Source organism: Actinospica sp., from assembly GCF_035552695.1.
Taxonomy (GTDB): domain Bacteria; phylum Actinomycetota; class Actinomycetes; order Streptomycetales; family Catenulisporaceae; genus Actinospica.
Window position 1 is genome coordinate 1 of sequence record NZ_DASZKT010000021.1, and the last position, 42,114, is coordinate 42,114.

At 70.2% G+C, this 42,114-nt stretch carries 37 protein-coding genes; 27 read left to right on the plus strand and 10 right to left on the minus strand.

Features of this window, described 5'->3' with window-relative positions; all coding sequences use genetic code 11:
- Window positions 1–484 precede the first annotated feature (484 nt).
- Complete coding sequence (locus VG296_RS03400; protein WP_325562929.1) at window positions 485–1,342, plus strand: DUF1028 domain-containing protein; 858 nt, start codon at window positions 485–487, stop codon at window positions 1,340–1,342.
- A 540-nt stretch (window positions 1,343–1,882) separates the two neighbouring features.
- Here VG296_RS03400 and VG296_RS03405 read toward each other — a convergent pair.
- Both VG296_RS03405 and VG296_RS03410 read right to left on the minus strand, forming a co-directional pair.
- Window positions 1,883–2,938 carry a slipin family protein gene (locus VG296_RS03405; RefSeq protein ID WP_325562931.1) on the minus strand — a complete coding sequence of 352 codons (1,056 nt, stop codon included), beginning with the start codon at window positions 2,936–2,938 and terminating at the stop codon, window positions 1,883–1,885.
- A 208-nt stretch (window positions 2,939–3,146) separates the two neighbouring features.
- The gene (locus VG296_RS03410; RefSeq protein WP_325562932.1) at window positions 3,147–4,475 is read right to left on the minus strand and encodes a hypothetical protein; all 1,329 of its coding nucleotides are present in this window, start codon (window positions 4,473–4,475) and stop codon (window positions 3,147–3,149) included.
- 159 nt (window positions 4,476–4,634) lie between these two features.
- Between VG296_RS03410 and thrS the strand changes: the two genes are divergently transcribed.
- On the plus strand, window positions 4,635–6,650 hold the full coding sequence (thrS, locus tag VG296_RS03415; RefSeq protein WP_325562934.1) for a threonine--tRNA ligase: 2,016 nt from the start codon (window positions 4,635–4,637) through the stop codon (window positions 6,648–6,650).
- 141 nt (window positions 6,651–6,791) lie between these two features.
- Window positions 6,792–7,583 (plus strand): DUF1684 domain-containing protein, encoded by a 792-nt coding sequence (locus tag VG296_RS03420; RefSeq protein WP_325562936.1) that lies wholly within the window; start codon window positions 6,792–6,794, stop codon window positions 7,581–7,583.
- Window positions 7,584–7,599: 16 nt separating this feature from the next.
- On the opposite strand, the gene VG296_RS03425 is transcribed toward VG296_RS03420, so the two are convergent.
- Window positions 7,600–8,613: a type IV toxin-antitoxin system AbiEi family antitoxin domain-containing protein gene (locus VG296_RS03425; protein ID WP_325562938.1), complete on the minus strand. Its 1,014-nt coding sequence runs from the start codon at window positions 8,611–8,613 to the stop codon at window positions 7,600–7,602.
- A 139-nt stretch (window positions 8,614–8,752) separates the two neighbouring features.
- The gene (locus VG296_RS03430; protein ID WP_325562940.1) at window positions 8,753–9,730 is read right to left on the minus strand and encodes a nucleoside hydrolase; all 978 of its coding nucleotides are present in this window, start codon (window positions 9,728–9,730) and stop codon (window positions 8,753–8,755) included.
- A gap of 267 nt (window positions 9,731–9,997) precedes the next feature.
- On the opposite strand from VG296_RS03430, the gene VG296_RS03435 reads away from it, so the two are divergent.
- Genes VG296_RS03435 through VG296_RS03445 form a run of 3 tightly spaced genes read left to right on the plus strand, consistent with a single transcriptional unit; the run spans window position 9,998 to window position 12,620 of the window.
- Entirely contained in the window at window positions 9,998–11,053 is a 1,056-nt protein-coding gene (locus VG296_RS03435) for a LacI family DNA-binding transcriptional regulator (protein ID WP_325562942.1), read from the plus strand.
- A gap of 46 nt (window positions 11,054–11,099) precedes the next feature.
- Window positions 11,100–12,005: a ribokinase gene (gene rbsK / locus VG296_RS03440; protein ID WP_325562944.1), complete on the plus strand. Its 906-nt coding sequence runs from the start codon at window positions 11,100–11,102 to the stop codon at window positions 12,003–12,005.
- Window positions 12,006–12,038: 33 nt separating this feature from the next.
- Window positions 12,039–12,620, plus strand: coding sequence for an HIT domain-containing protein (locus tag VG296_RS03445; protein ID WP_325562946.1), 582 nt, complete (start codon window positions 12,039–12,041; stop codon window positions 12,618–12,620).
- On the opposite strand, the gene VG296_RS03450 is transcribed toward VG296_RS03445, so the two are convergent.
- A complete protein-coding gene (locus tag VG296_RS03450) occupies window positions 12,609–15,416 on the minus strand; it encodes an AfsR/SARP family transcriptional regulator (RefSeq protein ID WP_325562948.1) in 2,808 nt (935 codons plus the stop codon). The genes VG296_RS03445 and VG296_RS03450 overlap by 12 nt on opposite strands.
- Before the next feature lie 92 nt (window positions 15,417–15,508).
- Here VG296_RS03450 and VG296_RS03455 point away from each other — a divergent pair, with 92 nt between their 5' ends.
- On the plus strand, window positions 15,509–15,937 hold the full coding sequence (locus VG296_RS03455; protein ID WP_325562950.1) for a hypothetical protein: 429 nt from the start codon (window positions 15,509–15,511) through the stop codon (window positions 15,935–15,937).
- Between the two features lie 342 nt (window positions 15,938–16,279).
- Here VG296_RS03455 and VG296_RS03460 read toward each other — a convergent pair whose 3' ends face one another.
- Window positions 16,280–18,436: an elongation factor G-like protein EF-G2 gene (locus tag VG296_RS03460; RefSeq protein WP_325562952.1), complete on the minus strand. Its 2,157-nt coding sequence runs from the start codon at window positions 18,434–18,436 to the stop codon at window positions 16,280–16,282.
- Between the two features lie 213 nt (window positions 18,437–18,649).
- On the opposite strand from VG296_RS03460, the gene pgsA reads away from it, so the two are divergent.
- The 8 genes from pgsA (at window position 18,650) to VG296_RS03500 (ending at window position 26,326) form a co-directional block, all read left to right on the plus strand.
- Window positions 18,650–19,348 (plus strand): phosphatidylinositol phosphate synthase, encoded by a 699-nt coding sequence (gene pgsA / locus VG296_RS03465; RefSeq protein WP_325562954.1) that lies wholly within the window; start codon window positions 18,650–18,652, stop codon window positions 19,346–19,348.
- A 58-nt stretch (window positions 19,349–19,406) separates the two neighbouring features.
- On the plus strand, window positions 19,407–20,591 hold the full coding sequence (locus tag VG296_RS03470; RefSeq protein WP_325562956.1) for a phosphatidylinositol mannoside acyltransferase: 1,185 nt from the start codon (window positions 19,407–19,409) through the stop codon (window positions 20,589–20,591).
- Window positions 20,588–21,745: a glycosyltransferase family 4 protein gene (locus VG296_RS03475; RefSeq protein ID WP_325562958.1), complete on the plus strand. Its 1,158-nt coding sequence runs from the start codon at window positions 20,588–20,590 to the stop codon at window positions 21,743–21,745. Before VG296_RS03470 ends, VG296_RS03475 begins: the two co-directional genes overlap by 4 nt.
- 217 nt (window positions 21,746–21,962) lie before the next feature.
- On the plus strand, window positions 21,963–22,517 hold the full coding sequence (locus VG296_RS03480; RefSeq protein WP_325562960.1) for a hypothetical protein: 555 nt from the start codon (window positions 21,963–21,965) through the stop codon (window positions 22,515–22,517).
- 324 nt (window positions 22,518–22,841) lie between these two features.
- Window positions 22,842–23,756, plus strand: coding sequence for a pyridoxal 5'-phosphate synthase lyase subunit PdxS (gene pdxS, locus VG296_RS03485; protein WP_325562962.1), 915 nt, complete (start codon window positions 22,842–22,844; stop codon window positions 23,754–23,756).
- A gap of 22 nt (window positions 23,757–23,778) precedes the next feature.
- Window positions 23,779–24,444 carry a pyridoxal 5'-phosphate synthase glutaminase subunit PdxT gene (gene pdxT / locus VG296_RS03490; protein WP_325562964.1) on the plus strand — a complete coding sequence of 222 codons (666 nt, stop codon included), beginning with the start codon at window positions 23,779–23,781 and terminating at the stop codon, window positions 24,442–24,444.
- A gap of 66 nt (window positions 24,445–24,510) precedes the next feature.
- The gene (locus VG296_RS03495) at window positions 24,511–25,269 is read left to right on the plus strand and encodes a YebC/PmpR family DNA-binding transcriptional regulator (protein ID WP_325562966.1); all 759 of its coding nucleotides are present in this window, start codon (window positions 24,511–24,513) and stop codon (window positions 25,267–25,269) included.
- A 58-nt stretch (window positions 25,270–25,327) separates the two neighbouring features.
- Window positions 25,328–26,326 carry an adenosine deaminase gene (locus VG296_RS03500; protein WP_325562968.1) on the plus strand — a complete coding sequence of 333 codons (999 nt, stop codon included), beginning with the start codon at window positions 25,328–25,330 and terminating at the stop codon, window positions 26,324–26,326.
- Here the strand turns inward: VG296_RS03500 and VG296_RS03505 are convergent.
- Window positions 26,253–26,702 carry a hypothetical protein gene (locus VG296_RS03505; protein ID WP_325562969.1) on the minus strand — a complete coding sequence of 150 codons (450 nt, stop codon included), beginning with the start codon at window positions 26,700–26,702 and terminating at the stop codon, window positions 26,253–26,255. The genes VG296_RS03500 and VG296_RS03505 overlap by 74 nt on opposite strands.
- A gap of 172 nt (window positions 26,703–26,874) precedes the next feature.
- Here VG296_RS03505 and ruvC point away from each other — a divergent pair, with 172 nt between their 5' ends.
- The 8 genes from ruvC to VG296_RS03545 all read left to right on the plus strand — a co-directional run bounded on the left by ruvC (window position 26,875) and on the right by VG296_RS03545 (window position 36,498).
- Window positions 26,875–27,456: a crossover junction endodeoxyribonuclease RuvC gene (gene ruvC / locus VG296_RS03510; protein WP_325562971.1), complete on the plus strand. Its 582-nt coding sequence runs from the start codon at window positions 26,875–26,877 to the stop codon at window positions 27,454–27,456.
- Between the two features lie 39 nt (window positions 27,457–27,495).
- Window positions 27,496–28,122 carry a Holliday junction branch migration protein RuvA gene (ruvA, locus tag VG296_RS03515; protein ID WP_349259447.1) on the plus strand — a complete coding sequence of 209 codons (627 nt, stop codon included), beginning with the start codon at window positions 27,496–27,498 and terminating at the stop codon, window positions 28,120–28,122.
- A 17-nt stretch (window positions 28,123–28,139) separates the two neighbouring features.
- Window positions 28,140–29,186, plus strand: coding sequence for a Holliday junction branch migration DNA helicase RuvB (ruvB, locus tag VG296_RS03520; RefSeq protein WP_325562976.1), 1,047 nt, complete (start codon window positions 28,140–28,142; stop codon window positions 29,184–29,186).
- A gap of 353 nt (window positions 29,187–29,539) precedes the next feature.
- On the plus strand, window positions 29,540–29,905 hold the full coding sequence (gene yajC / locus VG296_RS03525) for a preprotein translocase subunit YajC (protein ID WP_325562978.1): 366 nt from the start codon (window positions 29,540–29,542) through the stop codon (window positions 29,903–29,905).
- A gap of 186 nt (window positions 29,906–30,091) precedes the next feature.
- Complete coding sequence (gene secD / locus VG296_RS03530) at window positions 30,092–31,993, plus strand: protein translocase subunit SecD (protein WP_325562980.1); 1,902 nt, start codon at window positions 30,092–30,094, stop codon at window positions 31,991–31,993.
- Between the two features lies 1 nt (window position 31,994).
- Entirely contained in the window at window positions 31,995–33,188 is a 1,194-nt protein-coding gene (gene secF, locus VG296_RS03535; protein ID WP_325562982.1) for a protein translocase subunit SecF, read from the plus strand.
- 90 nt (window positions 33,189–33,278) lie between these two features.
- Window positions 33,279–33,848: an adenine phosphoribosyltransferase gene (locus tag VG296_RS03540; RefSeq protein ID WP_325562984.1), complete on the plus strand. Its 570-nt coding sequence runs from the start codon at window positions 33,279–33,281 to the stop codon at window positions 33,846–33,848.
- A gap of 76 nt (window positions 33,849–33,924) precedes the next feature.
- The gene (locus VG296_RS03545) at window positions 33,925–36,498 is read left to right on the plus strand and encodes a bifunctional (p)ppGpp synthetase/guanosine-3',5'-bis(diphosphate) 3'-pyrophosphohydrolase (RefSeq protein WP_349259446.1); all 2,574 of its coding nucleotides are present in this window, start codon (window positions 33,925–33,927) and stop codon (window positions 36,496–36,498) included.
- 18 nt (window positions 36,499–36,516) lie between these two features.
- Here VG296_RS03545 and VG296_RS03550 read toward each other — a convergent pair whose 3' ends face one another.
- Window positions 36,517–36,837 (minus strand): hypothetical protein, encoded by a 321-nt coding sequence (locus VG296_RS03550; protein ID WP_325562988.1) that lies wholly within the window; start codon window positions 36,835–36,837, stop codon window positions 36,517–36,519.
- A gap of 15 nt (window positions 36,838–36,852) precedes the next feature.
- On the opposite strand from VG296_RS03550, the gene VG296_RS03555 reads away from it, so the two are divergent.
- Window positions 36,853–37,389, plus strand: coding sequence for a PadR family transcriptional regulator (locus VG296_RS03555; protein ID WP_325562990.1), 537 nt, complete (start codon window positions 36,853–36,855; stop codon window positions 37,387–37,389).
- 91 nt (window positions 37,390–37,480) lie between these two features.
- On the opposite strand, the gene VG296_RS03560 is transcribed toward VG296_RS03555, so the two are convergent.
- Both VG296_RS03560 and VG296_RS03565 read right to left on the minus strand, forming a co-directional pair.
- A complete protein-coding gene (locus VG296_RS03560) occupies window positions 37,481–38,692 on the minus strand; it encodes a DUF349 domain-containing protein (protein ID WP_414641046.1) in 1,212 nt (403 codons plus the stop codon).
- A gap of 206 nt (window positions 38,693–38,898) precedes the next feature.
- The gene (locus tag VG296_RS03565) at window positions 38,899–39,753 is read right to left on the minus strand and encodes a peptidylprolyl isomerase (RefSeq protein ID WP_325562994.1); all 855 of its coding nucleotides are present in this window, start codon (window positions 39,751–39,753) and stop codon (window positions 38,899–38,901) included.
- 205 nt (window positions 39,754–39,958) lie between these two features.
- Between VG296_RS03565 and VG296_RS03570 the strand changes: the two genes are divergently transcribed.
- The 3 genes from VG296_RS03570 to VG296_RS03580 form a co-directional block, all read left to right on the plus strand.
- Entirely contained in the window at window positions 39,959–40,666 is a 708-nt protein-coding gene (locus VG296_RS03570) for an MBL fold metallo-hydrolase (RefSeq protein ID WP_325562996.1), read from the plus strand.
- A 39-nt stretch (window positions 40,667–40,705) separates the two neighbouring features.
- Entirely contained in the window at window positions 40,706–41,968 is a 1,263-nt protein-coding gene (gene hisS, locus VG296_RS03575) for a histidine--tRNA ligase (protein ID WP_325562998.1), read from the plus strand.
- Window positions 41,965–42,114 (plus strand): OB-fold nucleic acid binding domain-containing protein (locus VG296_RS03580; RefSeq protein ID WP_325563000.1); only part of this gene is annotated, 150 nt, incomplete at its 3' end. The genes hisS and VG296_RS03580, both read left to right, overlap by 4 nt.

A 42,114-nucleotide genomic window follows, 5' to 3' on the forward strand; every position in this document is an offset into this window, starting at 1 on the left:
CGCCCGCCAACGCAACACCACCTACGGCGAAGTCTCCGCCGAACGCATCGCCGTAGGCCGCGAGTTCGACGGCCACCTCCCCGAACTCCTCCCGGTCCTGGAGGCCTAGCGCCGAAAATCAGGCTGGCCCTCGCTGCATACACCGGCCCTCAATACGTACGTCGGTCCCCAATGCCTACGCCGGTACTCGATGCGTTCGCCGGTCCTCAATACGTGCGCCCGTCCGCGATGCGTTGGAGGATTGGCGCCGCCCCGGAGAGGTGCGGTCAGCCTCTCCGGGGGGTCACGCGCCGTCGCCCCTCCGTCGCTGGTTGTCGGCTGTCCGCCATCCGTTCCGCGATACGTTCCTCCGCCCGTTCCGTCATCCATTCCGTCATTCGTTGTCGGGCGGATCGCCGCTGGTACGGCGGTCTGTCCCCATCTTCCGGTAGAGATTTTCTCGGGTATCTATCCGAACCGCCGCCGTCCCTGAAAAGCTGACGCCATGACCTTCTCCATCGTCGCCACGAACGCCGACCGCTCCCAGTTCGGCGTCGCCGTCGCCAGCAAGTTCCTCGCCGCGGGCTCCGTCGTCCCCACTGCCCGCGCCGGCGTCGGTGCCCTGGCCACCCAGGCGTGGGCCAACACGGCCTACAAGCCGGACGGCCTCGCCCTGCTCACCAACGGCGCCAACGCGCAGGAGACGGTGAACACGCTCACCAAGCTCGACGAGAAGCGCGAGCAGCGTCAGCTCGGCGTGGTCGACGCACACGGCGCCTCCGCCACGTACACCGGCGCCGAGTGCAACGACTGGGCCGGGGGAGTGGCGGGCAACGGGTACGCGATCCAGGGCAACATCCTCGAGGGCTCCCGGGTCATAGCCCTGATGGAGGAGGCCTGGCTAGGCTCCGACCCGCGCGAGCCCCTGGCCCGCCGGCTGCTCGCGGCCCTAGCCGCCGGCGACGCGGCGGGCGGCGACAAGCGCGGCAGGCAGAGCGCCGCCCTGTTCGTGGCGGGCGACGAGGGCGGCTACGGCGGTGGCGACGACGTGATCGTGGACCTGCGCGTTGACGACCACGAGGCCCCGATCCCCGAGCTGGCGCGCCTGCTGACGATCCACGAGATGCTCTTCGGCAAGCCGGACCCCAAGGACCTCATGCCGCTCACCGGGGCCCTCGCCGAGGAGGTCAGGTCACTGCTCGGCGCACAGGGCTTCATCGCCGGCGACGTCACGACCACCGAACTCGACCGCGTCCTCGCCGTCTGGGCCGGCGTGGAGAACCTCGAGGAGCGCCTAGTCCCCGGTCAACTGGACCCCGTAGTCCTCGACCACCTCCGCCACCTCAACAAGATCCCGTCCTAGCCCGAGAGCTCGGCGCGCCACCCCACCACATTGCCCCGCCCGCCTCGCCACACTGCCCCGGCGCTCCGCGCGCCGCGCCGCGCCGCCCGCCTCGCCACACACTGCCCCGGCACTCCGCTCGGCGCTCCGCACGATCCGGACGATCTCCCGTGCCAGGAGTCCGTGCGAGCCGGGTACGGCGTCGCGCGGCAGGAAGTCGCGGTCCAGTCCGCCGAGCCGCACGGCGCTCCGCCTCAGATCCGCGCGAGCCGGACGGTGCCCCGTCCGTCCTAGGAGGTCCGCCCAGCCGGTTGGCGTCTTTCCAGAGGGTCTGCCCGACCGGACGGCTGCACGGCGTTCCGCCTCGGCGACTCGCCCCAATCAGAATGGGACTCGCCCCAACTGGACAGCTTCCCGTCCCAGCTGGGCACGTTTCGCCTCGGTGCTCTGACCGCACGGCATTCCGCCTCAGCTATCCAGCTATCCGCGCGAGCCGGACGCTCTCTCGTCCTCGGAGGTCCGCCCGCAGTCCGCGCGCCGACAATCCGTCGCGTCCCCGATCTAGGAGGTCCGTCCGAGCTTCGCATCCAGCTGCTGGTCTCCGCTCGCGTCGGAGATCTTCGTGTCGGGGATGCTCGGGCGGGTGTCGCTTGCTCCGTCCGCCGTCTCGGGTTCGGCTTCCGTATCGATGGCGTGCTCGGCGGCGGCGACGTCGACGTCCGGGATCTCGGGCGTCGGTGCTATCGCCGCTGGAGCATCCTCCAACGCAGCGAGCTGCTTCGCTTCTTCCGCCGCAGACAGCTCGACGCGGGTGGCCGCGCGCTGCGCGGCGGCCTGGGCCTCGGCGGCCTGCGCGGCGTGCGGGGGCGCCGAGCGTTCGAGAAACCGAAGCAGCTCGACGGGGAAGGGCAGGATGACCGTCGAGGACTTCTCCGAGGCCACTTCCACCATCGTCTGCAGCAGGCGCAGTTGGAGCGCAGCCGGGCTGTCCGCCATGACGTCGGCGGCCTGCGCGAGCTTCTTCGAGGCCTGGAGCTCGCCGTCCGCGGTGATGATGCGGGCGCGGCGCTCGCGGTCCGCCTCGGCCTGCCGGGCCATCGTGCGCTTCATCGACTCGGGCAGCGCGACGTCCTTGATCTCCACCCGGTCGATGTGGATCCCCCAGCCCACGGCCGGGGATTCCAGCAGCACCGCGAGGCCCTGGTTCAGCTGCTCCCGATTCGACAGCAGGTCATCCAGCTCTGACTTGCCGATGATCGACCGCAGCGACGTCTGCGCCACCTGGATCATCGCGAAGGTGTAGTCCTGCACCTCGACCAGGGCTCTGACCGGGTCGAGGACGCGGTAGTACACGACGGCGTCCACCCGCACCGTCACGTTGTCCCGGGTGATGCCCTCCTGCGCCGGCACGGGGGCGGTGATGATCTGCGTATTGACACGCACGAGCCGGTCAGAGAACGGTCGCAGTACCGCGATGCCCGCCTCACGGGGCCGCCCCAGCACCCGCCCCCAGCGGAACACCACTCCGCGCTCGAACTGCCGCACGATTCGGAACCGCGGCCGCCCGATCAACCCGCCGAGCACCACAACAGCGATCGCGATATCCACACCAAGCATGGCACTCGCTCCTTCGCGAGACGACCTTGCACCGATCCGATGCGCCGGAGCACACCGGATATCCGAGGTAGCACTCTCAGCGTAACTCTTCGGGGCGCGTGAGGTACATGGCCGTACCCGGCCGATCGCGGCCGGACGAGCTTCCGACCGCGTCCACGTTTCACCAGGTCAACCCGGTAGTGCGGGCCCACCTGCTTTCGAGCGTCCGCTACCGGTACTCGGCGAGGCGGGGGCGGACGGCGAGGCTGATCAGCAGCAGCGTCGCGCCCGCCAGGATCCACGGCCAGTACAGCCACGGGCTGACGTCCGACGACAGCCCGCTCGCCGCCGCCTGGAAGTCCGCGAGCCGCTGCGTGCCGAGCGTTTGGAGGCTCTGGTCGTAGTCGTAGAAGTCGAAGGCGGCGTCACCCCGGGCGGTGCCCGTCTCGATGGTCAGCGCCTTCGCGGTGTCGTTCTGCTGCACCGCCGTCAGGATGGACTGGAAGTCGTCGACAGGGTTGTGGCTCGCGTGCGACCACAGAGCCGTCGCACCGCTTCCGGCCGAGCCGAGTCTCCCCAGGTCCTTGTTGATGAGCGTCTCCCCCGGGCCCAGTTGCGCGTTGCCGAAGGCATCCGGCATCAGCACGCTGCGAACCGCCGTGCCGTCCGCGTCGTAGCTGTCCGCACGCGTGACGACGACCTGCAGATACGCCGCCAGCCGCGATCCGGAGTCGCTCGCGTCCTGCGCCGTCGACCCGAGCCCGGCTGCCGCGCCGATGAGCAGGGCGACGGTCACCACAGTGGCCGCGAACAGCGTCGGATTCAGCGTCCTGCGGAACAGCACGGTGAGCCTGCGCTGCGCCCGCACCAGGACCAGCACCGCGAGCACACCCAGCACGAGCGTGCCGATGAGGCCGACGATCGCCCAGGTATGCGCGCTGTCAGCCGCCTGGGACGCCTCGGCCGCCGTCTCGTCACGCAGTTGCGCCGCCGCGGGCAGCGCGACGTCCTGCATCATCGTCGTGGCGCGGGCGTAGAAGCCGATCGCGGTCGCGAGCGGCTGGCCCGCCGGAGCACCCGGGAACTCGTCCAGGCCGATCGCCGCGTCCGCGATCGAACGGTACTGCGTCACTTCCGAGACGATCGCCGTCGCGCTCGCGCCGTCCGCCGCCAGCGCCTGCAGGTCCGAGTCCACCTGCGCCGTGCGGTCGTTGTACGCGATCAGCGCACTGAGCTGATTCCCGTCGTACGCCCCGGCGCTCGACTGGAAGTCCCCGTCGCCGAGCAGCACCAGCCGCGCCGCCTCCGAGTCCAGGTCCGCGAGCGCGAAGTACAGGTCCCCGGCCTGCGCCGCCGTCCGGGCGCGCGAGTTGACCGTGTCCGCCTGGGACCGCGCCTGGATGAACGAGGCCGCCGTCACCGCGAGCAGGGCGAGCACCGCCGCGATCAGGGCCGCCATGATCAGCCAGAGCCTCGTGGGCGTCGGCCGGGCCGGTCGGGCGCCGGTGCTCGGCGGCTGGAGACCTACGGGAGCGGTCTGAACGACTGTCGCGGTCACCCCCGCACGGTAGTACGGGGTCGTGAACCCCGGGTGACGTAACCGGAAAGAACGCGGAGTCGGCGACGAATGCGGGGGCGGCGTCCCGGCCTCGGTACCATCTACCTAGGCCTGCCACGAGGACGGCCGCGACTCGACCGAGCGAACAGGAGAACCACGGTGTCCGAGATCCGTGTGACCATCGACCGCCTACCCGACCAGCGGGAAGAGCGGACGGTCACGACGGGCACGACCGTGGGCCAGCTCTTCGCCGAGATCTTCGCGGGCGACCGCTCGAACATCGCCGGCCGGCTGCGCGCGGCGGAGGGCGCCGGAGCCCTCATCGACCTCGACCGGCCGCTCGTGGACGGCGACGTCGTCGAGCCTGTCGCGATCGGCTCGGAGGACGGCCGCGCGATCCTGCGGCACTCCACCGCGCACGTCATGGCCCAGGCCGTGCAGGAGGTCTTCCCGGAGGCCAAGCTCGGCATCGGGCCGCCGATCAAGGACGGCTTCTACTACGACTTCCAGGTGGATCGCCCATTCACCCCGGAGGACCTGAAGGCGATCGAGCAGCGCATGCAGGCGATCGTCAAGCAGGGCCAGCGCTTCTCCCGCCGCCCGGTCTCCGACGAGGCCGCGCGCCAGGAGCTGGCCGGGGAGCCGTTCAAGCTCGAGCTGATCGGGCTGAAGGGCGCGGGCACCGAGGTGAGCTCGGATGACGGGGCGAACGTCGAGGTGGGCAGCGGTGAGCTGACCATCTACGACAACCTCGACCCGAGGAGCGGCGAGCTGTGCTGGAAGGACCTGTGCCGCGGCCCGCACCTGCCGACGACCCGGAACATCCCGGCCTTCAAGCTGATGCGCTCGGCCGCCGCCTACTGGCGCGGCAGCGAGAAGAACCCGCAGCTCCAGCGGATCTACGGCACCGCCTGGGAGTCCAGGGACGCGCTCAAGGCACACCTGGAGTTCCTCGCCGAGGCGGAGAAGCGCGACCACCGGAAGCTCGGCGCCGAACTCGACCTGTTCTCCTTCCCGACCGAGATCGGCTCCGGCCTCGCCGTGTTCCACCCCAGGGGCGCGGTCATCCGCAACGAGATGGAGCAGTACTCGCGGCAGCGGCACATCGAGGCCGGCTACGAGTTCGCATACACCCCGCACGCCACGAAGGGCACGCTCTTCGAGGTCTCCGGACACCTGGACTGGTACAAGGACGGCATGTACCCGCCCATGCAGCTCGACGACGGCGTGGACTACTACCTCAAGCCGATGAACTGCCCGATGCACAACCTGATCTTCCGCGCTCGGGGGCGGTCGTACCGGGAGCTTCCGCTGCGGCTGTTCGAGTTCGGCACGGTCTACCGCTACGAGAAGTCGGGTGTGGTGCACGGCCTGACCCGCGCCCGCGGCTTCACGCAGGACGACGCGCACATCTACTGCACCCGCGATCAGATGGCGGACGAGCTCGACAGCCTGCTGACCTTCGTCCTCGACCTGCTGCGCGACTACGGCCTGAACGACTTCTACCTGGAGCTCTCGACTCGGGACCCGGAGAAGTCGGTCGGCACCGACGACGCGTGGGAAGAGGCCACCGAGACGCTCCGGCAGGTGGCGCTCAAGCGCAACCTGGAGCTGGTGGACGACCCGGGCGGCGCCGCCTTCTATGGCCCGAAGATCTCCGTGCAGGCCAAGGACGCCATCGGCCGCAGCTGGCAGATGTCGACGATCCAGCTCGACTTCAACCTGCCGGAGCGCTTCGGCCTCGAGTACAAGGGTCCGGACGGCGCCGACCACCGTCCGGTGATGATCCACCGCGCGCTGTTCGGCTCGATCGAGCGCTTCTTCGCGGTGCTGCTCGAGCACTACGCCGGAGCCTTCCCGGCCTGGCTCGCCCCGGTGCAGGCCACCGCGATCCCGATCACCGACGCGCACGTGCCCTACCTGCGGGACGTGGCCGCGCAACTGCGCGCGCAGGGCATTCGGGTGGAGGTGGACGCCTCGGACGATCGGATGCAGAAGAAGATCCGCAACGCGCAGAAGGCCAAGGTGCCGTTCATGCTCCTCGCCGGCGACGAGGACGTGACCAAGGGCGCGGTCTCCTTCCGCTACCGGGACGGCTCGCAGAAGAACGGCGTACCGGTCGCCGAGGCGGTGGCCGAGATCGTGGAGGCGGTCCGCTCGCGCCGCAACGACTGAGCAGATCGATCGATCGTGGCTCCCGGCGCCCGCAAGGGCGTCGGGAGCCCTGTTGTTGCGACGGAACAACGTCCGCGCGAGGCGGGTTGTACGCCATGCCCGGAAGGACCCGGACCTGCGCGAGGCCTGAGGAGCAGCAACGTGAGCGACGTCGAGAGCTGGCGGAAGTGGCGTACCCGGCGGGACACGCGGCTTCGCGACCCGCACGGAACGCTCGCGCTGACCGGCACCCACTGGCTGGATGAGGAGCCCGCTCCGATCGTCGAGGGTCAGCCGGTGCTGTGGAGCGCTGGTCCGGAGGCCAAGACGGTCACACTGACTGCCAAGGCCGAGCACGGGCTCGTCCTCAACGGCGAGCCGATCGACGGCACCGTGACCCTTCGCACCGACACCGACGAGCACCCCGACACCGTCACCGCGCCCGACTACGACATCCTGCTCGTGCCCATCGAGCGGGACGGCAGTGCCGCTTTGCGCGTCTACGACCCGAAGGCGGCCACGCTCCAGGCTTTCGACGGCATCGAGGCCTTCGACTTCGACCCGGTCTGGATAGTCCCGGCCAGGTTCACGCCTTTCGCCGGGCCGCACGTGGAGAAGGTGCTGAACGCGGACGGCGTCGTGCGGGGCCTTGGCCTCGACGGCACTGTCGAATTCGAACTCGAGGACGGCAGACACACTCTGCAGGCGGCGTTGACGACCGGCGGCCGCTTGTGGATCGTCTTCGCCGACCCGACGACGGCCGAGGCGAAGCCCTTCTTCCGCTTTCTGACCACCCCGGCGCCTGCTGAAGACGGCACGGTCACGCTCGACTTCAACCGGGCATATCTGGCGCCTTGCGCCTTTACCGATCACTACGTGTGCCCCCTGCCGCCGAAGGGCAATACCTTCGAGTCGCCGATCCGGGCCGGAGAACTGGCCGTCAAAACCCGCTGACGGGAGCGTCGCCCGGTCACGCATGGGCCGGCTCCTTCCGCCGCGCGGACGCCAGAGGTAGCAGCGAGACGCCGGCCGACAGCACGGCCTCAGGCCGGTTCCGCAGCACGCCGCGAAGCTGCCGGAGGACCCCCTCGGCGTCCTGTACGAGTTGCTCCGAGGTCACTCGGACGACCGCGAAACCCAACGTCGTCAGCGTGCTGACCTCCACCGGATGCGGGTCCACGGTGACCGCCACCGCGCGCGTCGGCCACACCGCCACGGCCCGGGCCACGCGCCGCTGGCCCAGATAGATCGCCACGTCCTGCATCTCGCCGAACGGCCCGGATGTGCCGAGCTTCCTCAGGAATCCGTGCGATGCCGAGATGCGCGCATGCGTCCGGCACTTCCGGAGTTCCGTACGGATCGCGGCCGAATACTTGCGCGAGGCCTTGCCGAGCTCGTATTCGAGCTCTGCCAGTTGCACCCCGCCGTCCTCCATCGCCGCCGTCACAATGGCGTCGATCGATTCCGGTTGCTCATCCTCGACCGCCGCCAGGCAGCCGTCCACCACGCTCCTCGCCGGCGGAGCGACCCGCAGCAAGCCGATTCTCGTCGCCTCCGGTACCCGGGCGGTCCGGATGATGCGCAGATGCGCCACGCTCTGCCGCCTCGTCCCGTGTGGGACGAGGGTGTCGAGCCGATGCCGGGCGAGGCGGTGCTCGCCCACCACACCGAATCCGGCCGTGTCGCCGATCCGGTCGCTGGGGATTCGAATTCCGTGCACGGCCAGTGCGGCCTGCCCGGTGAGCACGGAGTACTCCCCGGCGTACAGCTGCGCGGCGACGAGCCACTGCAGCCGACTCGGCGGTCCGCCCTGCAGCGCGTACACGCCGGGCACCAGGCGCTGCCAGAGCCCGCGCTGCACGCGTCTTCGCAGCGTCTCGTGCGGCAAGCCGCCGGCTTTCGCCTGCGCCGCCGTGAGGACGCCGTACTGACTGTCGATCAGAGTGCTGAGTGCGGGGTTTTCATACCCGGTGTGCTTCGCCATGACTTCAGCGTCGCCGCGATCCCGGCTCTACTCCAGCGAATCGGCGAATTTCACCTGGCAGACGCCATAATCATACTGGCCGTCCGGTACGAATATTGGGCCGGCGGATTGACGAATGCGGCCGGACGCGGGCTCTTGTTCAGCGTCCCCAGCGCTCAAGCACCGAGGTGAACTCCTCGACGAAATCGCGCGGTCCGAGCCCCAGCGCGACCTTGCCCTGACTCCCGCGCGCGCGCTCGGTCAGCTGCGGTGGCAGGCTCGTCCCGTCTGTGTGCTCGGCACGCAGGAAGACCGTCTGGCCGGTCGTCAGCGGGCTGCCGCACTCCACGAACACGGTGCCCTCGGCCGTGTCGAGAAAGCTCGAATCCAGCGCCGCGCCGACCGCGAGCGGATCGTGCAGGGGTACCGATTCGGCCCGGTGGAAGTGGTTGTACGAGCCGAAATAGAACTTCAGCAGTCTGACGGTGAATTCCAGCGGCTCCCCGGCCGCCTCGAGCCGCGCCAGGTGGTCGAGCGTGAACCGGGCCCGGTGCGAGGCGTCCAGGCCGACCATCGTGAAGTCGACACCGCTGGCCACGACCAGGTCGGCGGCCTCCGGGTCGTGCCAGATGTTGAACTCCGCGGTGGGGGTGACGTTGCCCGGCTCGCTCACCGCGCCGCCCATGAACACCAGGCGGATCCGCTCGGCGAACGATGGGTCAGCTATCAGCGCCGCCGCGATGTTCGTCAGCGGACCGGTGGCCACCACCGTCAGTTCGCCCGCGTACGTCCGGGACAGCCGCAGCAGCGCGTCCACCGCGCCCTCGGACTGCTCCGGCACACCCGCGTCGTCCGCGAGCTCCTCGCCGAGGCCGGTCTTGCCGTGGAAGTCGAACGCGGACGCGGCCTCGATCCGCCGACTCAGCCGTCCGCCGACGCCGCGGTAGACCGGAATCTCCCCGGCGACGCCGAAGGTCTTGACCAGGGCCCGCGCGTTGCGGTAAGTGTGCTCGACCGGAGCGTTGCCGCCGACGGCGGTGACCGCCTTGAGGTCGTAGCGGCCGGTGCCCAGGGCGTACTGCAGGGCGACGGCGTCGTCGAGCCCCGGATCGCAGTCCAGCACGATCGGACCGGTCACGGCCCACCTCCTCGTGGCGCTTCGCCGCAGGGCGAAGGGCTACCGCCGCGCGTCGCACCGGTCACCCTGTTGTGTGGAAATCGTTATCCGACGGTCCCATCTCCCGTCCGCCGCGTCAAATACGCCCGTCGAGCGAGACAACTCCTTGTCCATACTGCGACAATCAGTTCATACCAGGCGGACGAGGAGAGAACGATTACCGGGTTTGGTGCGAAGATGGACGGCCGGGACGGTACGAGGCCGGCCCGAGGAGAACGGACCGCACACGTGAGCAAGGGCAAGGACGCCAGGCCCGCCACCCTGCGCGAGGTGGCGGAGGCGGTGGGCTGCTCGGTCGCCACCGTCTCCCGGGTGCTCGCCGGGGACCGGCCGGTCGGCCCCGACCTGGCGCGCCGGGTGCAGCAGGCCGCGCGCGAACTCGGCTACCTGCCGAACCAGGTGGCCCGTGCGCTGCGCAGCCGCAGCACCGCGACCGTCGGCCTGGTCCTGCCGCAGATCACCAACCCCTTCTTCCCCTCGCTGATGCGCGAGGTCGAGCACGCCCTGCACGAGCAGGGCCGCGCGCTGCTGCTCGCGGACAGCGCGGACAACCCGGAGCTCGAGGCCGAGCGCGTGGAACTGCTGATCGCCCGCCAGGTTGACGGCCTGATCGTGGCCCCGGTGGACCAGGAACGCTCGATGGCGACGCTCGCCAAAGCTGCCTCGCGCGTGCCGGTGGTGCTGCTCGACCGCAGCGTGGACGAGGTCCAAGCGGACGCCGTCACCGTGGACAACGCCGCCGGTGTGCGGCTGCTGCTCGAACACCTCAAGGCCCTGGGCCACAGCCGCTTCTGGTTTCTCGGTGCGGCCGGGGACGCGTCGGCCGCCGTGGAGCGCCGCGCCGCCTTCCAGGACTGGGCCGTGCGGCACGCCGCATTCTGGCGCGTCGAGCTCGGTGACTTCTCCGTCGAATTCGGGCAGCACGCCGCGGGCCGAGCGGTGACCGCGCCCGCCGCGCACCGGCCCGACGCGCTGGTCTGCGCCAACGACCTGATCGCTGCCGGAGCGCTGCAGCGGCTGCGCGAGCTCGGCGTCTCCGTGCCCGGCGAACTCGCGGTCACCGGCTTCGATGACATCGATCTGGCCTCGCTGACCTCGCCCTGCCTGACCACCGTGCGTCAGCCCAACCGGGAGTTGGCCGCGGAGGCCGCGCGGATGCTCGCGGCCCGGATCCAGCAGCGGGAGGCGGCGGCCCGGGCCGTTCGACTCACCCCGACGCTGGTGGTCCGCGGCTCGACCGTGGTGCCGGCGCAGGAGAGCAAGCAAGGATCGAACAGGCTGTGATCGTCGTGGCGTCGGCGCACCTGGAGAGCTCGGAGGGATCGAAGCTGTGATCGCGGTAGTCGGAAGCCTCAACCTCGACCTGGTCGTGCCGGTCCCGCGGCACCCGGTGCCCGGCCAGACCGTGCTCGGCGGCGACCTGGCCCAGCACTGCGGTGGCAAGGGCGGCAACCAGGCCGTGGCCGCGGCCCGGCTCGGCAGGCCGGTCGCCATGGTCGGCCGGGTCGGCGCGGACGAGGCCGGAACCGTGCTGGTCGAGGCCCTGAACGCGGAGGGTGTGGACACCGCGCACGTGCTGCGCACCGACGGAACGCCCAGCGGCCGGGCCCTGATCGCGGTCGATCCGGCCGCGGAGAACACGATCATCGTCAGCCCCGGAGCCAACGCGCGGCTGTCCCCGGCCGACTGCGAGGCGGCGAAGGACGTGCTGGCGAGCGCGAAGGTGACGGTGCTTCAGCAGGAGGTCCCGCACCCCGCGAACGACGCCGCGGCCCGGCTGGCGGGCGGGATCGTGCTGGTCAACCCGGCCCCGGTGCGCACGGGGGAGAACCCGCTGCCGTCCCGCGCCGACGTGCTGCTGCCCAATCGCTCCGAGCTCGCCGCGCTGCTCGGCCTGGCCCCGGACGCGCTGACCCACCTCGACGACGTCGCCCGCGCCGCCCGTTCGCTGACCGGTGCCGCGGCCGTGCTGGTGACGCTCGGCAGTGAAGGCGCGCTGCTCGTCGAGGGCGGCGTCGGCACGCTGATTTCGCCGTTCCGGGTGGACGCGGTGGACACGACGGCCGCGGGCGACTGCTTCTGCGGAGCGCTGGCCTGCGCTCTGGCCGACGGCGAGACGCTGGAGAAGGCGGCCCGCTTCGCCGCCGCCGCCGCCGCGTTGAGCACGACCCGGCCCGGCGCCCAGCCCTCGCTGCCGACGCGGGACGAGGTCGAGGTCTTTCTCGCGGCGGTCTGACACCGCTGCGGCCGGATGGCTAGGCTTGGCGGCATGGAAGCGGACGAGATCGCGGGCCAGGCCGAGCCGCGTCCCCTGGACGGGGTCGGCGAGCCGGATGCCCTGCAGCGGCTGTGGAACCCGCATCGGATGGCATACATCCTCGGCGAGAACAAGCCGACCGGGCCCAAGGCCGAGGACGGCTGCCCCTTCTGCCGCATCCCCAACCTCGGCGACGACGAGGCCGCGCTGATCGTCGCGCGCGGCACCTCGGTGTACGCCGTGCTGAATCTGTACCCGTACAACCCGGGGCACGTGCTGATCTGCCCTTACCGGCACATCGCCGACTACACGGACCTGACCGAGGACGAGGCAGCCGAGTTCACCGCGTTCACCCAGGACGCCATGCGCGCGGTACGCAAGGCGTCGAGTCCGCACGGTTTCAACCTCGGCATCAACCAAGGGGAGGTCGCGGGCGCCGGCATCGCCGCCCACCTGCACCAGCACGTCGTCCCGCGCTGGACCGGCGACGCCAACTTCATGCCCGTGGTCGGCCGCACCCGCTCGATGCCGGTGCTTCTCGGCGACACCCGCCGCCTGCTCGCCGAGGCCTGGCCGACCTCGTCAGGGGGCTGAGCCCGCGGCGGCGTCCTTCTCCAACTGCTCCAGGGTGTCGCGGTAGGTGTGGAAGAGCGGGATGCCGAGTTCGTCGGCGATCCGCTTACTGGCACGCAGATGGTCGAGTGCCTCAGCTGAACGGCCGGTCGCCAGGCAAGACATGCCGATCTGGGCCAGCGCTTGCGCCTCGCCGTGCAGGTTCCCGCTCGAGACGAACTCCGTGAGGCTCTCGCGGCACAGCGCCTCGGCGCCGACGTTGTCCGGCGGGTCCAGCCTGTTCAGTGTGCCGGCGAGCTGAACCAGGGTGCTGCCCAGATAAACCCGCGCTGCCGACTGCCTGCTGAGATCGACGGCCTTTCTCAGGATCGGGACGGCGTCGGCGGCGCGTCCGCTCGAGTTGAGTGAGGCCGCGACATTGATGCGGGGCACGACCCCCAGGTCCTCCCTGCCGAGTGCCTCGAACAGTCGCAGCGCCTGCTGGCCGTGGTCAAGGGCCTCGTCGAACCGCTGGGCACGATGGTAGGACGTGTTGAGATTCGAAAGCAGCCTCGCCTCCTCAAGCTGGTCCCCGTCTTGGCGTGCGTACTTCAGCGACAGTTGCCCGGCATCGATCGCGTCGTCGAACCGGCCCGCTTCGGCGAGCGCGGTGCTCTTGCACCGCAGCATCAGGTTGCGGCCGGCTGTGTCCTGGACGGCTTCGGCACACCGCAACCCGATTTCGGCGAGCACGAGGCGATCGCCCGCTATGCCTCTGAGCTCCGTAAACGGCCACATGACGACGGGCAGCAGCCATCCGTACGTCGGCAGCCCCTCGCGCTCGGCCGCACTCACCGCCGCGAGCAGGTTTTCACGTTCCAAGTCGTACCAATCCAAGGCCTGCTGCACCTCCGTCATCAGGAGGGGCGAGGCTGAACCGACGCGTGGTGGAAGTTCCTGGCCCTGCCAGATCGGATGGGCGACAGTAGCGGCGTCGCGCGTGGTGGCCGCGAACCAGTAGAGCAGCCGTTCCATCGCCTCGTGACGCGTCGGCCCCGACTCATCCCGCTCTGCCAACTCGCGCGCGTACAAGCGCATCAGATCGTGGAATCGATAGCGGCCCGGATTCGGCTCCATCAGCAGGCTGTGGGCCACGAGCGAGCCCAGCACCTCGGCTGTCTCCGCAGGTTCGAGGTCGAATGCGGCGGCAGCGGCGTGTGCGCCGAACTCGATCCCTGGCATGAGGCCCAGCAGACGTAGGGCGCGTCTGCACGTCTCTGACAACGCTGCGTAGGAGGACTCGAAGATGTCCGTCAGGCCACGCTCGTCGTCACGCAGGTTTCGTAGCCGCCCACCTTCCGCGCGCAGCAGCGCCGCGAGCGATGCCACCGAGAGCGACGGATCGTGGCGCAGCCTGGCGGCGATGATCCTGAGCGCGAGCGGGATGCGGCCGCAGAGTTCGACCAGATCGTCGAGAGCTGGGTCGTCCGTCTGTATTCGGTTCTTCCCGGCCGCCACGTACAGCAGGTCGCGGGCAGCGGCGACGGGGAGCACATCGAGGCGGAACGCGTACGCGCCACGCAGATCCGCGAGCCGTGCGCGGCTGGTAATCAGTGCCATGCAGCCGGGCACTTCGGGCAGCAGCGGGCGGACCTGTTCGGCGGACTCGGCGTTGTCCAGCACGACCAGGGTCCTGGTCCCGGTCAGTCGTTCCTGCAGCTGAACGGCCCGGCCGGCCGCGTCGGCCGCGATGTGCTGCTCGGACAAGTCGAGCGAGCGCAGCAGGTAGCCGAGCGCGGCGTGCGGGTCGAGCGGCTCCAGATCCCTCGTGTGGCCGCGCAGGTCGATGAACAGTCGTCCGTCCGGGAACAGGCCGCCGAGCTGGTGCGCCACGTGGACGGCCAGCGCGCTCTTCCCGACGCCGCCGAGACCGTCTACGGCCGAGATCGAGACCGCTCCCGGCGAACGTATACCGTCCTGTTCCGCAGCGGTTTTCGCCAGCGCGAGGAGCCGATCCACCTCGGACTCCCGGCCGGTGAACAGGCGGGTGTCGGCGGGCAATTGATTGCGTGCCGAGTCGTCGCGAAGGATGCGTTCGTGCAGTTCTCGCGTCTCCGCGCCCGGTTCGAGAGCGAAACGCTCGTCCAGTGTCCGGCTCAGCGCGCGGTACACGTCGAGAGCCTCACCCCGCCTGCCGCTGCGGTAGAGCGCGAGCATCAGTTGCCGATGAAGCGGCTCTCGTTCCGGTTCTGCTTTCGCCAGTCCACGTAGTTCCGGGATGAGCTCGACGTGCTTGCCGAGATTCAGCTCCGCCTCGCCACGACCGAGCACTGCCGCCCAGCGCTCTTCGTCCAGGCGCAGCACTTCGGGGAGCCCCGCGAGCGCGGGGATGTCGGCCAACGGAGCGCCCCGCCACAACTTCAGAGCAGCGGAGTAATGCCGCGAAGCCGTGCCCCAGTCACCGTTCGCGGCCGCGGCTCGTGCCGCGGCATTGTGGTCGGCGAATACATGCAGGTCCAACTCGCCGGGTTCGACCTCGATCAGGTAGCCCGGAGGCACGGCTCTGACACGGTCGCCCGCGCCCGGCAGCGCCTGGCGTAAGCGGGTGATCTGGTTGTAGATGCGCGCATCCGACCGGTGGTCGCGCTCTACCGTCCACAGCAGATCCACTAGTCGGTCAAGCGAGACGACGGTTCCGGCCTGCAGCAGCAAGGCGGCGAGAAGCGTCTGCCGGACCTTGCCGCGGATCTCGATTTCGGTTGCATCGGCTGTTCCGTTCGTGTCGGCTGTGGTGGTGACACGGAGCGCACCGAGCAGCGAAAACCTGATCGAGCCCATCGCTCTCCTTCCCTGTCTGGCCATAGCCGATCCACGCGGTGCGCACAGCGTAGCCGACAGTACTGACAGCGCTGCGGCCTAGACTTGGCCGCGTGAACGATCTTCAACTCGAACTGCCGACCGGGGTGCTGATCGCGGGGGACGCGGCCGCACTCTTCGCCGACGCCCGCCCGATTCTCGAGGGACTGCCGACCGGTTGCTTCCCGGCGGCGGCTCGGGACGGCGGGTTGGAGGTGAGGCTGACGGAGCCCGAACCGGTCGCGTGGACCGAGGTTGCCGTGCTGGCGACGCCGAGCGGGTACGCGGCGCTGCTCGACGCCGCCGCGCTGGCCGATTACACGGATCTGGGCGACGAGCCGGTGGACGAGTTCGAGTTGCTGTCCGAACGTTTCGAAGACGCCGACGTCGCACGCTTCCAGGGTGTGCTGGCGGTGCGAGGTGTCTCAGGGCGGGCGACGCTGCGGCTTGGTCGCGACGTATCCGGTGCCATTAGTCGGATTACTCTGCGCTTCTCGGGCTGAATCTTCCCAACATAAGGGTCCGTTGATCACGACCCGAATAAGATCTCCGATTCCATGCACCAAAGCCGGATTTCGTGCGTTCTCCTGGATACACGGCAATGAATCGGGCTGAAAGGTGTATCAGGGGACATGGACGGATGGATTGCCGGATCGGTCGGAGTACGGGCCGGTGCATGGATCGGCGTACGGGTCGGGGAGTGGAGCGCGCGGGGCGGGTCGGGCGGGCGAATACGCCTTCTCCGCCCCGCGATCTCGGCCGCCGCACGACTTCTGCGAGCGCGCGCCGGCCGACTGCTCAGTGCGGGGACGGGCCCTCCGTCCCGAGCGCCCGCAGGCGTGCCCTCACTTCGCCTCGGCCTCGATGACCTTGGCGGCCAGGCTCGGGGGCATCTGCTCGTGCCGCAGGTAGCCGCGGGTGAACTGGCCGGTGCCGTGCGAAAGCGAGCGCAGTTCGACCGGGTATCGGGCCAGTCCGGTGGCCGGGACCTCGGCGCGTACCAGCGTCCTGCCGTTGCTCACGGGCTCGGTGCCCAGCACGCGGCCGCGCCGTCCGCTCAGGTCGCCGAGCACCGCGCCGACGAACTCGTCGGACAGCGTGATCTCGACCGCGTCGACCGGCTCGAGCAGCGCCGGCTTGGCCTGTCCGGCGGCGTCCCTCAGCGCGAGGGCGCCGGCCGTCTGGAAGGCCATGTCCGAGGAGTCCACGGAGTGCGCCTTGCCGTCCACGAGCGTCACCCGCAGGTCGATGACCGGGTACCCGGCGAGCACTCCGCGCTCCATCTGGGCCCGCACGCCCTTCTCGACGGAGGCGATGAAATGCCGGGGTACCGCGCCGCCGACGACCTTGTCGACGAACTCGAAGCCGCCGCCGTTCGGCAGGGGTTCGACCTCGATCTCGCAGATCGCGTACTGGCCGTGGCCGCCGGACTGCTTCACATGCCGGCCGCGCCCCTTGGCCGCGGCGGCGAAGGTCTCCCGGAGCGAGACCCGGTGCGGCACCGTCTCCACCGCGACGCCGTAGCGGTTCGCCAGCCGGTCGAGCAGCACGTCCCGGTGCGCCTCGCCGAGGCACCACAGCACCAGTTGGTGCGTCTCCGGGTTGATCTCCAGCCGCAGCGTCGGGTCTTCCGCGACGAGCCGCGAAAGGGCCTGCGAGAGCTTGTCCTCGTCCGACTTCGCGTGCGCGGTGACGGCCACCGGCAGCAGCGGATCCGGCATGACCCAGGGCTCCATCAGCGCCGGGTCCTCCTTGGCGGAGAGCGTGTCGCCGGTCTCGGCGTGCGCCAGTTTGGCGACGGCGACCAGGTCGCCCGCGACCGCGAACTCGACCGGGCGCTGGGTCTTGCCCAGCGGGCTCGACAGGGCGCCGACCTTCTCGTCCACGTCGTGGTCCGGATGGCCGCGCTCGGCCATTCCGTGTCCAGACACGTGCACCGGCTGGTCGGGGCGCAGCGTGCCGGAGAAGACGCGCACCAGCGAGATCCGGCCGACGTAGGGGTCGGAGGTCGTCTTCACCACCTCGGCGACCAGCGGGCCTTCCGGGTCGCAGCTGAGCGGGGCCTTGGGGTCGCCTTCCGGAGTCGTCACGGCCGGGATCAGGTGCTCGCCGGGCGCCGGGAAGCCCTGCGTGACCAGCTCGAACAGCTCCTGCGTTCCGACGCCGGAGAGCGCCGAGACCGGCAGCACGGGATAGAAGTGCCCGCGCGCGACGGCCGTCTCCAGGTCGTCGATCAGAACCTTGACGTCGATTTCCTCGCCGCCGAGGTAGCGGTCCATCAGGGTCTCGTCCTCGCTCTCCGCGATGATCCCCTCGATCAGCGCGTTGCGCGCGGGCTCGATCAGCTCCAGATGCTCAGGATCCGCCGCGACGACCGTGCGCCCCCCGCCGCTGTAGTCGAAGATCTGCTGGCTGAGCAGACCGATCAGCCCGGCCACCTGCTCCTGGTCGTCGAGCAGCGGCAGGTAGAGCGGGGCCACCCCGTCGCCGAACACCCGCTGGCAGATCAGCACCATCTCGTCGAAGTCGGCGCGGGCCGCGTCCAGCTTGGTGACCACCACGGCGCGGGGCAGGCCGACGGCCGCGCACTCCTCCCAGAGCAGCTGGGTCGAGCCGTCCAGACCGTCCAAGGCGGAGACCACGAACAGCGCGGCGTCCGCCGCGCGCAACCCGGCGCGCAGGTCCCCGGCGAAGTCCGCGTAGCCCGGGGCGTCGAGGAGGTTCACCTTGACGCCGTCCACCTCGATCGGCGCGGCGGCCAGGCTCACCGAACGGCCGAGCCGGTGCTCGATCTCCTCGAAGTCGGAGACCGTGTTGCCGTCCTCGATCCGGCCGGTCCGGCCGATCGAACCGGCAGCGGCGAGCAGGGCTTCGACCAGCGTCGTCTTCCCCGCCCCGGTGTGCCCCACGAGTACCACGTTCCGAATGGCCGCGCTGCGCGTCGGGGCACACGCGCCCCCGGCCCCCGCTTGGCCTCCGTGACCGCCACCTTTTTCAGCCATGGCCGCACCTCCGAAAGTGATCGTTTGGTAACGATTCGTATGACAGGTAGACAACTCCTCTTTGCGGAGTGGCACAACCTCAGACACCAGCGTTTCACCCGGGCGCCGGGGAGGTGAAATTCGCGCCCACCGTGCTGTCCAATACCATGGGCGCCGGTCCGCTCAAGCGGGCCGGAAACCGCCGACCGTCGCCGATGCTGGGATACCTCACCGATGCTCAATCGCTACGCGCGGGCATTCTTCACCCGTGCCATCACGCCCACCGCACGGCTTCTGCTGCGGCTCGGCGTCGGCCCGGACACGGTCACCCTGATCGGCACGCTCGGCGTGTGCGCCAGCGCGATCCTGCTCTTCCCGCGCGGCTGGATGCTCGGCGGCACCCTCGCGGTGACGGCGTTCATCTTCTCCGACCTGCTCGACGGGACGATGGCCCGGCTGTCCGGCCGCGTCTCGAAGTGGGGCGGGTTCCTGGACGCGACGCTGGACCGCTTCGGCGACGCGGCGATCTTCGGCTCGCTCGCCTACTACTTCGCGGTGCACCAGAAGCTGGGCATGTTCCTGGCCTGCATGATCTGCCTGATCTCCGGCTCGGTCACCTCGTACGCGCGGGCGAAGGCGGAGTCCCTCGGCTTCCGCTGCGACGTCGGCTACGTCGAGCGCGGCGAGCGGCTGGTCGGCTCGCTGGTGTCCACCGGTCTCGACGGCCTCGGCGTGCCGTACATCCAGGCGATCGCCTTCTGGGCGCTCGCCGCGGGCTCGACCTGCACGGTCATCCAGCGGATGCTGTTCGTACGCAAGCAGGCGCTGGCCCTGGCCGCTGCAGGGCAGGGCGGCCTGCCCGACCCGAACGCCCCGACCGCGGCCGGCGCCCCTGAACCAGAGCCCGCCGTGAACGACCAGGAGACCCCGTGAGCGACTTCGATGGGGAACAGGGATTGAACAGCCTCGCGCGCGGGGTGGGGGAGGCGTCGTGAGCGACCTGAAAGACGAGCTGGCCTACCGCGCGTACGCGACCGGGTGGGCCGTCGTGCGGCACCTGCCGGAGCGTGCGGCGTACGGCCTGTTCCGGCTGGCCGCGGACCGTGCCTGGCGCAAGCGCGGCAAGAGCGTGCTGCGGCTCGAAGCCAACCTCGCGCGCGTGCTCGGGCCCTCCGCCACCGAAGACCAGATCCGCACCGTGTCCAAGCAGGGGATGCGCAACTACCTGCGCTACTACTGCGACACGTTCCGGCTGGAGACCTGGTCGCGCGAGCGCGTGAACGAGACCTTCATCGTCGAGAACGAGCAGATGCTGCGGGACACGCTCGCCTCGGGCCGCGGCGTCGTCCTGGCGCTCCCGCACATGGGGAACTGGGACCATGCGGGTGCCTGGGCCGCGACCGTCGGCGACGGCTTCACCACCGTCGCCGAGCGGCTCAAACCGGAGAAGCTCTTCGAGCGCTGGCTGCGCTACCGCGAGTCCATCGGCATGGAAGTGCTCCCGCTCACCGGCGGCACCGGCACCTTCGCCGGCCTGATGCGGCGGCTGAAGTCGGGTGGGATGGTGTGCCTGGTGGCCGAGCGCGACCTGACCGACAGCGGCGTGCCGGTCGAGTTCTTCGGCGAGACGACTAAAATCCCCGCTGGGCCGGCCGCGCTCGCCCTCGCGACCGGAGCCGCGCTGTGCCCGGTCACCCTCTGGTACGGCGAGGGCGTGCAGTACGCCAAGGTCTGGCCGGAGCTCGAGGTGCCCGCCGAAGGCAGTAAGCAGCAGAAGACCGCACAGCTGTGCCAACGCGTCGCCGACACCTTCGCCGAGGGCATCGCCGCGCACCCCGCTGACTGGCACATGCTGCAGCGCCTCTGGCTCGTCGACCTCGACCCGGATCGCGCCCCCAAGCCCATTAATAACAGGCCCGCAGAAGGGGACGGCGATACGAAGGAGAGCGGCGGTTCGGACGAGCGCGATGAGTCGGGGGAGAGCACCGGTCCGCCGGAGGCGTCGGCCGAGCCGCTGTCGGCCGATCGGCTGTCGACCGATCCACCGTCGACCGATCCACCGTCGACCGATCCGCCACCGAGCGATCCACCGTCGACCGCGACTTCCACAGCCCGCGGCTCTGCTTCCGCGTCTCCGAACACATCGCTCGCGGTCGAGGCGGACGGCGCGCGGTGAGGATCGGGATCGTCTGTCCCTATTCCTGGGACGTGCCGGGGGGCGTGCAGTTCCACATCCGCGACCTCGCCGAGTACCTGATCAAGCTCGGGCACGAGGTGTCCGTGCTCGCGCCTGCGGACGAGGACACCGAACTGCCGCCCTACGTGCAGTCCGCGGGGCGGGCGATCCCGGTGCCGTACAACGGGTCGGTGGCCAGGCTGAGCTTCGGCTTCCTGTCCGCCGCGCGGGTGCGGCGGTGGATTCACGACGGCAATTTCGAGGTGCTGCACGTCCACGAGCCCGGCACGCCGTCGCTCTCGCTGCTTGCGTGCTGGGCCGCGAGCGGGCCGATCGTGGCGACCTTCCACACCGCGAATCCGCGCTCGCGGGCGATGCTGGCCGGCGCGCCGATAGTGGCCTCGGCCATGGAGAAGATCAACGCCCGGATCGCGGTCAGCGAGTACGCGCGGCGCACGCTCGTGGAGCACATAGGTGGGGACGCCGTCGTGATTCCCAACGGAGTGGACGTCGGGTACTTCTCCGCGCTCCGGCCGCGACCCGAGTGGCAGACGCCGCCGGATCAGCGGGATGACGGCGGCACGATCGGCTTCGTCGGGCGTTTCGGTGAGCCGCGCAAGGGGCTTTCCGTGCTGCTCGAGGCGTTGCCCGCGATCGTGGCGGCGCGGCCGCGTACCCGGCTGCTGGTCGCCGGGCGCGGGGACGAGGACGAGGTGCTGCGGAATGTTCCGGCGCACGTGCGCGAGCACGTCGAGTTCCTCGGCATGGTGAGCGACGAGGACAAGGGGCGGCTGTTCCAGTCCGTCGACGTGTACTGCGCGCCGAACACCGGCGGCGAGTCCTTCGGCATCATCCTGGTCGAGGCGATGAGCGGGGGCGCCCCGGTGCTCGCGAGCGATCTCGACGCGTTCTCGCTGGTGCTGGAGGGCGGCGCGGCGGGCGCGATGTTCCCGAACGGGAATTCGGCGGCGTTGGCACGCGAGGCCCTCTCGCTGCTCGGCGATCCGTCGCGACGCAGGGCCCTGCGTGCCGCGCAGAGCGAGGCGGTACGCAAGTACGACTGGTCGGTCGTGGCCGGCGACATCCTGTCCGTCTACGAGATGGTCACCGAGTCCACGGCCCACGTCACGGCCGAGAACGCCGGCACGCGATGAGGCGGCCTGCAGATGATGGACGTCGGCGGCATGTGGCCGCGCGTGCGGCGCAGGGGCTCGGGTGCGCGATGAGGCGGCAGCGGGGACGGTGGACGTCGGTGGCGGGTGGCAGTACGTGCGGTGACGGGGATCGGCAGCACCTGATGAGGCGGCGCGGCGACGGTGGACGGCGGCGGCATGTGGTCGCGCGTGCGGCGACGCGGACCGGAGGTGCGCGATGAGGCTGGTGCTGACGCAGTACTCGGGGACGGTTGTCCTCGTCGCGGTGCTGGTGATCCTCTTCGGGCTCTATCTGAGCTGGACGGCTACGCGGCTGGACCGGCTGCACGTGCGGCTTGACGCTGCGCGGGTGGCGTTGGACGCGCAATTGCTGCGTCGGTCCACCGCGGTGCTCGAGTTGGCGCGCAGTGGGCTGCTGGATCCGGCTACGGCGCTGATCCTGGCGTCCGGGGCGCGGGCGGCGGAGATCGCGGCGGCGGATGAGCGGGAGGCTGCGGAGTCGGCATTGACCAGGGACGTGCGTGCGGCGTTCGAGGATCCGGCGCAGGGGGAGCATGTGCGGGCGCATCCGGACGGGCCGGACCTGCTCGACGAGCTGGGCAAGGCGATGCGGCGGGTGCAGCTCGCGCGTCGCTTTCACAACGAGTCGGTGCGCGCGGTGCGGCTGCTGCGGTCGCATCGGATGGTGCGGGCGTTCCGGCTCGCCGGACGTGCGCCGGACAAGCCGAGCTTCGAGATCGACGACGAGCCGCCCGCAGTCTTCGACCGCTGAGCCGGGGTGGGTCGGCGTGTGGGTGGGGTTCCTGGGCCCGACGGCTGTCGGCTTCACCCACTGAGCTGGGGTGGTCGGCGTGTGGGTGGGGTTGGCGTGGCCCGATGACCGTCGGTTTCGACCGCTGAGCCGCGTGGATCGGCGCGGGCGCGGGTTTGGCGTGGCCCGATGACCGTCGGCTTTGTCTGTTGAGCCGACTGCTCGGGCGCAGACTGTAAGTCCGGTCGGGGCAGCTCCCGACACGGTGCGAACCGATCACCCGATGACGTCATCGTAAGATGGTGGGGTATCCCTTACGCCCAAGACGCTCCGAGCGAGGTAGACGTGTCCAGCAACCCCACCGAATCGGCTCAGGCGCCGCAGCTTGGCACCGCGCGGGTCAAGCGCGGAATGGCCGAGATGCTCAAGGGCGGCGTGATCATGGACGTGGTCACCCCCGAGCAGGCGAAGATCGCCGAGGACGCCGGCGCGGTCGCCGTCATGGCCCTGGAGCGGGTCCCGGCCGACATCCGCAAGGACGGCGGCGTGGCCCGCATGTCCGACCCGGACATGATCGACGGCATCATCAGCGCCGTGTCCATCCCGGTGATGGCCAAGGCGCGGATCGGCCACTTCGTCGAGGCGCAGGTGCTGCAGTCGCTGGGCGTGGACTACGTCGACGAGTCCGAGGTGCTCACCCCGGCCGACGAGACGCACCACATCGACAAGTGGGCCTTCACCGTCCCCTTCGTCTGCGGCGCGACCAACCTGGGCGAGGCGCTGCGCCGGATCGCCGAGGGCGCGGCGATGATCCGCTCCAAGGGCGAGGCCGGCACCGGCAACGTGGTCGAGGCGACCCGGCACATGCGGCAGATCCGCGCCGAGATCCGCAAGCTGGGCACGCTCGACGAGTCCGAGCTCTACCTGGCCGCGAAGAACCTGCAGGCCCCGTACGAGATCGTGGCCGAGGTGGCGCGCACCGGCAAGCTCCCGGTGGTGCTGTTCACCGCCGGCGGCCTGGCGACGCCGGCCGATGCGGCGATGATGATGCAGCTCGGCGCGGAGGGCGTGTTCGTCGGCTCGGGCATCTTCAAGTCCGGCGACCCGGCCAAGCGCGCCGCCGCGATCGTGAAGGCCACCACCTTCCACGACGACCCGGACGTGCTCGCCAAGGTCTCCCGCGGTCTGGGCGAGGCCATGGTCGGCATCAACTGCGACACGCTGCCCGAGAACGAGCGCTACGCCAATCGCGGCTGGTAGTGGGAACAGGTAACCGAAGCACGTGAGAGACGACGTGACGATCGGCGTGCTCGCGCTGCAGGGCGACGTACGCGAGCATGCCGAGGCCCTGGAGGCGGTCGGCGCGCGCGCCGTGGCCGTGCGCCGGGCGAGCGAGCTGGACGCGGTCGACGGCCTGGTCATCCCGGGTGGCGAGTCCACCGCGATGTGGAAGCTGGCGGTCGCCTTCGACCTTTTCGACCCGATCCGCAAGCGCCTGGACGAGGGAATGCCCGCGTACGGCTCGTGCGCCGGGATGATCATGCTGGCCGACCATGTGCTCGACGCCGCGGCCGGTCAGCAGACCTTCGGCGGCATAGCGATCACGGTGCGCCGCAACGCCTTCGGTCGGCAGGTGGACTCCTTCGAGGGCCCGATCTCCTTCACCGGGATCGACGGCGAGCTGCACGGGGTGTTCATCCGGGCGCCGTGGGTCGAGTCGGTGGACGAGGGCGCGAGCGGTGTCGAGGTGCTCGCGCGTGTGAGTGGTGGTGCCGCTGACGGCAGAGTTGCGAGCGTCGCGGGCGACTCGGAATACGGCGGCGCGGTTCCAGGTAGGATCGTCGCCGTTCGGCAGGGGAATCTGCTGGCGACGTCCTTCCACCCGGAGCTCACCGGGGACCACCGGGTCCACGGTGTGTTCGCGGAAATGGTGCGGGCGGCGCGCTGAGCAGACTTTGGTTGAGTCAGGGTGCGCAGGGCTGCGCACGCGTACGTTGAAGAAGGAGCGAGGGCTATGTCCGGCCACTCCAAGTGGGCGACCACCAAGCACAAGAAGGCCGTGATCGACGCCAAGCGCGGCAAGCTCTTCGCGAAGATGATCAAGAATATCGAGGTCGCGGCGCGCACCGGCGGCGGCGACCCGGCGGGCAACCCCACCCTGTTCGACGCGATCCAGAAGGCGAAGAAGAGCTCGGTCCCGAACGACAACATCGATCGCGCGGTCAAGCGCGGTTCGGGTGCCGAGGCCGGCGGCGCCGACTGGCAGACCATCATGTACGAGGGCTACGGCCCGAACGGCGTGGCGGTGCTGATCGAGTGCCTCACCGACAACCGCAACCGCGCCGCCTCCGAGGTGCGGGTGGCGATGACCCGCAACGGCGGTTCGATGGCCGACCCGGGTTCGGTCTCCTACCTGTTCGGACGCAAGGGCCAGGTCATCGTGCCCAAGGCGGACGGGGTGACCGAGGACGCGCTGCTCGAGGTGGTGCTCGAGCCGGGCGCCGAGGAGGTCAACGACATCGGCGAGGCCTTCGAGATCATCTCGGAGCCCGGCGACCTGATCCCGGTGCGTACCGCGCTGCAGGAGGCGAAGCTCGAGTACGACTCGGCCGAGTCCCCGTTCCTGCCGACCATGCAGATCGCGCTGGACGAAGAGGGCGCGCGCAAGATCTTCAAGCTGATCGACGTGCTCGAGGACAGCGACGACGTGCAGAACGTCTACGCGAACTTCGACGTCAGCGACGAGATCATGGCGGTCCTCGACGCGGAGTGACCCGCGCCCGGCGCGAGACTTCGTGGAGCTCGGCCTTCTTGATCGGTATTCTCGGTGGATGCCGATCCCGAAAGCCGAGCTCCATCTGCATGTCGAGGGCACCCTCGAGCCCGAACTCGCCTTCGCGCTGGCCGAGCGGAACGGTGTCGAGCTGCCCTTCGCGGACGCGGCCGCGCTGCGCGAGGCGTACGCATTCACGGATCTGCAGTCCTTCCTGGACTTGTACTACGAGCTCATGGCCGTGCTGCGGACCGAGCGCGACTTCTCCGACCTCGCCGACGCGTATCTGAGGCGTGCTCAGGCGGACGGCGTGCGTCACGCGGAGATCTTCTTCGATCCGCAGGCTCATATGGCGCGCGGTGTGGCGTTCGACGTTGTGGTCAACGGACTGCACGAGTCGCTTTCGACCAGTCGTGAGCGTTTCGGAATCGGCAGTGGCCTCATCCTGTGTTTTCTCCGCGATCAGTCGGCGGAGTCGGCCTTCGACACCCTCGCGGCGGCCGAGAAGCATCTCGACAAGATCATCGCGGTCGGTCTCGACTCCGCCGAGGTCGGCAATCCGCCCGCGAAGTTCGCCGCGGTCTTCGAGCGTGCCCGCGAAATGGGGCTGCGCTGCGTGGCGCACGCGGGGGAGGAGGGCCCGGCGGAGTACGTCTGGGAGGCGCTGGACGTGTTGAAAGTCGAGCGCATCGACCACGGCATCCGCTCCATGGACGACCCTGAGCTGGTCAAACGGCTGCGCGATGAGCGCGTTCCGCTGACGGTGTGCCCGTTCTCGAACGTGCGGCTGCGCGCCGTGGACCACCTCGGCTTCCACCCGCTCAAGCGCATGCTGGAGGCCGGGCTCGTCGCCACGGTGAACTCGGATGACCCGGCCTACTTCGGCGGCTACGTGCAGGAGAACCTCGACGGAGTCACGGCGGCGCTGGAACTGACCGATGATCAGATCTTCACGCTGGCCCGCAACTCCTTTGAGGCCGCGTTCATTGATGAAGAGACGCGTGCGGGCTACTTGAGTGAACTTGAGTCCAAATCCACGTGGTCGTCGACTGACTGACACCCGCGGCGCAGCTGATCGGCGTTCCGGAGGTCGGCGCGGCGGAGAGCAGCTGCGCGGCCACGGTGTTCGTGGTTCCGTTCGGCATGGTGAGCGAGATGAAGTCGAAAGCGACCACCGAACCGTGCGGCATCGCGTACCGGTTGATCTCGAACACCACATCGCTCGGGCTCGTCATATGAACGATGACCTTGCCCGAATCGATCACGCTCGCTCCGGCCCAGTTGCACGGCCAGACGATCCCGTGGGCGGTGGCGGGCTCGGAGTAGACCACAGCCGGGATCCCCGCCTCGGCGAGCAGCTTCGTCACCTCGGACTCGTTCATGAACTGATGGACGGTCAGCGTCACGACGCCGGTCTTCGCGTCCGTGTGCACGGAGAAGCCGGTCTAACGCCCGCAGCGGCGACGGCGGGCATCCTTGGCCGCCCGGTAGCACTCCGCGAAATCCTCTTCGGGTCTGTGGTCCACACCTCTCTCACGCACGGGCGTCAGTATTCGCTTACGGGTGTTCGCACGCGGTGTCCGACGGACCCGATAGATTGGCGGGATGCGCGTGCTCGGAGTTGACCCCGGCTTGACCCGGATGGGGATCGGGCTGGTGGACGGGCGGCTCGGCGCGCCGCTGACCATGGTCGCGGCCGGGGTCATCCGTACCCCGGCGGGTGCGCCGATCCACGAGCGCCTGCTCGGCATCGACGTGCAGATCGCGGAGTGGTTCGACGAGTATCAGCCCGACGCGGTCGCGGTGGAGCGGATGTTCGCGCAGGAGGGCGTGCGCACCATCATGGGTACGGCGCAGGCCGCGGGGGTCGCGATGGTCGCCGCCGCCCGGCGCGGTCTGCCGGTCGCGCTGCACACGCCCAGCGAGGTCAAGGCCGCGGTCACCGGGGACGGCCGGGCGCAGAAGGAGCAGGTCGCCGCGATGGTCGTGCGGGTGCTCAAACTCGCCGAGGCACCTAAACCGGTGGACGCGACCGACGCGTTGGCGCTGGCCATCTGCCATGTCTGGCGCGGCGGCGCGGCGGACCGGATCGCCGCGGCGATGGAAAGGCAGGGACTGTCGGCGGACTCCGGTAGCGTTCCGTTGCACAGGGCCAAAGGCAGGAATCGGCACAGTGGCTTCAGGTGATCTCGTCGGCGCAGCGAACGAAAGGTGTTGAAGCTTCAGGTGATCAGCTTCGTCGAGGGCGAGGTCGTCTCGCTCGTCCCGGAGGGAGCCGTCGTGCTGGTGGGCGGGGTGGGGCTGCTGGTGCACTGCAACCCGGACACGCTCGCCGAACTGACGCTCGGTCAGCCCGCGCGGCTGCACACGACGCTGATCGTGCGCGAGGACTCGCTCACGCTCTACGGCTTCGGCAGCGAGGACGAGCGCGTGGTGTTCGAGGTCGCGCAGACGGCCAGCGGGGTGGGGCCGCGCGTCGCGATGGCCATGCTCGCCACGCACCGGCCGGACACCCTGCGCACCGTCTTCGCCACCCAGGACGTCAAGGCGCTGACGCTCGTGCCGGGCATCGGGCCGAAGGGCGCGCAGAAGCTGCTCATCGAGCTCAAGGGCCGGCTCGGCGACCCGACCGGGAAGGTGCCGGCCGGGCGCAGCGGCGAGCCGCCGGCGCCGGGGGTCACGCCGTGGCGCGGCCAGCTGCTCGAGGCGCTGACCGGTCTCGGCTGGACCGCCCGCGACGCCGAGGGCGCACTGGCCGAGGTCGAGCCGCTGGCCGCCGAGTCCGAGGCGAGGGGCGAGAGCCCGCAACTTCCGGTTCTGCTACGCGCCGCGCTGCGCTCCATGCGCCGCTAGACGGGGGAAGCTGAGAGATGGAAAACCGGCTCGTGGACGGCGGGGCCGACTCCGAGGAGCGGGCCGCCGAGGCCGCGCTGCGCCCGAAGGCCCTCGCGGACTTCGTCGGCCAGCACAAGGTCCGCCAGCAGCTCGAACTCGTGCTGCACGGGGCCAAGGGCCGCGGCACCGCGCCCGACCACATCCTGCTGGCCGGCCCGCCGGGACTGGGCAAGACGACCCTGGCCATGATCATCGCCAACGAGCTCGGCACGCCGATCCGGATCACCTCGGGGCCGGCGATCCAGCACGCGGGGGACCTGGCCGCGATCCTCTCCTCGCTGACCGAGGGCGAGGTGCTCTTCCTCGACGAGATCCACCGGATGTCCCGGCCGGCCGAGGAGATGCTGTACATGGCGATGGAGGACTACCGCGTCGACGTGATCGTCGGCAAGGGGCCCGGGGCGACGGCGATCCCGCTGGAGCTGCCGCCGTTCACGCTGGTCGGCGCGACGACCAGGTCCGGGCTGCTGCCCGCGCCGCTGCGCGACCGCTTCGGCTTCACCGCGCACATGGAGTTCTACGAGCCGGCCGACCTGGAGCAGGTCGTGCACCGCTCGGCGCGGCTGCTCGACCTGGACGTCGACCTCGAGGCCGCCGCCGAGATCGCCTCGCGCTCCCGCGGCACCCCGCGCATCGCGAACCGGCTGCTGCGCCGGGTGCGCGACTTCGCCCAGGTCAAGGGGGACGGCCGGGGCACGGTCGGGGCGGCCCGCGCGGCGCTCGCGGTGTACGAGGTGGACGAGCGCGGGCTCGACCGGCTGGACCGGGCCGTGCTCGGTGCGCTGCTCAACCTGTTCCAGGGCGGGCCGGTGGGCCTGTCCACGCTGGCCGTGGCGATCGGCGAGGAGACCGACACGGTCGAGGAGGTGGCCGAGCCCTTCCTGGTCAGGCAGGGCCTGCTCGCGCGCACCCCGCGCGGCCGGATCGCGACCGCGGCGGCCTGGCGGCACCTCGACCTGCCGATGCCGCGTACCGCGCCCGGGGCGGGCCAGGAGACGCTGTTCCCGGAACCGGATCAGTAGGAGTCTGACATTCCCGCCCGCACGGGGGCCGGGGGTTTCCTGATAGCCGGTTAAGAAAACTCCCGTCGGCGGCGTGCCCGCGCAGGTGGGGGGCGGATGCGGGGACCGACTGCCGCGCAGGTGGACAGGGGCGACGTGAGCGGCTTTGCTGGTATCAGGCCACCGGCGGCCCTAACCGGCGGGTCACTGTTCGGCGAACATACGCATGCGCGGACGTTAGCCTGATTGTCTCGCCAAGTGTGACCGCATAGACTCCGCGTGACCTGGAGTGCCCGACCGCGTGCCGACGCGCTCCTCAACACCGACCGCAACCTGGTGCGCCAGGCGCGATCCCGGAAGAACAGCCGATAACCGTGACCCTGATTCTGATCTACGTAGTCGTCTTCGGCGCGTTGATGATCTTCATGACGACCCGTGGCCGCAAGCGGCAGGCCGCCCAGTCGAACGCCATGCAGTCCGCGCTCGCGGTCGGCGCCGAGGTGCGCACCATCGGCGGGCTCGTAGGCACCGTCACCGACCTGACCGACGAATACGTCCTCGTCGAGACGACGCCCGGGGTGAAGCTCAAGTTCACCAAGCAGGCCATCGCCGGCGTCATCACCCCCGAGGCCGAGGCGCTCGGCATCGAGCCGGACGCCGAGGTCGAGGAGTCGGAGACCGTCGAGGAGACCGCCGCGGAGCAGCAGCCCGAGGACGCCAAGGACGAGCAGAAGGTCTAAGGCCGGCGACGCCGACCGGACGGGGGTCGGGGGAGCGCGCCCACGGGGAACCGACCCGGCGCCGCCTCCGTCCTCATACCCGGGCGGAACGGACATACCGGCGTCATGAGCGGCCTCGGCGCGCGTCGTCCTGCCCACCGGACGCCGTCGCGCCAGTCCGCGATGTCATAACCGAGGAGACAAAAGGTGGCTGCGAAAAAGGCCCGGGGCAATAAGTACTCCGGCCTGCTCTCGACCAGGAGCCGGGGGGTGGCGGATCGGCGGTCCTGGCGGCCGCTGGCCGCGCTGGCGGTAATCCTGGTCGCCCTGTACGCGACGATGTTCGGCGTTCACGCCACGCACCCGCGGCTCGCGATCGACCTGGCCGGCGGCACCAGCGCGGTGTTCACCGCGGACCTGGCGAAGGGGTCCCCGTCGGCGGCCGACATGGGCCAGGCCGTGAACATCATGCAGGAGCGCGTCAACGGCTACGGCGTGAGCGAGGCGACGGTCACCCAGGAGGGCTCGAACACGATCGACGTCGAGATCCCCGGCCAGTACTCGCAGTCCACGGTGGACTCCATCGGCGCCACCGCCCACCTGTACTTCCGGCCGGTGGTGACCGAATCGGCGGGCACCCCCACGACCGCGTCGCCGAGCGCCTCGGCCTCGGGCTCCTCGACCGCCAAGGCCACCGGCTCCGCGTCCGCTTCGGCGAGCGCGACGAAGGCCAGTTCCTCGGCGAGCACCACCGCGAAGGCCAGCGGCCAGTCCGTGTCGGAGGCCGCCAAGCCCGACGCCGCGACGAGCAGCGCCTCCCCGGACACCACGGGCACCGCGTCGAATAGCGCGTCCGCCTCGAGTTCGAGCAGCGCCGCGTCGACCGCCGCCGCGAGCCCGGGCTCCAGCGCCCAGGCGCAGCAGGCGTACGCCGCGTTCCAGGCGCTGAACTGCAAGAACGGCTCGTACACCAAGACCGTGACCGCCGCCTCGCCGACCGCCTATCTGGCCACCTGCGGCATCGACGGCAACAAGTACCTGCTCGCGCCCTCGGTCATCGACGGCAAGGACGTCACCAACGCCACCGCGACGCCGGTGACCGCGAACGGCCTGCCCACCGGCGCCTACGAGGTCGTGCTCAGCTTCGACCCCACGGGCACCAAGGAGTTCTCCACCGAGACCTCGACGCTGTACTCGCAGTACTCCAGTCAGCAGGGCAACGGCCAGTTCGCCATCACCCTCGACGGCGTCGTGCAGTCCGCGCCCGCGGTCAACCAGGGCGCCATCACCACCGGCACCGCCTCGATCACCGGCTCGTTCTCGCAGTCCCAGGCCAGCCAGCTGGCCACCACGCTGAACTACGGTTCGCTGCCGCTGACGTTCGTGCAGAGCCAGGTCTCGATCGTCTCCCCGACGCTCGGTGGCTCCGAACTGCAGGGCGGTCTGATCGCCGGCGCGATCGGCCTCGGCCTGGTGTTCCTGTACGTGATCCTGTACTACCGCGGCCTGTCCGTGGCGGCGATCTCCAGCCTCGCGGTCGCGGCCGCGCTGACCTACTCGCTGGCGTGCCTGTTCGGGCCGCTGCTCGGGTTCACGCTGTCGCTGCCCGGCGTCGCCGGTCTGATCGTCGCGATCGGTATCACCGCCGACTCCTTCGTCGTGTTCTTCGAGCGTCTGCGCGACGAACTTCGCGAGGGCAGATCCGTGCGATCCGCGGTGCGGCACGCTTGGACGCGTGCCCGACGCACCGTCGTCGCGTCCGACCTCGTGACCCTGATCGCCGCCGTCGTGCTGTACCTGATGACGGTCGGCTCGGTGCAGGGCTTCGCGTTCACCCTGGGGCTGTCCACGGTGATCGACCTTGTCGTCATCTTCACGTTCACCGTGCCGGTCGTCACCCTGTTCGCCCGGACCGACTTCTTCGGCCACGGCCATCCATGGTCCGGACTCGACCCGGAGAGCCTCGGTTCGCCGAAGCAGCAGGGCCAGGGTCAGCGCTCCGGCGCGCGCAGCCGGATGACCATCGCGGAGCGGCGCAAGATGGAAGCAGAGACCGCCGCGGGCGGCGACGAGAACGCCGAGAACGACGAGCAGAGCGTGGAGGCCTGAGATGTCCCGGCTCGGTAATTTCAGCACGCTCGGCAACCGGCTCTACAGCGGCGAGACCGCGGTCGAGGTCGTCGGCCGCCGCAAGCGCTGGTTCGCGTCCTTCGGCATCGTGCTGCTGCTGGCCGTCCTCGGCCTGGGCGTGCGCGGGCTGCACTTCAGCGTGGACTTCACCGGCGGATCGGTGCTGACGGTGCCGACCCAGTCGCTGTCCACCACCGAGGCCACCTCGATCGCGGTGAACAACGGGGTCAGCGCCCCGGTCGTGCAGCAGCTCACGGTCACCACCGGCGGCGCGGGCCACGAGGTCACCGTCACCACGCCGGTCATCTCGGCGACGACCGAGAACACGCTCAAGGCCGACCTCGCAAAGGCGGCCGGGATCAGCGTCAACTCGATCACCGTGCAGACGGTCGGTGCGAGCTGGGGACACCAGGTCTCCAAGGACGCGATCGAGGCGCTGATCGTCTTCCTCGTCCTGGTCACGATCTATCTGGCGATCTTCTTCGAGTGGCAGATGGCCGTCGCGGCGCTCGCGTCGCTGCTCAACGTCATCGTGATCACTGTCGGCGTGTACGCGTGGTCCGGCCTAGAGGTCTCGCCGGCCACCGTCACCGGGTTCCTGACGATCCTCGGCTACGCGATCTACGACGCGGTCGTCGTGTTCGACAAGATCCGCGAGAACCGCAAGCAGTTCGTGGACACGGACCGGCTCTCGTACAACCGGGCCGCGAACCTGGCCGTGAACCAGACCCTGATGCGTTCGCTGAACACCTCGCTCATCGCGGTCATCCCGGTCATCGCGCTGATGATCGGTGGCGTGCTGTCCGAGGCCGTGGTGCTCCAGGACATCGCGCTCGCGCTGTTCGTCGGTATCGCCGCCGGCACCGTCTCCTCGATCCTGCTCGCGGCCCCGCTGCTGGTGTGGATCAAGGAGCGCAACCCGTCGGTCGCCGCGCACACCGCCAAGATGCGGGCCAAGGCGAAGAAGGAGGCGGCGCGCGCCGCCTCCGGCGCCGAGGACGCGCAGGTCCAGCAGGCCGTGCCGGTCGGCGCGCCCGACCCGGGACCGGTCGGCGCGGGCACGATCAAGATCGCCGGCCGGGTGCCCGCACCCGGCTCCGGGACGCCGCAGCGCGAGGTCCAGCCGCGCGGCAACCAGCGTCCGCAGCCACGGAGCAACAAGAAGAAGCGCTGAACACCGGCGCGTTCGACCCTCGCCCCCGGTTCCCGTGCGGAACCGGGGGCGAGGGCGTTTGCGCTCCGGCGGGGTTGGTAGTGTGCTGCGGTGACTGAGTCCACGCACGCCGCCCCGGCCGACACCGACCTGACCGCGCTGCTGAGCTCGCGGATCCGGGACGTGGCCGACTATCCGAAGCCCGGGATCGTCTTCAAGGACATCACCCCGCTGCTCGCCGACCCGGCCGCGTTCTCCGCGATGACCGGCGAGTTCATCCGGATCGGGCGCGAGCTCGGCGCGACGAAGGTGGTCGGGCTCGAGGCGCGCGGCTTCATCCTGGCCGCGCCGGTCGCGGTGTCCGGCGGCTTCGGCTTCGTGCCGGTGCGCAAGGCGGGCAAGCTGCCCGGCGAGGTCTACGCCGTGTCCTACCAGCTGGAATACGGCGAGGCCGTGCTGGAGATCCACCAGGACTCGTTCCAGCCGGGCGACCGGGTGCTGATCGTGGACGACGTGCTGGCCACCGGGGGCACCGCCGCGGCGGCCCTTCAGGCGATCGGCGAGTGCGGCGCGCAGACCGTCGGGGTGGCCGTGCTGCTGGAGCTGAGCTTCCTGCCCGGGCGGGCCAGGTTGGCCAAGGAGAGCCCGGTGTTGCCGGTGAAGTCCCTGCTCACGGTGTGATGGCGGGGAGGAATGCGGGCGGGGTGCGCCGGTGTTCTCATCACATGCTGTCTTGTGCGGCCGTGCACCGGATACCATGGGTGAACAGGCAGCGCTAGCTGGAACTCGAGGAGGCGGTGGCTTGACGACGACGCCGGAGGCCGAAGCGGCCACGACCGAGACGCGGCAGCCCGTGCCGCCGCGCCCGTCCGCCGCCGTGCCCGTTCCGGCCGGACCGTCGCAGCCGTCGCCCGCCGCGCCGCCGTCCGCGTCCACGCCGTCACAGGCCACCACCCCGCCTCAGCCGCAGAACGGACAGGCCGCGGCGTCCGCCGCGTCGAGCCCGCCCGCCGCGCAGCAGGTGCCGCTGCCCGTCACGCCGCGGCTGGTTCCGGTGCCGCCCGCGCCGACGCACCAGCCCTCCAGCCGCGTCCGGGCCAGGCTCGCGCGGCTCGGTGGCGCCCGCGCCGGGGGACCGAACCCGGTGCTCGAGCCGCTGTTCCGGATCGTGCGCGCCTCCGACCCGAAGGCCGACCTGCGGCTGCTCGAGCGCGCGTACCAGGTGGCCGAGAAGTACCACCGCGGCCAGCGGCGCAAGAGCGGCGACCCGTACATCACGCACCCGCTGTCGGTGACCACGATCCTGGCCGAGCTCGGCATGGACGTCCCGACGCTGTGCGCGGGCCTGCTGCACGACACCGTCGAGGACACCGACTACAGCCTGGACATGCTGCGCCGTGACTTCGGCGACACCGTCGCGCTGCTGGTGGACGGCGTGACCAAGCTGGACAAGGTCAAGCTCGGCGAGGCGGCGCAGGCCGAGACCGTGCGCAAGATGGTCGTGGCCATGGCCAGGGACATCAGGGTCCTGGTCATCAAGCTCGCCGACCGGCTGCACAACATGCGCACGATGCGCTACATGAAGCGGGAGAAGCAGGAGCAGAAGTCCCGCGAGACCCTGGAGATCTACGCCCCGCTGGCGCACCGGCTGGGCATGAACACGATCAAGTGGGAGCTCGAGGACCTCGCTTTCGCGATCCTCTACCCGAAGATGTACGACGAGATCGTGCACCTGGTCGCGGAGCGCGCGCCCAAGCGCGAGGAGTTCCTGGCGCAGGTCACCGACATCGTCCAGGGCGACCTGCACTCGGCCAGGATCAAGGCGACGGTGACCGGCCGGCCGAAGCACTACTACTCGGTCTACCAGAAGATGATCGTGCGCGGCCGGGACTTCGCCGACATCTACGACCTGGTCGGTATCAGGGTCCTGGTCGAGTCGGTGCGCGACTGCTACGCGGCGCTCGGCACGATCCACGCGCGGTGGAATCCGGTCCCCGGCCGGTTCAAGGACTACATCGCGATGCCCAAGTTCAACATGTACCAGTCGCTGCACACGACGGTCATCGGGCCCGAGGGCAAGCCGGTCGAGCTGCAGATCCGCACGCACTCGATGCACCGGCGCGCGGAGTACGGCGTGGCCGCGCACTGGAAGTACAAGGAGGACGGGCGCTCCGGCGGCTCCGGCACGAAGACCGCGGACGCGGGCCCCGCCGGCGACATGGCCTGGCTGCGGCAGCTGCTGGACTGGCAGCGCGAGACCGCCGACCCCGGCGAGTTCCTGGACGCGCTGCGCTTCGACCTGTCCGCCTCCGAGGTGTACGTCTTCACGCCGAAGGGCGACGTGGTCCCGCTGCCGTCGGGCTCGACGCCGGTGGACTTCGCGTACGCAGTGCACACCGAGGTCGGCCACCACTGCATCGGCGCGCGGGTCAACGGCAGGCTCGTGCCGCTGGAGTCCAAGCTGGACAACGGCGACGTCGTCGAGATCTTCACCTCGAAGGCGCCGAACGCGGGCCCGAGCCGGGACTGGCTGGGCTTCGTCGCCTCGCCGCGCGCCCGCAACAAGATCCGCGCGCATTTCACCAAGGAGCGCCGCGAGGAGGCGATCGAGCAGGGCCGCGAGGCGATCGCGAAGGCCATCAGGAAGCAGGGCCTGCCGCTGCAGCGCCTGCTGTCCAGCGAGGCGCTGTCCTCGATCGCGCTCGACCTGCACCACGCGGACATCTCCGCGCTGTACGCGGCCGTGGGCGAGAACCACGTCTCCGCGCAGTCGGTCGTGCAGCGGCTGCTGCAGACGCTCGGCGGCGAGGAGGGCGCGGAGGAGGACCTCGCGGAGTCGACGCTGCCGACGCTCCCCGGCGAGCGCCGGGAGCGCAAGCGTTCCGCCGGTGATCCGGGCGTGCTGGTCAAGGGCGTGGACGACGTCTGGGTCAAGCTATCCCGCTGTTGCACGCCGGTCCCGGGCGACCCCATCCTCGGCTTCGTCACCCGCGGCAACGGCGTCTCGGTGCACCGCGCGGACTGCACGAACATCGCGGCGCTCAAGGCCCAGCCGGAACGCATGCTCGAGGTCGAATGGGCCCCGACCGCGTCCTCGGTCTTCCTCGTCTCGATCCAGATCGAGGCCCTCGACCGGGCCCGGCTGCTGTCCGACGTGACCAGGGTGCTCTCCGACCAGCACGTCAACATCCTGTCGGCGACGGTCAACACCTCCCGCGACCGCGTCGCGACGAGCCGGTTCACCTTCGAGATGGGCGACCCGAAGCACCTCGGCCACGTCCTGAAGGCCGTGCGCAGCATCGAGGGCGTCTACGACGTGTACCGGGTCTGATACCGGTACCGCGCTCGCTCAGGCCGTCGCGGTCCGCTGGGCGCGGGCACGCGAGCGCACGTGGTCGACGTAGCGCATCGTGAAGATCAACGGAACGGCGAAGGCCGCCGCCTGCACGACGACGCGGCCGAAGGCGGAGCCGTGCGCCAGGGCGGCCAGGCCGATGCAGGCTACGACGAAGGACGCGGCCCACACGGCTGAGATGATCATGTTGGTGCGCAGGAAGAGCGGGTTGTCCCAGGCCTCGCGCGGCATGCTCTGCCGCGCCACGCCGAGAGTGAACGGCTTGCGGACCAGCAGCGACCCCAGGGCGATCGCCCCGAGCGCGCCCGAGGCCATCGCCGAGACGTAGGTGTGCAGCGCCGTGTTCGGGTCGGCGAACGCGAGCGCGGTGAGCGCGGCGAAGTAGACGCTCGTGCCGATCTCTATGATCTGCGCGTCCAAGGGCAGGATCCGGAGCTCGGCCGACTGGCCGACGCCGGCCTGCTCTCGGTCTCCGACGAGGGGCCGCGCGGCCGCAAGGAGTACGCGCTGACCGAGGCCGGCCACGCCGAACTGCGGCACTGGCTGCTCGAGACAGAACCCGAACTGCATCCGCGCAGCGAGTCGCTGCTGCGGATCTTCCTGCTCGGCGCGCTCGGCCGCGAGGAGTCGGAGGGCTACCTGCGCTGGCTCGTCGGCGCGTCCGGCGAGGAGGTCGGCAAGCTCGACGCGCTCTGGGCCACCACCGGCGACTGGCCCGACACCGACCTGGCCGAGTTCAGCCGGCTGGCATTGGAGTTCGGCAGGCGGCTTTGGGTGATGACCGAGGAATGGGCCGGCTGGGCGGCCGACGAGGTCGCGGCGCGCACCCGCGCCAAGCAGGCCGGGGAGGCGGAAGCGGCCGGATAGGCCGGAGGGCCGCCTCCACGGATGGAGACGGCCCTCGGAAAAGTCCGCGACATTCGGCCGACCGGGTGAGGATCCCTCCCGGTTCGCCGACCTAACGGGTGAACTCGGCGAGCGCGGCCTGGGCCTGCTCGAGCCACTCGCGGCGGGCGCTGATGGCGGCCTCGGCGTCGGCGGTCTTCCGGGCGTTGCCGGAGGCCTTGGCCTTCTCCAGCTCCTTCTCGAACTTCTCGATGGAGACCTCGAGCTGGCGCACGGTCGCCTCGGCGCGGGCGCGGGCCTCGGGGTTGGTGCGCTGCCATTCGGCCTGCTCGGCCTCGGCCACGGCGCGTTCGACGTCGCGCAGCTGGCCCTCGATCTTGCCCTTGGCGTCGCGCGGGACGGGGCCGACCTCCTCCCAGCGCTCCTGCAGGCTGCGCAGCGCGGACTTGGCCGACTTCAGGTCCGTCACCGGGAGCAGCGCCTGCGCCTCGACCAGCAGTTCCTGCTTGCGCGCGAGGTTCTCCTTGAAGCCGGCGTCGCGCTTGTCCAGGTCGGCGTTGCGAGCAGCGAAAAAGCCGTCCTGCGCGGCCTTGAACCTGACCCACAGCTTGTCCTCGACCTCGCGCTGGGCGTGGCCGGCCTTCTTCCAGCGCGCCATCAGGTCGCGGAAGCCCTGGGCGATCTCGGCCCAGTCGGACGGCTGGTTGATCGGCTGGCCGGCCAGCTCCTCGGCCTCCTCGACCAGCTCCTCCTTGCGGCCCTTGGCCACATCGCGCTCCGCGTCGAGCTCGGCGAAGTGGGCCTTGCGGCGCTTGGCGAACGCGGAGCGGGCCGCGGCGAAGCGGTTCCACAGCTCGTCGTCGCTCTTCCGGTCGAGCCGCGGGACGGCCTTCCACTCGTCGACCAGGGCGCGCAGCCGCTCGCCGGTGGACTTCCACTGCCCGGACTCGGACAGCTGCTCGGCCTCGGTGACGATCGCCTCCTTGCGCACGGCGGCCTCGGCGAGCTCCTTGGCGCGGGCCTCCTTGCGGGCGCTGCGGCGCTGCTCGGCGAGCTCGTCGAGCTTGTCGAGGCGGCCGAGCAGGGCGTCCAGGTCGCCGATGGCGTGCGCGTCGGTGATCGCCGTGCGCAGTTCCGTGATCGAGCCCGCGGAATCCTTGCCGTCCCCGCGCAGCCGCCGTTCGAGCAGGTCGACCTTCGTCTTCAGACCGTCGTACCGCGTCTGGTAGAACGTCAGCCCCTCCTGCGGGGTGCCCGCGGCCCAGTTGCCGATCTCGTGCTCCCCGTCGGCCCTGCGCACGTACACGGTCCCGTCGGCCGCCACCCGACCCCAGGGGCAGACGGCCTCGACCGCCGGACTCGCGGCGGGCGCGGTCTCGGCCGCGCCGGTCGCCGGGGTGGTGGCCTGCTCGCCGTCGGACACGGTAGTCCTCCTACGTTCAAAACGGACGGACTCCCGCCCGCACCGGGAACTCTACATGCGAGTCACGGACGGACGGGAGGGTGAATCCCGCAAAAGTGCATTCCGTCCTACGAGACGGTGACCTTCTCGATCGTGGTCGCGTCCTTCGGCGCGGTGTTCCCGGTGCTGTCCGCGGCCTGCGCGCCGGCGTTGCCGATCGTCTGCAGGATGTCCAGGCCCTTGGTGATCGTGCCCCACGGCGTGTAGCTCGGCGCGAGCGTGGAGTCCTTGCCGACCAGGAAGAACTGGCTGCCGTTGGTGCCGGGGCCGGCGTTGGCCATCGCCACGGTGCCCGCCTTGTAGGTCGCCGAGCTGCCGGTGCCGAGCGAGGCGAGGTTCTCGTCCTGGAACGCGTAGCCGGGGGTGCCGCCGCCGCTGCCGGTCGGGTCGCCGCACTGCAGCATGAACAGGCCGCTCGCCCACACCAGGCGGTGGCACTTGGTGTTGGTGTAGTAGCCCTTCTCGGCCAGGTAGACGAAGGACTCCACGGTGTACGGCGCGTTCTTGCCGTCCGCGGTGAACACGATGTCGCCGTGGTTGGTGGTCAGCGTCACCGTGTAGTCCTTGGCGGCCGCCGCGCTGTACGTCGGTACGCCGATGCCACTCTTCGCCGCGGTGCCGCAGGCGTGGTAGCCCTTCGTCTCTGCGGCGACGCTGCCGGCCGCGGTGCACGCGTTGGCACTCGACGCGGCGCTCGCCGTGGCGGAGGGTGTCGACGAGGCGGCGGTCTTCGTGGAGGGGGAACTGGAGGTCGCCAGCACGCCCGCCACCACGGCGGCGACCACCGCGATCGCCGCGATGCTGCTGACCACGGCGATGCGCTGCCTGCGCTGCGTCGCCCGGCGCTTCTTCTGAATCTTGGCTTGCACCCGCTCGTAGCGGGCCCGCTCCAGTGCCCGCTGGCGGTCCTTCGTGCTGGCCACGTCAGTGTCTCCTCGTCAAGTCCGCGCTGTTCGTCCGGTCATGCCCGACGGCCCCGCACGCAGTGTACGGGGAGAGTTCGAAATCGCTGAGGGGAGCGGGATATTGACGCGCTGATTGTTACCGGTTAGCTAAGCTCCTCTGCTCGCCGGTAGTCTGGTCGCGACGTCATACTCAGGCGACTATCCGTAGAAATCAGGACGCACGTTGCTTATCGCAGGGTTCCCGGCAGGCAGCTTCGGCACGAATTGTTATGTCATCGCGCCCGCTGCGGGCGAGCGCTGCGTGGTGGTGGACCCCGGCCAGGAGGCCGTGGACGGCGTGGCCGAGATCCTTCGCACGCACCGGCTGCGGCCCGCCGCCGTCGTGCTGACCCACGGCCACCTGGACCACATGTGGTCGGTGGCCCCGGTCTGCGGCGCGCACGATGTGCCCGCCTACATCCACCCGGCCGACCGCTTCATGCTGGCCGATCCGCTCAAGGGCGTCTCCGCGCAGTTCGCCGCGTTCGTCGGGGGCACCACGTTCACCGAGCCGGACGAGGTGCGCGAGCTGGCCGACGGCGGAGCGCTGGGCCTCGCCGGCGTGCTCGGCTTCGATCTCGTCGTGGACCACGCGCCCGGCCATACCAAGGGGTCGGTGACCTTCACGTTGCCGCGCCTGGACGCCGCCGGGGATCCGGACGTGCTGTTCAGCGGCGACCTGCTGTTCGCCGGCTCCATCGGCCGCAGCGACCTGCCCGGCGGGGATCCGGTGGAACTCGACGAGTCCCTGGCCCGCGTCGTGCTGCCGCGCCCGGACGACACGATCGTGCTGCCGGGGCACGGCGGCGAAACCACGATCGGCCGGGAGCGCGCGTCGAATCCGTTCCTCAGGGGATTGAGGAACGTCGATTCCGCGCGTCCCGGGCTGTAGCAGTCTTCCCAGACCTGAGACGAAACGAGCATCAGAGCCATGAGCACCTTTCGGGCGCCGAAGGGCACCTTCGACCTGATCCCGCCGGACTCCGCCGCCTTCCTGGCGGTGCGCGAGGCGATCTCGCGGACCGTGCGGCTGGCCGGGTACCAGTACGTCGAGACGCCCGTCTTCGAGGACACGGCCCTGTTCAAGCGGGGTGTCGGCGAGTCGACCGACATCGTGAACAAGGAGATGTACACCTTCACCACCCAGGGCGGGGACTCGGTGACGCTGCGGCCGGAGGGCACCGCCTCGGTGCTGCGGGCCGCGCTGCAGGCGAATCTGCACAAGGCCGGGCAGCTGCCGGTGAAGCTCTACTATTCGGGTTCCTACTTCCGGTACGAGAAGCCGCAGAAGGGCCGCTACCGGCACTTCTCCCAGGTCGGTGCGGAGGCGCTGGGCGCGCAGGACCCGCAGCTCGACGCCGAGCTGATCATCCTCGCGGTGGACGCCTACCGCCGGCTCGGGCTGAAGAACGTCAGGCTTCTGCTGAACACGCTGGGGGACGCGACCTGCCGTCCGGTCTACCGCGCCGCCCTGCAGGACTTCCTGCGCGAGCTCGACCTGGACGAGGCGACCCGCGCGCGCATCGAGATCAACCCGCTCCGGGTGCTCGACGACAAGCGCGCCGACGTGCAGGCGCAGCTGACCGGCGCGCCGCGGATCGCGGACTACCTGTGCGCGGACTGCAAGGCGTACCACGACGAGGTGCGCGAGCTGCTGACCGGCGCGGGTGTCGAGTTCACCGATGACCCCAGGCTCGTACGCGGCCTTGACTACTACACCCGCACCACCTTCGAGTTCGTGCACGACGGTCTCGGATCGCAGTCCGCGGTCGGCGGCGGCGGGCGGTACGACGGCCTGTCCGAACTGCTCGGCGGTCCTTCGCTGCCCTCTGTCGGCTGGGCGCTCGGTGTGGACCGCATCGTGCTCGCGATGGAGGCCGAGGGCGTGCTCGAGCGCGAGACGGCGCGTGTCGACGTCTTCGCGGTGCCGCTGAACGACGAGGCGCGCCGGCTGTTCTTCGGGGTGCTCACCGAGCTGCGCCGGCTGGGCGTGAGCGCGGACACCGTGTTCGGCACGCGCGGGCTGAAGGGCGCGATGAAGGCCGCGGACCGCTCCGGCGCGCGTTACGCTCTGGTCGCCGGCGAGCGCGACCTCGCCGAGAACGTGGTCCAGCTCAAGGACCTGGTCAGCGGGGAGCAGTCCCCGGTGGCCGTCGACCAGATCATTCCGACGATCAAGGAGAAGCTGTCGTGATCCGCACGCGCGAGGCGGGGTCCCTCAGGGCCGCCGACGCAGGCACTACCGTCACCCTGGCCGGGTGGGTGGCCCGGCGTCGCGATCACGGCGGCGTCACGTTCCTCGACCTGCGCGACGGCTCCGGCGTCGTGCAGGTCGTGGTG

What these genes read in the sequence shown, in the direction of transcription:
- VG296_RS03405 (WP_325562931.1), bottom strand. Translation starts at nt 2,938, where the DNA reads ATGCTTGGTGTGGATATCGCGATCGCTGTTGTGGTGCTCGGCGGGTTG.
- VG296_RS03545 (WP_349259446.1), top strand. Translation starts at nt 33,925, where the DNA reads ATGGGTGAACAGGCAGCGCTAGCTGGAACTCGAGGAGGCGGTGGCTTG.
- ruvB (WP_325562976.1), top strand. Translation starts at nt 28,140, where the DNA reads ATGGAAAACCGGCTCGTGGACGGCGGGGCCGACTCCGAGGAGCGGGCC.
- hisS (WP_325562998.1), top strand. Translation starts at nt 40,706, where the DNA reads ATGAGCACCTTTCGGGCGCCGAAGGGCACCTTCGACCTGATCCCGCCG.
- VG296_RS03495 (WP_325562966.1), top strand. Translation starts at nt 24,511, where the DNA reads ATGTCCGGCCACTCCAAGTGGGCGACCACCAAGCACAAGAAGGCCGTG.
- VG296_RS03500 (WP_325562968.1), top strand. Translation starts at nt 25,328, where the DNA reads ATGCCGATCCCGAAAGCCGAGCTCCATCTGCATGTCGAGGGCACCCTC.
- VG296_RS03445 (WP_325562946.1), top strand. Translation starts at nt 12,039, where the DNA reads ATGGAAGCGGACGAGATCGCGGGCCAGGCCGAGCCGCGTCCCCTGGAC.
- VG296_RS03480 (WP_325562960.1), top strand. Translation starts at nt 21,963, where the DNA reads ATGAGGCTGGTGCTGACGCAGTACTCGGGGACGGTTGTCCTCGTCGCG.
- VG296_RS03450 (WP_325562948.1), bottom strand. Translation starts at nt 15,416, where the DNA reads ATGGGCTCGATCAGGTTTTCGCTGCTCGGTGCGCTCCGTGTCACCACC.
- pgsA (WP_325562954.1), top strand. Translation starts at nt 18,650, where the DNA reads ATGCTCAATCGCTACGCGCGGGCATTCTTCACCCGTGCCATCACGCCC.
- VG296_RS03400 (WP_325562929.1), top strand. Translation starts at nt 485, where the DNA reads ATGACCTTCTCCATCGTCGCCACGAACGCCGACCGCTCCCAGTTCGGC.
- VG296_RS03460 (WP_325562952.1), bottom strand. Translation starts at nt 18,436, where the DNA reads ATGGCTGAAAAAGGTGGCGGTCACGGAGGCCAAGCGGGGGCCGGGGGC.
- ruvC (WP_325562971.1), top strand. Translation starts at nt 26,875, where the DNA reads ATGCGCGTGCTCGGAGTTGACCCCGGCTTGACCCGGATGGGGATCGGG.
- secF (WP_325562982.1), top strand. Translation starts at nt 31,995, where the DNA reads ATGTCCCGGCTCGGTAATTTCAGCACGCTCGGCAACCGGCTCTACAGC.
- VG296_RS03425 (WP_325562938.1), bottom strand. Translation starts at nt 8,613, where the DNA reads ATGGCGAAGCACACCGGGTATGAAAACCCCGCACTCAGCACTCTGATC.
- VG296_RS03550 (WP_325562988.1), bottom strand. Translation starts at nt 36,837, where the DNA reads ATGGCCTCGGGCGCGCTCGGGGCGATCGCCCTGGGGTCGCTGCTGGTC.